Source organism: Butyrivibrio sp. (assembly GCF_017433805.1).
GTDB lineage: Bacteria > Bacillota > Clostridia > Lachnospirales > Lachnospiraceae > Butyrivibrio.
The window spans coordinates 403700-446734 of sequence record NZ_JAFRGN010000013.1 but is presented as its reverse complement, the minus strand read 5'-3'; the positions used below and the strand labels follow the sequence as shown (position 1 = coordinate 446734).

Here is a 43035-nt window from a genome sequence, read left to right as displayed (position 1 = left end):
AGAAAGAAAAGAACAAGAAGGAACCGAAGCCTTAGAAGGAAAGCCTCCGAAGGAGAAAAAGCCTAAGAAGGAAAAGCCGCCTAAGCCAAAGAAGGAGAAAAAGCCTAAAGAGCCTAAGGATCCAGGTGCTCCTGAAAAGGTAATGTCTCCTAAGAAGATAGCTATTTCAGCTATATTTGCAGCAAGTATAGGCATTTTGTTTATGATACCTGTTATCGTGCTTCCTGATAGAATAGCTAATGAAAAGGCTGCAACAGCTTATACTCACAGGGAATACGTAACTGCATATAAAATGCTCTATGGCAAGGAAATGACAGAGGATCAGACTGTTATTTATGAACAGTCAAGAGTCCTTGCATGGGCTGAGAGATATTTGTCCGGATATGAGAATTATGTTGCTATGAATATGGAAGAAGAAGCTCTTGATATGCTCCTTATGGGCATGCGCAATAAGGGTGATCTTTTGGAAGAAGCAGCTAAATTCAATGTTGAAATTCAGGTTCAGAGTGTGTACGATAGTATAGAATCGTTGCTTTCAACTAATTATGGATTATCAGAGACAGATATTTCTGAGATAAATTCTATTAAAAAGGAAAGAGACTACACTATCAGACTGATGGAGATTGTAGGAACTCTGTAGAGGGCATCGAACTTTATTGTTGGAGGTTGATGCCACATGGTAGCAATAATTGATTATGATGCAGGCAATATCAAGAGTGTAGAGAAGGCTTTTTCATATCTTGGTGCCAATACAGTTATTACCAGAGACCCTAAAGAGATCCTTAAGGCTGACCATGTTGTACTTCCTGGTGTAGGTGCCTTTGGTGATGCCATGGGCCGAATAAATGAATATGGCTTAAAGTCCACAATCGATAGCATTGTGGCTAATGAAACCCCATTTTTGGGAATATGCCTGGGCCAACAGCTTCTGTTTGATTCTAGTGAGGAATCACAAGGAGTTAGTGGCCTGGGCATTTTACGTGGAGAAATAGTCAGTATCCCCAAGACTGATGAACTGGGAAACAGCTACAAGATTCCTCAGATTGGCTGGAACAGACTAACCTTTCCACGTGAGGGCAGACTCTACAAGGGAATAGATCAGGGAGCTTATGTATACTTTGTTCATTCCTATTATCTTAAGGCGGCCGATAGGAGCATTGTTACGGCTACTACCGACTATTCAGTTACTATAGATGCTTCAGTTGAATCAGGTAATGTATTTGCTTGTCAGTTCCATCCGGAAAAAAGTGCTGATGTAGGAATGCAGATTCTTAGAAACTTTCTTGATGTTTGATTTGGGAGGATGAGCGAATGCTGACAAAACGTATTATTCCATGCCTTGATGTTAATAATGGCAGAGTAGTTAAGGGTGTTAAATTTGTTGATCTTATAGATGCAGGTGACCCGGTTCTGGTTGGTGAAGCCTATTCCAAGGCTGGAGCTGATGAACTTGTTTTCCTGGATATTACAGCTTCTAATGAGAGACGTGCTACTGTTGCAGATATGGTCAGAGAAGTAGCCAAAAAGGTATTTATTCCTTTTACAGTAGGTGGCGGAATCAGAACAGTTGATGATGTAAGAGCAATTCTGAGGGAGGGCGCTGATAAGGTTGCTGTGAACTCAGCTGCTATAGACAGACCTGAGCTTATAGCAGAAGCTGCTGATAAATTTGGAAGTCAGTGTGTAGTACTTGCTATAGATGCCAAGAGAAGAGCTGATGGAAGTGGCTGGAACATTTACAAACACGGTGGCAGAATCGATATGGGCATAGATGCCATAGAATGGGCCAAAAAAGGAGTTTCGCTTGGAGCAGGAGAGATTCTTATAACAAGTATGGACTGCGATGGAACCAAGGCTGGCTACGATATTGAGCTCACCAGACGGATAGCGGAGGCTGTTGATGTACCAGTTATTGCTTCAGGCGGAGCAGGTACAATGGAGCATTTCTACGATGCTATTACAGAGGGCAAGGCAGATGCTGTTCTTGCTGCGTCCTTATTCCACTTCAAGGAAATGGAAATATGCGATCTAAAGAGATACCTAAAAGATAGAGGTATTTCTATAAGAATTTGATAAATGTACTAAGCTAATATTTGAAACGGAAGGTTTATAAGCAAATGGCAATGATCTCAAATGACTGGCTTCCTGCTCTTCAGGGGGAGTTTCATAAGGATTATTACAAGAAATTATTTGAATTTGTAAAAGAGGAGTATTCTACACATGTAGTATATCCTCCATCAGATGATATTTTTAATGCATTACATCTAACACCTCTTAAGGATGTGAAGGTTCTTATATTAGGACAGGACCCATATCATGAACCTGGGCAGGCCCACGGATTATCTTTTTCTGTGCTTCCCGGTAAGGCAGATACGCCGCCATCACTGGTGAACATCTATAAAGAATTAAATGATGATATGGGCTGTTACATTCCTAATAATGGATATCTCAAAAAATGGGCAGATCAGGGCGTTTTGATGCTCAATACGGTTCTGACTGTTCGCGCTCATCAGGCCAATTCACACAAGGGAAGAGGCTGGGAGAATTTTACTGACGCGATCATAAAGGCTGTCAATGAACAGGACAGACCAATTGTATATATGCTATGGGGCAAACCTGCTCAGATGAAAAAGAGTATGCTAAATAACCCTAGGCATCTGATCCTTGAAGCGCCACATCCTAGTCCTTTATCAGCTTACAGAGGCTTCTTTGGGTGCAAACATTTTAGTCAGTGTAATGAATTTCTTGAGAAAAATGGTCAGAAGCCAATCGACTGGCAGATAGAAAACATTTAATAATTAGTACTTGCAATATGATGCGTTAACATGTTAAAGTCTATATTAAATTGTTTAAAATCTAAAGGAATCACGAGGAGAGCTATATTATGAAGAAACCATACGTAACCAAAGAGCAGGTTGAAAATATCGTAAAAGATTTTCCTACACCGTTTTATCTCTATGACGAAAAGGGATTAGTAGATAATGCCAAAGCAGTATATGATGCTTTTTCATGGAATAAAGGCTTTAAAGAGTACTTTGCAGTAAAGGCTACACCTAATCCAGTACTTATGGAAATTCTTATGAAGTGTGGATGTGGCTTTGACTGTTCATCCAAGACTGAGCTTATGCTCAGCGAGGCTGTTAATGCTAAGGGCTCAGACATAATGTTTTCTTCAAATGATACACCAGCTGAAGAATTTGTTTATGCAGATAAGCTCGGTGCTATCATCAATCTTGATGATTTCACACATATAGATTTCCTTGAGAAGACAATAGGCAAAATTCCTGAGACTATCTCCTGCAGATATAATCCAGGCGGAGTCTTCAAGATGAGCAATGGAATCATGGATAATCCTGGAGATTCCAAGTATGGTATGACCAAGGATCAGCTCTTTGAAGCATACAAGCTCCTTAAGTCCAAGGGAGCCAAGAACTTTGGAATTCATGCATTCCTTGCCAGCAATACAGTTACTAATGAGTATTATCCTCAGCTTGCAGGACAGCTCTTTGAACTTGCTGTGGAACTGCAGAAGGAGACTGGATGCAAGATCGCATTCATCAACCTTTCTGGTGGTGTTGGAATCCCTTATCTTCCAGATCAGGAAGGCAATGACATCAAGGCAATTGGTGAGGGTGTAAGAGAGCAGTTTGAGAAGATCCTTGTTCCAGCAGGTATGGGCGACGTAGCTATCTTTACTGAAATGGGAAGATTCATGATGGCTCCATATGGTGCGCTTGTTACTAAGGCAATCCATGAGAAGCATATCTACAAGGAATACATCGGTGTTGATGCATGTGCAGTTAACCTTATGCGTCCTGCAATGTACGGCGCTTACCACCATATTACTGTTCTTGGAAAAGAAAATGCGCCTTTAGATCATGTATATGATGTAACTGGTTCACTTTGCGAGAATAACGATAAATTTGCTATAGATAGGAAGCTTCCAGAAATTAATAGGGGAGATTATCTTTTTATTCATGATGCTGGCGCACATGGCTTCTCAATGGGGTATAATTATAACGGTAAGCTTAAATGCGCAGAGTTATTATTACAGACAGATGGCTCTGTTAAGCTGATCAGAAGAGCAGAGACACCAAGAGACTACTTTGCAACTTTTGACGGAATGGAAATCGCAGATAAGCTTAACCAGATAATGGAGAGCGAGGGGAACTGATCTGTGACAGGATTAGCAGATTTTGATTTTAAACCAATAAAGAGCGCTGTAACAGCCTTCTTTGGCTGTTGGGCTTTACAGCAAATATCAGGGATTACCGTTAGAAACCCTCTAACGGTAGTCTTTTTTGTGGTCTTATTTTGGATGGCACTTGTTCAGGATAAGATAAGACCTTATTTAATAAGTATTTCAGCAGCCTATGGAATCGGAATGACATTTATGCTTAGGAACAGGATTACAGCTGGTTTTGACAGTAAGCTCTTTAAACTTATGAGCATTGTGATAGTTCTGTGTGGAATGGTATGTACATGCTATATTCTGGTAGGCTTTGCTATTTCAGTGTTTAGTGGCCAGAAGCGTAACGACGCTTTGCAACTGGTCAGAAAAATGTTCCTGGACACTAAGTCTTCTTTTACTGGAACAAGAGTCGTTCTGATAATTGCTAGTTTATGTTTTGCATGCTGGTTTCCATATTTCCTATATGAATATCCAGGCATTATGACGGCTGATTCACTTGTTCAGTATGCTGAGTTTTTTGGAGTTGAGCCAGTATCCAATCACCACCCGATTGTGCATACTCTTTTGATCAAGTTTTTTTGTGATATTGCGACTCTTTTTCATAAGGACCACCAGATAGGCATTGCATTATATACTTTGTTTCAGATGATCTTTATGGCTATATGCTGCGGAGTTTTGGTAACTCATATAAGGGCCAGAAAATTACAGATACTGGCAACAATGTTCTATGCACTTGTGCCATTTAACGGGGTGTTTGTGGTGACTGTATGGAAGGATATCATATTTGCAGGAATCACAATGCTGTTATTATGCTGTGTTATCGACCTTAGAGAGTCTTATTCTAAAGGATGCTCTGATGAAGGCGAGTGTAGTGATAATAGGACTACACTCATTTGGTTCACCTTCGCAGTACTTGGCATTCTATTTGCTTTATTCAGGTCCAACGCATGGTATGCATTTATAGTATGGACGCCATTTCTGCTGATAACATTTAAGAAAGATATTAAGAGAGCTACATGTGCTGCGCTTATTGTTCTGGTTTCTGTTTTTATCATAAAAGGACCAGTCATGAGAAATGCAGGAGTAGCTCAACCTGATATGGTTGAATCCCTGGCCGTTCCGGTTCAGCAGACAGCAAGAATGCTAGTAGACGACAGACATTTAGAGCCCAAGGATCAGGAGCTTATCGATAAAGTAATTGATACCACTTATATCAAGGAGCTATATGCACCTGACTTTGCAGATAACATTAAGGAACTGGTCAGAGCCGGTCACCCTGAGGAAATTGAGAATAATAAATCTGAGTACTTCAGGATGTATCTTAGAATGAATGCTTCTAACCCAGGAGAATCTATTAAGGCCTGGTATGACCTTAATGGGGGTTACATTAATCCAGATGTTTCCTATAGAGTAGGAGATATGGATGGCATTATGGGCAATGAATTTGGCCTTTTCTGGGATCCCAAGATCGGTGGTAAAATAGTTGTTAAACTAAGGGAAATTGGCATGAAGCTGGGAGACTTTGTTCCGCTTTACGGCCTTTTATGGAGCATCGGCACTTATACATGGCTTCTTGTTATAGCTACAGGAATCTGCATCTATAAGCGTCAGGGCATACTGTGCAAACTTCTTTTGCTGATGCAGGTAGGAACACTTGTAATTGCTGCTCCTATGGTTGATTTCAGGTATGGCTATTCGATTGTTATGACTATGCCTTTGTGGTTACTATATTATTTGGGAAAAGAAACAGAGTATGGAACAGCTGATTGATTCATTTGGACTCTATCTTGAAACTGTCAAGAAAGCGTCAGTAAACACAATTTCATCCTACAAAAGAGATCTTAAGCGAATGGCACTCTACATGGAAAACAGAGGAGTGACATCTATTACTGATGTTACTGAGGACAGACTGTTTGCATATATTAACTCAATGCAGGAAGAACACTGTGCCACAAGCTCAATCATCAGAAGCCTTACATCTATAAAGGCTTTTTTCAGATTCCTTTTGGAAAATGGTAACATTCAGGATAACCCTGCAGAGGCTATCAAGGCGCCCAAGGCAGGTAAAACAATGCCCAGAATTATGAGCGCCTACGAGATAGAGAGCCTTTTGTCTCAGGAATTTACAGATGATGCTATAGGAAAAAGAGATAAGGCTATTCTGGAGATTATGTACGCGACAGGGCTTAGAACTTCAGAACTTGTTGAGCTTGAACTTGGAAATATTGATATGAGCCTTAACTGTCTTAGATTTGGTCAGGACAGAGTAATTCCCTATGGCCAAAAGGCCAAGGAAGCCCTTAATGAATACCTGTTGTATGCAAGAGATGAAATGCTTGCTGATAAATCAGGTAACGAGCAGCATGTTTTTGTGAATTATAAAGGTATACCTATGTCCAGACAAGGACTCTGGAAACTCATCAAAACCTATGTAAAAAGAGCTGGAATAGATATGAATATTACACCATATTCATTAAGACACTCTTTTACCATGCATTTAATTGAGAATGGCGCAGACCTTGGAGCAGTGCAGGAGATGATGGGCATTAGCGATGCTTCCACATTGTCCAAATATGCAAGAGCAAAGGGCAAAAATAAGGACCCATATGAATGGGCCCGTATTAGAAACTGATTTAATTATACAAGTTCTGCCATCTCGAGGATGAGTCTTTCTGTATCATCCCATCCAAGGCAAGGATCTGTAATGGACTTACCATATACACCTTCGCCTATCTTCTGACAACCTTCTTCAAGGTAACTCTCGATCATAACTCCCTTAACAAGAGACTTGATATCAGGATTAAGACTTCTGGAATGGAGAACCTCTTTGGAGATTCTGATCTGTTCCATGAATTTCTTATTGGAATTGTTGTGGTTACAGTCAATGATAGCAGCAGGATTAACAATCTCTCTCTGATTATAAAGCTGAAGCAAAAGAGAAAGGTCCTCATAGTGGTAATTAGGAATTGACTGACCATGCTTATTGCTGGAACCTCTAAGAACGCAGTGTGCAAGAGGATTACCATTAGTCTTAACTTCGTAGCCTCTGTATACGAAACAGTGCTCCTGCTGAGCAGCATAAACAGAGTTGAGCATTACAGAAAGAGTACCACTTGTAGGATTCTTCATTCCTGCAGGAACATCAAAACCGCTGGCTGTCATACGGTGAGCCTGATCCTCTACAGATCTGGCACCGATAGCCACATAGGATAAAATATCTGCAACATAGCCCCAATTCTCAGGATAGAGCATCTCATCAGCTGCTGTAAGTCCGGACTCCTCGATGGCCTTGAGCTGCATGTGACGCATAGCAATAAGACCAGCATGGAAATCTGTCTTGCCCTCTGGATCAGGCTGAGAAGTAATGCCCTTGTAGCCTTCGCCTGTAGTACGTGGCTTGTTAGTATAGATACGAGGAATCAGAATAAGCTTATCCTGAACCCTCTCATTTAACTTACCAAGACGTGAAACGTACTCGCAGACTGAATCTTCATTATCTGCTGAACAAGGTCCAATGATGACAAGGAACTTGTCACTCTTACCTGTGAAAACATCTGAAATCATCTTGTCTCTTTCAGCCTTAACAGCTGCAAGCTCCTTGGTGAGTGGGAATCTGTCCCTGATCTCATCTGGTGTAGGGAGCTTCTGTATATATTCAAAAGACATTTATTAAAATCCTCCTAAAAACATAAATCTTTTGATACTATAGCACTTTAAATCGTAAAAGTAAACTATAATCGTAATATAATTTTTTCGTCATCAGCATTTAAATTATATAGTCTGTTGACGTATTTATCCAGTCTTTTTAGCATATTATTATCAGGTTCCGAGCCGTTTTCGTAAGCCTTTTGGATAGACATTGCAAGACTGGATATTTCCTTCATGACGTCAGTATCGCAAACAGGTATAGGCAGGCTTTCTAACACTGAGCGCAGAACCTTCATATTCTTACAGATATGCCTGTAGTAAAAACTCATAGCCGAAGAGTTTAGAATGGCCATAATATATGCGTTATCATATCCTTGAACGTGAGGAATGATGATGTTAGCACTATTAAGAGAAACAAGTCCCTGATTGTCCAAAGCGACTATTGGCTCAGTAGCTATGAAACGGTAAAAAAGTTTGCTATCCGTGCGGTAGAAGTTTACAGGAGCGACCTGCTGGTATCTGTCAGGGTTAAACACTGTGTAGGTATTACCTATTTCTATTTTATATTTCGATATATCTTTACCCTTGATAATAGGCTCAGAATCAGGAATCTGAGTATCAAACAGAACAGCTGAGTTGGCTCCCGTCACAATTCCAAGTGCAAAATCTGCATTACCTCCTAAATTAAAATGAGGAATGCTGTTCATCTTATCTAGAATCTTAAATTCCTTATCATCAGCTAGAATATTGAAATTGTCCGCATTTATGCGGATGGAAGGGACAGAAAAGCTTCTCTCAAGGCTAAGTTTTTTTCCCTTTTTGGCCTCTTTTTTATAAAAAGATGACTTTACAGACCCGGAATCATTATTCTTGCTGAGCTTAATGATCACAGAAGGACACTGAACCTTATCAAATACTTCACCTAGATAACTGATGCTGACAACATAGGAATAATCAGTAATGTACTTGCGTATTCCCTGATGATAGTCAGATCCAAGGATTGTTTCCGGTAAAAGAAATGTGATTTCGTTGCTAACGTTCAATGCTTTTTCTATAAAAAGAGAAAACGACTCAGGTTTGCCACTTCCATCAAAAGATTTGTAATTCTCTCTGATAAGAGCGGAGTGATTTCTGGAAAATGAGTATCCCCAGGGTGGATTACCTAAAGTTATGTCATAGTGATCATTGTATTCGCCAAAAAGAAAATCTTTGGTTACTACATTATTATTGAGGATTTCCAGTTCCGACCTGGAAGAAATATGATATTTAATGGCAAGGTTGATCCTTGTTATAAATACAGCGGTTGAATCAATGTCTGTTCCATGGATATTGGAAAGCGCAATTGAATCAGGAAGTCGTAAAAGAAAATTGCCGGTTCCGCAGGCAGGATCAATAAAAGTTTTATTATTATATGCGCTGGCATCATCCGACAAAGATTCTCTAATAAGCTCATCAACAACAAAAAATGGGGTATAGTAAGCGCCTGTTGATTTCTTATCCTGGAGACCTCTAAGCGACAGGTAGAGCATACCAAGAGTATCTTCAGATGGAACAAGCTTAAGTGGATAGCAATTTAGGAAAGCGTCAATACTTCCACTTGTTGCCTTGATCGGGCGTGGGAGTGTAGTGTTAGACTCACTAGCATTATCCAGAGTTATAAGTGGAATGGACAAAGCTTCTGAATACTCATTATTTATTCCGGCAAGCTTCATAAGCTGATTAGCGCAGTGATATAGAATGCTGGAAATAGAATATTCGGTGATTTCCTTGTCACAAATCAGTGATTTGATTGTTTTATAATTAGGAGATGAATTACTGATATATGATTTGGGAATAAAGTTTGAACTAAGGCGAGATTTATTACGCCTCTTACGAAGAGCATCAGATGATTCAAGGCCAGATAATGCTTTTTCTACATCACTTTTGCCTAGCCAAAAAGAAGCACCGATTTTGGTGCCATTTAGTTTACCGAGCTTTATCCAGTTTTTGACGGTAGCAGGGCTGATACCAAGTATTTCAGATGCCTCAGATACCGATAAATGCTCACTTTTTTCCATAATCAATATTATCCAGAAATGCGGGCTAAAAGTAAAGTAATATTTGGACTAATGTGATATTATGAGTAGTGCTGTAAGGGCGGAGGATAGAATGAAAAAGAAAATCAGATATTTCGTACTTATATTTTTTATACTAATTATTTTATGCGCTGTATTGGCAGTTAAGGATGCCAGGAAAAAGAAAATTGTAAGTTCCCAAAAGAATATAACTGTTGTTCAAAAAGCGGAGCATGTTGACGTAGATAATCCCAGAATTTTTGAGATGGATGACATTCTTTATAGCGAGAATGGTGATATTTGCATGGACTTTCAGAGTCCGGAATATAATTATTACAGTACCAATTTCGATGGTACGGCTATGGCTGTCACTTCAGAAAAAAAGTTATATTATGTTGATGGCAAGCTTGAGCCTGTTTATCTGTCTGAGAGTAAAACAAGGGCTATCATCAGTAAAAAGGCCAATTTTGTCTTATATAATGACATGGATGAGCTGCAATGTGGATGCGTTTATGATGGATCCGCAGGAAGGAAAATACCCATACATTCTCGTAATATCCCGTTATATGACAGCGCTATCTCATCAAATGGCAGATATATAGCGTTTTTCGATAAAGAACAGGGAGCAGTTATTAAGGATGTTCAGGATACTGATTCTTACACTATAGTCAGTAAAAAGAAGCTTAAAGCTGTTCATATTTCTCCTGATGGAGAGAGAGGTTTCTTTGAACTTTATGACGACCAGACTCATTTTGTGTTTAGTTACCACGATGGAGAACTCATTGAAGTGACCAGAGGCGGCTATTTCGACTACATCGTTAATGATGAGTGTACTGAATGCTTTGTTTATGATAATGACGCAACCTATTATTATGACATCCACATGGAAACAGGCAAAAAGATACTTGATGAAGATATTTTCACGGTACACTGCGCAAATGATCCAGTAGGAATAGATGGTAAATATTCCGGTATCAAAATAGCAGATGTAGAAAGCTTCAGGGGATGTATTTTGGATACAATACAGTCAGCGTATTATTTCTACTCTCCGTATAAGAATCCGCTTGAACTAGGTGGTTTTGGTACTTATGACCATCTGGGCTTTGATAATGGGGTGGCACAAAGACTGTATAGAGACGTGGAAGACTACCTTTGTATAGATACTATGGAAGATGGCTGTGTAACAAGTAGCAGACTCGAGGATATAGATACAATAGTCAGAACATTTGATGTCGCTGATAATCTCTCTAAAATTTATTACGTGGATAGAGACTGTAATATATGGCTATATGAAAACGGAGAGAGCAAGCTTTTGTATGACAGGTCTGGTTATTGTACCTATATTCATTATGACCGTTTTAGTGGAAGACTCTTTTTTATAGACAATGACAGTCTCTACTCTGTAGGAGAAGATCCTGAGGATTGCAGACTTGAATATAGCGAAGCAGATTATATATCTTCCTACTATTATGACTATGAAGACTTTCTGGTGTTCTCATATAACATGCAAAAGAGATATGCCAGAATATTTGGAAATATTATGTTAATTGGCAGTTAAGGAATATCTGAAAAAAATGATGAGTAGGAAAAAGAGGAATAGAATCAGATTGTGGCTGGTAGTTGGAATAGTATTCTTTTTTATTGGTATTCCATCCATTCGCACTGCTGTAGTTCACTATGAGAAAACGCACGAAAGATCTGGTGATGGCAGAGTAATAAAATATGCGCAGGTTACAGATATAGACAGCCCTGAGTTTTATATGTATGACAAGATTCTATATAGTGAAAATGGCGATGTATATGACTATTTTACTCGGTTCGACAAGGTAAATATAAGTTTATCCTATGACCATAAACAGGCAGCTATTACGGCTGATAGAGTTCTTTACTATGTGGATGGCAATCTCGACCCTGTTCTGATATGCGGAAGAACTCAGAGCTATGGCATAATGTGTAAGGACGGCGGATATATTCTGTACTGTAATGATATCACTAATGCAGTAAAAGTGTATGATGTAGCTAATAATGAGCACATTAAGGTTAATGACGGAATTATTAAGGACTCTAAATACGCCATTTCATCAAATGGTAAATATGTAACCCTCTTTCACCAAAACAAGACTCGTATCATTCCATATGGCCAGCAGGCTGTAACCTCTCCAGTTTCCGATGAGATACTGTTTCCTATCGCGGTATCTGATGATGGAACAAGAGCGTTTTATTACGATACTAATAAATACAGCAATAAAACCTGGGTATATAGCTATCATGATGGAGAGCTGCATCAGATATCTGTTTTTGAATATGATAATCAATGGAGCTTTATTGTAAACGATGACTGCACAGATTTGTTTATCTATGGCAGAGAGCTTTGGTATTATAGTAACAGGAACGATAAGCTTAGAAGAGTTCTTGGGAATAGCCCTAATAATTTTTATTTCTCTAAAGAAAATCTGCAGGTCATAGAAGGTCCAAGCAGGGTTAGAACGGTAGATGTTCCTTCCCTGGAGGGATGCTTTATAGATGCATACATGGGAGATTATTGGTTTTATGATGCCCACAAGGATGCTATTAGTTTAGCAGAAGATGATGCGATCACCTACTTTAATATTCATGATAAAGAGATGGATTATCTTTTGATCAAGGATGATCACGTATATAAGGGCAATGTTAAGACTAACCACAAGGTAGAAAATGAGTTTATCGAACTGGAATATAAGACTCGCGATTTTGTGGCCAATAAGGACCTATCTACTGTTTGGCTTATAGATACAGACAATGGCCTTCATAAATATCAGGACTATCATATGTATGATTTTGGCGAGGTAAGCGACAGTACATTACTTAAGTATGTACCCTGCGAAAAGAAGGTGTACTATATAAGTGATAGTACAGTATATTTCCTAGATGAGAATACTGAAGAGATTACTACCGTATCTGAAAAATGTCGTACTAGAACTTACTTAAGCTCTGACTACGGGGATTTTGCTGGCTTTACTGATCTGTCAGGAAGAAGAGTTGCATCAGTATATGGTAATCTGACCGTTTATAAATAAAGTGCCGAAAGTGATATTTTTACATGAAAAGAAAACCCTATGGCGGAATCACAAATGTATCTAAATATCTGATGGAACAATACGGACAGCGTGGCGTCCTTGTTAAAAGAGGACGCTCCGTTGTCATGGACCATAAATCCATGGAGGAAATCAGCGGAAGACGCACCAGAAACTGTTCTGTTGTAGCTGTTACCAGAGTTATCGATTACTATCGCAAAAAGAGAAATCTTCCGGGGATCCCTGAGGATATCAGGGAAATCTACCGCGATGTGGAAGAGATTGCAGAGAGTTACGGCTATAACGACAAGATAGGCACGATTCCATTTTTTATTTCTGGTATAGCCAAGGAATCTTTTGGAAGGTATGGCATAAAGACCAGGTGTAAGGGCGTCTATGTCTGGACCTTTGAGAAACAGGTGGTTAAAGAGATATCTGAAGGAAGGCCTGTTATTATGAATATTGCACGAGGCTACTACAAGGATCATACAGTTGTCGTAGTTGGCTATAGCGTATGGCGAGTGGGAGATAAGGAATATCCTATGCTCCGAATTATAGATGGATGGCGAAGCGGCTATCACTACATTGACTATGAAGCCTTTGCTAAAGATATTTCGCAGTCCTTATTTGGTTCTTTTAACACGATTGTTGTAAAATAATATTGTTGATTACAAAATAACGCTTATTTGTTTATTTATGAGATGAGGGGCATATTATGAACAAGAAAGTGATAATTGCGATAATCGCTGGCGTTGCGGTTGTTGGTGTTTGTGGCGTGGCTTTTTATAGCTTATCTGGTAGGAATAATTCTGCTACAACAGAGCAGCAGGTAACTGCTACTAATAGCGAAGTAGAGGATAGTAGCGAAGTTCCTACTTCTGACAAGCCTGATGAAGCTATAGCTTCTGCAACAGAGGAAGCCACAGAGCCTCAGCCAGTCGCCTTGCCGGTAGAAAAGGTAGAAGTCATTACTATACCTGAGGCTATCAGCATATCTGAGGGTGATGCTGACAAATTCTATGGGAATGGAGATTTTCTAGATATCATTCCTGTCGATGCTCGTTCTTTTTCCAGAGAAGAAATTCCAACTAAATACGATTCACGAGATGTGGATGGAAAGAGCTATATCACGGCTATAGAGGATCAGGGCTATACTTATCTGTGCTGGACCTATGCTTCACTTGGAGCTATAGAAAGCGACCTTTTGCTTCACAATGAGAATCTGTCCAGAGATACACTGGATCTGTCTGAAAAACATATGGCTTACAGTAATATGCATAAGGCCGAAGGTTCAGTAAATGGATACATAGATAACGACTACCGTGAATTTGTAAATGCAGACAATGAGGAAAATGCCTGGATATTTGACTATGATACCAATTATATTGCTACTGGCGGTGTTGCGGACTTTTGCATAAGTCTTCTCACAGCCTGGAAAGGACCTGTTTCCGAAAAAGGAAATGATGCTTTTAAGAGCTTATATGGTTCCAAATACATTTTCCAGGATAACGGTGATACTCCTTCAGATATCTTTGCTAGCGAATATCATGTGCAGGATGTAAACGAGGTTCCTGCTAACTACGACAACAATGACATGATCAAGCAGCTTATCATGGAGCATGGCAGTGTTACAGCTGGAGTATACGCAGATGATCCATTCTGGAAGAATCACAATTCCACGTTATATGCGGATTTTGGAGGAAAAGACATTCCTACAGCCAATCATGAAGTTCTGATAATCGGCTGGGATGATGAATACAGCAAAGATAATTTTGCAATTACTCCGCCAGGGGATGGAGCATGGATTTGTAAGAACAGCTGGGGAACGCTACCTGGAGTGAACGGATGCTTTTATCTGTCATATTATGATCAGACCACAGGAAGAAATAATGTGGCAGCTTATTCATCAGCTGTCCCAGGCCAGAGTAACTTCTACGACAACAATTATCAGGCAGCCGGCTTTTTGACATATATGGTCAGTACTTTGGAGGATTCAGACAATTATGTCACAGCCTACAGCGATTCTACCAATGCCTATGGAATGCTCTATAAAGCTCAGGGAAAAGAGAATCTTAAAGCTATAGGTCTTATGGGACTTGATACATATCAGCAGTACGAGTTTGAAATATACGTTAATCCTGAAAATGATGGAGAGACTATCCGGTTGGATGATCTTGGACATGCTGATATATCCATGAAGGCAGCTGCTATAAGCGGCGGATATCATACATTTGAGCTTCCTGGAGATATCGAGTTAAATGGCGGAGATGAATTCTTTATCTTGATCAAGCCTGTAACCTCAGGAAAGCTTATTTATGAGCCTTCCGTTAACGATATTAGTAAGCCCAACTATGACGAATGGAATAACCTTACTGGTAACGTACATAATAACTATACGGCAAGCGGCTGTAGCTATTATATTTCAGAAGATGGTACCAGCCTTATAAGGCAGGATGATAAAGACTTTTTTGTAAAAGCATATACAGTAAACAAGTAATGATGAACAAGAAAAAAGAGACGGTCAACTGGCCGTCTCTTTGAATTTTTGGGAGGAGGGCTGCTTAATGGGGAGTTAAACAGCCCAGGTATGAAAAAAGTTTTGTTGGGGGAGTGAGAATTTTTATTCTCACTATATATATCGGTGGGGCAAGTGAAAACTTAACACTATTTAGTATAAAAAATACGAAAAATAATATACGAAATAACGATTAATAAATTGTGCAGTTGTGTCAGAACGAACGTTTGCAAAAATATTAAATGTATGTTATATTGTGTTTGAATTAAAGAAAGGCACAAGATATGGCAAAGAATATAAAAGAAGTAGATGAAATAAGTACAACAGACAAGCTTAAGGCTTTCAAGACACTTAAGGATTCAGGACTTAGAGTAGAGTTCAATGGCAGTGGAGTTCCTACTGTTGTCTGTGCCAGAGTTGAGGATATGGACAAGGAACTTAAGAATGTTAAGAAAATCCTGGGGGCGCTCAGATATACAGGAAGCTTTGGGGTAAGAGGTCCCAGGAAGACTGATTCGATCATGGCAGATAGCGAGAGAGATAGCGTAGCCGAGGTCATGGTAGAAGACAACATAACAGAAGAGACAGAGAGCTCAGAAGTATTGACAGCATAATAAAACCACCTATCAAGATTGATAGGTGGTTGTTTTTTTGGGAGGAGGGGTCGACCAGTGGGGAGCCGATCGACCCGGTATGAAAAAAGTTTTGTTGGGGGAGTCAGAAGTTATTCACTTCTGATAGTATATATAATAGTGTCTAAATTTGGACAAAATATGGACGATTTATAAATTAAAAATAAAGTAAATCGAAATAATCAATAACTAAGATACGATATATAGTTAATTTTGCAATATTTCTTTTGAGAATGCACGAAATATTGTATAATGGTACTAGGTATATGATGTTGTAGTAGCTATTCACAGACACATAATATTGTGGTTTATCTTGTTAGAGAGGCCTTATATGGATCGATTTATCGTAAAGGATCAGAATAGTTTACTTAGTAGTCCTGTTTCATCAGGTGATTGTATGGCAGCTGCTGCACAGGCTGCAGCCAGTGATCTTTTGTTTAGGATCAGGTTTGAGAACATTATTGTATTTCATGGAACTTCCAGCAGAATCTATCCTGTTAAAAGAATAGATGAGAACTGTAATCTCAAGCAGTCTGAGTATTCCTGTGTTGTGGAAGGTGCTGCGCCTCCAGATATTAAGGACAGAGCTGAGATAAGAGTCTGCGTTTCATATATCGAGGACTTTAATAATATAAGCGACAAAGCGCATGTTGATCCAAGATTTGCCAATCTCTTTTTAGTTGGTGGAGAAGGTATAGGAACAGCATCAGGTGGAAGACCTGGATATCTTGACGGTGAGGCGCTTGTAGAAAAGCCTGTAAGAGATTCTGTTTTTGAGACAGTTGCTAATGTCTGCGATATTTCGGATGGTGCACAGCTTCTTTTGATAACTGTAAGCTGTCCCGGAGGAATGATGATAGCAGCCGGCAATACTATGGGACAGACTACCTTTGCCGGTGGAATCACCATTATGGGTGAGCATGCTACAATTTCCAAGATTCATCAGAGAGATATATCAGATTCAATTGATTTTCAGATCAAAAAGCAGGTTGATTATGGTGTAAATAGCGTTCTGGTTTCGCCTGGTAATTACTGTGCTGACAAGATCAATAGTCAGCTTCATGTACCGCTTACTACAGCTGCGCATTGCTACAATTATCCTGGACAGGCTATTGATAGCTGCGTATCTTACGGCGTAACTAACATGCTTCTTGTAGGTAATGTAGGTAAGCTTGTTAAGCTTGCTGCTGGTATTACTAACACTAATTCTTTTGCCTCAGATGGCAGAAGAGAGATATTTGCTGCACATACAGCAATAATTGGAGGAACCTCCAGCCAGGTCAGAACTGTTATGCACTGTCTTACCTGTGATGAGATATTGGCTCTTTTAACAACTTGGGGAATTAGAGACAGAGTAATGAGCAGTATCATGAATTCCATTGCTGAATACTGCACTATCAGGAGCCGTGGAAGACTTAATCTTGCTGTCGCGCTGTTTTCAGAAGAATTTGGCCTTTTAGGATCAACAATTAATACAAAAAATGTTTTAGTTAAGGTGTCTCAGGAACAATTTGCATTGTCACTTAAGCTAAAATAGAGTATTCTATATTAGTATACTTTTTTGTAAAGTATTCGAAATTTGGTTTTAGGAGAAATTTGGGGAATGAGTAAGATTATTTTGACTGGAGACCGCCCTACAGGCAAGCTTCACGTAGGACATTACGTAGGTTCTCTGCGTAGAAGGGTCGAGCTTCAGAATTCAGGGGAGTTTGATAAGATTTTCATTATGATCGCCGATGCTCAGGCGCTTACAGATAATGCTGATAATCCAGAGAAGGTACGTCAGAACATTATCGAGGTAGCACTTGACTATCTTTCTGTTGGACTTGATCCAGCTAAGTCTACACTGTTCATTCAGTCACAGATTCCAGAGCTTACAGAGCTGTCCTTCTATTATATGAATCTCGTTACAGTTTCAAGACTTCAGAGAAACCCTACTGTTAAGTCTGAGATTGCTATGAGAAACTTTGAGACCAGCATTCCTGTTGGATTCTTTACATATCCAATCAGCCAGGCAGCTGATATCACAGCCTTCAAGGCAACTACAGTTCCTGTAGGTGAGGATCAGGAGCCAATGCTCGAGCAGTGTAAAGAAATCGTTAGAAAGTTCAATTCAGTATATGGAGAAGCTTTGGTTGAGCCAGAGATTCTTTTACCTGATAATGCAGCATGTCTTAGACTTCCAGGTATTGATGGTAAGGCCAAGATGAGTAAGTCACTTGGTAACTGCATCTACCTTTCTGAGGAGCCAGAATCAATCCAGAAGAAGGTTATGAGCATGTTCACAGATCCTAATCACCTTAGAGTTGAGGATCCAGGTCAGGTTGAAGGCAATCCAGTATTTATTTACCTTGATGCTTTTGCCAAGGATGAGCATTTTGCTGAGTTTGCACCAGATTATGCTAACCTCCAGGAAATGAAGGATCACTACTCAAGAGGAGGTCTTGGTGATGTTAAGGTTAAGAGATTCCTTAACAACGTACTTCAGGCTGAGCTTGAGCCTATCCGCAATAGAAGAAAAGAATTCCAGAAGGATATACCTTACGTATATGAAGTCCTTAGAAAAGGCAGCCAGGTAGCTGAGGAAGTTGCTGCACAGACACTTGCTGATGTTAAGGCAGCAATGAAGATCAACTATTTTGACGATAAAGAACTTATAGCTATGCAATCTGCAAAGTATGAGGAGAAAAACGACTAATGAAAAATATCCTTTTTGTAGCTTCTGAAGGAGTACCATTTATTAAAACAGGTGGACTTGCTGATGTAGTTGGCTCACTTCCCAAGGACATTGATAAGAGATACTTTGATGTCCGCGTGATTCTGCCACTATATAAGTGTATTAATCAGCAGCTCAAGGAAAAGATGGAATATGTTTCCAACTTCTACATGGATTTTCATTGGAAAAATGAGTATGTTGGTATCTTCAGAGCAGAAGTAGACGGTATCAAATATTACTTCATTGACAACGAGTTTTATTTTAACGGGATGAAGCCTTATGGTGATGATGTGCTCTTTGAGATCGAGAAGTTTGCATTCTTCTCCAAGGCAGCACTTTCAATTCTTCCTGTTATCGATTTCAGACCTGATATCATTCACTGCCATGACTGGCAGACAGGACTTGTACCTGTATATCTCAAGGAGAGATTCCAGGGAAGCGAGTTCTACAGAGGAATTAAGGCAATCATGACAATTCATAACCTTAAGTTCCAGGGTAAGTGGGATATCAAGGCAGTTCAGGATATCACAGGACTTCCTGATTATTACTTCACACCAGATAAGCTTGGCCTTTTCAAAGATGCCAACCTTCTTAAGGGCGGAATTGTCTATGCTGATGCCATTACTACAGTTAGTAAGGCATATGCAGAGGAGATCAAGACTCAGTTCTATGGTGAGGAGCTTGATGGCCTTCTTAGAGCAAGAGCCAATGACCTTAGAGGTATTGTCAACGGTATTGATTACACAGATTTCAATCCTGAGACAGATAAATACATTCCTTATCAATACAATGCTATTAACTTCCGTAAAGAGAAGGTTAAGAACAAGAAGGCACTCCAGAAGGAGCTTGGTCTTAAGGAAGATGAGAAGTGCATGATGATCGGTATCGTATCAAGACTTACTGATCAGAAGGGCTTTGATCTTATCAACTATGTTCTTGATGAGCTTTGCCAGGATGCTATTCAGCTGGTTGTACTTGGTACAGGAACAGAGCAGTATGAGAATTCCTTCCGTCACTTTGACTGGAAGTATCATGACAAGGTATCTGCTAACATTTATTATTCAGAGCCTATGTCACACAAGATTTATGCTGCATCTGATGCATTCCTGATGCCTTCACTCTTTGAGCCATGCGGACTATCACAGCTCATGGCACTTAGATATGGTACAATTCCGATTGTACGTCAGACAGGCGGACTTATCGATACTGTTGAACCATACAACAAGTTCGAGAGCACAGGAACAGGTTTTGGATTCCTCAACTACAATGCTCATGAGATGCTTGGAACCATCAGAGAAGCTGAGAGAGTATACTACGATCAGAAGCGCGAGTGGAACAAGATGATCGACAGAGCTATGGCAGTTGACTTCTCCTGGAAGATATCTGCTGAGAAGTATCAGGAAATGTACGACTGGTTAAAACCTTGATTATTAAACATTTGAGGTGTCAACGGCTGTTGACACCTTTATTTATGTGAATCATAATACAAGCTGTAATGCTTGATGATATGAAAGTTGATTTGTAATGAATAACAATATTGGTAATAAAGAAATGAAAAAAAGCCTCTTGATGAATGCTGGTATTCTGGCTGCTGCTGGAATTATCAGTAAGATCATAGGTCTTTTATATGGAAGTCCTCTGGCGGCTATTATCGGGGATGAGGGTAACGGCTACTATGGAACTGCCTACGAGATTTATACGATCATTCTTTTGATCTCTTCGTACAGTATTCCATCTGCTATGTCCAAGATCATCTCTGCAAGGCTTGCTGTAGGAGAGTTTAAGACAGCACAGAGGATATTTAGATGTGCTCTTGTTTATGTAACAATAGTTGGACTTATAGGAAGTCTTTTGCTTTTCCTTGGAGCTGATGTTCTTGCAGCAGGAAGAGCAGCAACAGTCCTTAGATTCTTTGCTCCGACTATTTTTGTTTTTGGATTTCTGGGAGTATTAAGAGGTTATTTCCAGGCCCAGAGGACAATGGTTCCATCATCTGTTTCTCAGATCTTAGAGCAGGTCTTTAATGCAATTGTCAGTGTTGGCGCAGCCTATATACTCACTGGAATTGCCGGAACGCAGGATATGTCCAAAAGAGCTGTATACGGTGCTATAGGAAGCGCCCTTGGTACAGGCTCTGGTGTACTGGTAGCTCTTTTATTCATGCTTCATATCTATCTCTTTAACAGAAAAGAGATTCATAAGAGAATTGACTCAGACCAGCATGAGGTACTGCCAGATAAAAAGATTTACAGCATGATCATTTTGATCGTAACCCCTTTTATTCTTAGTACTGCAATTTACAATCTGTCATCATCACTTAATGCTACACTGTTTTCCAGAATCCTCATGTATGTGAGACATGTGGATGAAGCACAGGTGGCATCAATGTATGGAATATACGCAAGGAAAGCCAAGGTTATCACAAGCCTTCCTATAGCACTTGCAAGTGCAGCAGCTTCTGCAATGCTTCCAGAAGTATCAGCTCTTTTGGCCAAGGGAGATAAGGAAAAAGCAAGTGAGACCATTTCCAAGGTTACCAAGGTAATCCTTCTCATTGCTATTCCAAGTGCAGTAGGACTTTTTGTCCTTGCCAAGCCATTTATCATGATTTTGTTCCCACAGAGAGCATCTATTGGAGAGGCTGCGTATCTACTCCAGATACTTGCAATTACTGTAGTGTTTTACTCGCTTTCAACTATTTCCAATGCAGTGCTTCAGGGAATAGGAAGGGTTAACACACCTGTAGTTAATGCGTTCCTTGCTCTTATTGTGCAGACAGTAGTACTTAGCGCGCTTTTGGTATTTACAGATCTTGGCGGAGCAGCTCTTTGCATAGTTACAATAGTTTACTCACTTCTCATGTGTATTCTTAACAGTATGTCACTTAAGAAGAGCATAACTACTAGCAATAATTTCAAGAAGACCTATGTACTTCCTGGTATTGCAGCTGTTGTTATGGGAGCATTTGCATATCTTTCATACGTACTTGTAAGCTTTATTGCTTATTCAATTGGACGTATTCAGAGTATTGGCACAGTGGCAGCGGAGCTTAAGTTTGCGGATTATATGTATACAAATTACTTTGTTAACCTTGTTTCTGCTATGGTTGCAATGGTAGTGGCAGTAATTGTGTACTTTGTAATGCTGGTTAAGATTGGCGGAGCTTCTGAGTCTGAGATCAGGAGAATTCCTAAGGCTTACCTTCTTGTTAATGTTATGAAGAAGCTCAAGATTATGAAATGATAAGAAAGGAAAAGATAAATATGGCAGCGAAGAAAACAGCAGGTAAAACAACAAATAAGACATCTACAGTAAAAAAGATTGATCTTACCAAATACACAGACTTTATAGTAGAGGAGACAACCAAGCTCCTTAACATCGATTCACCAACTGGCTACACTGAGGAAGCTGCAGCCTGGGTTAAAAAGGAGTTCGAGAAGCTTGGCTTTAAGGCAACCCTTACTAATAAAGGCGGCGTAATCGTTGATCTTACAGGTAAGGATAAAAAGGATGGCCTTTTACTTGAGGCTCACACTGATACTCTTGGCGGAATGGTTGCTACAATCAAGGGGAATGGAAGACTTCAGCTTACTAACCTTGGTGGTATGAATCCAAACAACGCAGAGACTGAGAATGTAAGAGTAGTGACTAAGTTCAATGGCATCTATGAAGGAACATTCCAGCTCAACAACGCCTCAATACATGTTAATGGTGACTATGATGATATCAAGCGTAAATGGGATACATGTGAAGTAGTTCTTGATGAAGATGTTAAGACAAAAGAGGATACAGAAAAGCTTGGCATCTCAGTAGGTGATATCGTCTGCTTCGAGCCAAACGTAAGAGTAACCAAGACTGGCTACATCAAATCAAGATTCCTTGATGATAAGCTCAGTGTAGGTATTCTTCTTGGACTTGCCAAGTACATCAAGGAAAAGAAGGTTACTCCTAAGAGAGCTCTTTATGCTCACATTACTGTATATGAAGAAGTTGGACATGGCGGCTGTGGCAGTGTTCCAGAGGGCTGCACAGAGGCTATTTCTGTAGATATGGGTTGTGTAGGCGAAGGCCTTACCTGCACAGAGAAACAGGTATCTATATGTGCCAAGGACAGTGGTGGCCCTTACAGCTTTGAGATTGTTAAAGCGCTTACCAAGGCAGCTGTAGATAGTGGTGCTGACTATGCAGTAGACATCTATCCACACTACGGAAGTGACGTAGAAGCTACACTTCGATCTGGTAATGATCTTAAACATGGACTTATTGGTGCTGGCGTTTATGCATCTCATGGCTATGAGCGTAGCCACAGAGATGGAGCAGAAAATACACTTCGTCTTCTTATCCAGTACGCAATCTAAGGATAAATTTCATCAATCTTGTTGCAAATAAATAGTGTGCAATGTAAAATGTATCAGTGCCTTTCTTGGATCAAGTAAGGCACTGATTTTTGTCTATGAACTATTTAGATGAAACACGATTATTATTGAATCTATGGAGTTATAATGAACGATCAACTTGCAGCTATCAGGAACGGAGAGAAGTTATCACTTCGAGAGGAAATCATACTGATAATAAGACTTTCTCTTCCAGCTATTCTGGCACAGCTTTCATCAGTAATAATGCAATATATAGATGCCTCCATGGTAGGTCACATGGGAGCAAATGCTTCAGCGGCTATTGGACTTGTGACCAGTACCACATGGCTTATTGGCGGTCTTATGACAGCGGCCAGTATGGGCTTTACTGTTAGCGTTGCTCACAGAATAGGAGCTAATGATGAAGCAGGAGCCAGAGTAATAGTTAAATGGGGACTTGTTTGCGTACTTGGCTTTGGACTAGTTCTCATGGCTGTATGCGTTACAATTAGTGGATATCTTCCAACCTGGATGGGCGGAGATGTGGCTATAAGGAGAGATGCTTCTAATTATTTTCTTGTATATGCCCTGACTATTCCAATTCACGAGATGCTCTATGTGTCTCAGGGAATGATACAGTCTAGTGGAAACATTAGGGTTCCCAGCATCTTAAGTGTTATCATGTGCGGACTTGATGTTCTGTTTAATGCGATTCTTATCCCTATTTTGGGAGTTGTGGGCGCAGCCCTTGGAACATCTATTTCTATAGTGATCATTTCTTTTATAATGATGTATATTCTGCTTGTTAAGACGCCTTCTCTTTATCTGGTGGGGAGACAGGACAAGGTCAGAACTGGATTTTCAGAATTCTTGTATAAAGAAATACCTAATGCTCTTAAAATTGCAGTTCCTGTTGCTATAGATAATATAATCATGGGCTTTGCCTACGTTGCTTTTACAAGAATCGTATCTCAGTATGGCACAGTATCAGTAGCAGCTAATTCTTTTTCCATAACAGCAGAGAGCCTTTGTTATATGCCGGGCTTTGGAATAGGCGTTGCTGCCACAACTATAGTTGGACAGTGCATTGGAGCAAGAAGACGAGATGAAGCCAAAAGACTTGGCTGGATGGCGGTAATTCTTGGTATGCTTGTTATGGGCTTTAGCGGATTTCTCATGTGGCTCTTTGCACCTCAGATGATCAGCATCTTATCACCTGATGCTGAGATCAGAGTTCTTGGCACAGAGATACTTAGGATCGAAGCCTTTGCTGAAGCCTTTTACGGCGCAGCTATTGTTTCTGCCGGCGTATTCAGAGGAGCAGGAGAGACACTTTTATCAAGTGTACTTAATCTTGCTAGTGTGTGGTGTGTCAGAATCCCACTTGCATGGTATCTTGGTTCAAGATTTGGACTTAAAGGCGCATGGATTGCCATGTGCACTGAATTATGCGTAAGAGGAATTCTGTTCCTGATTCGTTTGATATTATGGAATAATAAAGCTAAGGAGAGTGAAAATGCAGCTGGTTAAGAAGTTTTTGCCTTACTATAAACCATATATGGGAGTATTCCTGTTAGATCTTTTATGCGCATCAATACTTTCTATTATTGATCTGGCATTTCCTCAGTTTCTAAGGATACTGAGATCAACACTTTTCCTTGAGGCACCTGAAGTTATCCTAAAAAGACTTGGTATTATAGCCCTTGGCCTTATAGTGATGTACGCTGTCAGATCATTTTGCAGATGGTACGTAACCTATCAGGGACATATGATGGGAGCTAAGATGGAATCTGGTATGAGAAGAGAGCTCTTTGATAAGTTTGAGGACTTTTCTTTTTCTTACTATGATTCTCACAACACTGGCGAAATGATGAGTAAGCTGGTTTCTGATCTCTTTGATATATCTGAGCTGGCTCACCATGGTCCTGAGAATATATTTATTTCTGTAGTTAAGATTCTTGGCTCATTTATACTCCTAATGAGAATCAATGTTCCTATGACTCTTTGCCTTGTGGCTGTTGTCATCTGTATGGCATTCTTTGCAATAGGCCAGAATAAGAGAATGAGAGTTACCTTTAGGGATAACAGGAAAAAGATAGCCGGAATTAACTCATCTCTTCAGGACACACTTGGCGGAATCCGCGTCGTTAAGTCTTTTACTGGCGAGGATATAGAAAGAGAGAAGTTTGATAACAGCAATCTGGCATTCCTTGATTCCAAACAGGCCAATTACAGACAGATGGGAATCTTTAATTCAGGTAATAACTTCTTTGAAGGACTTATGTTTATTACAGTTCTCGTGGCTGGTGGCTTCTTTATTGCCAAGGGCCAGATGACAGGTGAAGACCTTGCTATCTATGCGCTGTATATCAATATTTTCATAAATCCTGTTAACGTTCTGGTTGAGTTCACAGAGCAGCTCCAGAAGGGCCTTGCAGGCTTTGAGAGATTCAGGGAAGTTGTAGAAACTGAGCCTGCAATCGTAGATAAAGAGGGCGCTGGAGAGCTTAAGGATGTTAAGGGCGTTATCGACTATGAAGATGTATCATTCTCATACGAGAACGGCGAGGCAGTCCTGTCTAATATCAATCTTCATGTTGATGCAGGCAAATCTGTTGCAATTGTTGGCCCATCAGGTGGCGGTAAGACAACGCTGTGCTCGCTGCTTCCAAGGTTCTATGACGTAACAGGTGGAAGCGTTAAGATTGATGGAACTGACATCAGGGACGTAACTCAGAAATCACTTAGATCATATATTGGTATTGTTCAGCAGGATGTATATCTTTTTAATGGTACGGTAAAAGAGAATATCGCCTACGGTAAGCTTGATGCAACAATGGATGAAATCGTAGAAGCTGCGAGAAACGCTGATCTTCTCGAGTTCATTGAAAGCCTTCCTAATGGCTTTGATACACAGGTTGGTGAGAGAGGAGCAAGACTATCCGGCGGTCAGAAGCAGAGAATTGCCATTGCCAGAGTATTCCTTAAGAACCCTCCAATCCTTATCCTTGATGAAGCCACAAGTGCTCTTGATAACGAGAGTGAGCGCTATATTCAGGAGAGCCTTGATAAGCTGTCATATGGCAGAACTACTATCACCATAGCTCACAGACTTTCAACTATTCTGGGCGCAGATGAGATCATTGTTCTGGATGAGGATGGAATCAAGGAAAGAGGCAATCACAAAGAACTTATCAAGCTTGGCGGACTGTATGAGAAGTATTATCGTATGCAGCTTGGTGGAATCTGATGCAATACTGATCATCAAATAGAAGAATAAAATCTTACATAAAAAGAAAAGATACCAGTGGATCTGAATTCCATTGGTATCTTTTTTATATTAGTCATTATTAGTCACTTATAAGCTTTAATGCAGAAATATCCGGCGAAATAGCCATTGAGTAGTTGGTGTAGTAAACTACGAAGCCTGGTTTTGCTCCGCCTGGCTTTTTAACTTCTTTTCTCATGACGTAGTCGATCTCGACTTTTTCCTGCATCTTGCCCTTGGAGTAGAAGGCTGCGAGTGCTGCAGCTTCTTCGAAGGCTCTGTCTGGAACTTCTTTCCCGCCTGTGATCAGGACAACGTGAGAGCCTGGAATCTTCTTGGCGTGGAACCACCAGTCACCGCCATTGGCTGTCTTGAAGGTGAGCTCATCATTTTGGATGTTGTTCTTGCCTACGTAGATGTCGAAGCCATCACTTGAAAGGTAGTGGAATGGCTTACTTGTAATTTTCTCCTTGTGGCCATTTTTGCCTGTAGGATGTGATTTGATATAACCACTGTCAGCAAGTTCCTGTTTGATCTGAGCAAGGTCTGCTTCCTTCTGGGCAATTTCAAGTGCTGTCTGAATGGATTCAAGCTGATTGATTGCTTCCTTGGTCTCTTTCATCTGTTCCTCGAGGGCCTCAGCAGTTCTTTTCAGCTTGGTATATTTGTCAAAGTACTTCTTGGCATTCTGTGAAGGCGTGAGAGTAGGATCAAGGGTGATGGTCACGTCCTTGCCTGTGTTATAGTCATTGACTGTTATCTTCTCGGCACCTGGCTCTGCGCTGTAGCCATATACAGTAAGAAGTTCGCCGTAAACTCTGTATTTATCCTTCTTTTCACTGTCGGACATCTGCTTGAGCTGGAGCTCGTATTTGCGGACGTTTCTCTCAAGGGAAGTCTGGACAATCTTACGAAGGTCAACTGACTTTTGACGTATCCTTGTGACAACATTTTTTTCAGCGTAGTAATTCTGGAGAAGCTCTGAAATGCTGTCATATTCCTTGAAGGAATGATGTTCAGAGTTTGTATCAGTAGCATTTTCTGCATTTGAAGACATTCCGTACAAGGTCAGCGGAATAGAAGCATATTCCTTGGGAGCATCATCCTCATATACAACCACTGGAGTGAACTGTCCATTTTTAACAAGGTCCATTACATCACTAAAGGCTCTATATACAGCGATTGACTCAGAAGTATCAAGAGCAATGGCGGACTTATCTGCATCAACACCGCTCCTATAACAGATTTCCTGAGCTATAATAGGAGACAAGCCTGTATAGCTTGAATAAATAGCCTTGAAAAGCGGCATTCCCTTACTGAGAACGCAGCTGGAAAACTCGTCAGCTGTTGTGGTGAGCGGATTAGCCTTATCCTGAGATGGAATGAAGTATTCGCGTCCAGGTAAAACTTCTCTTACTGAGCTGACAGAAGCTGGGATATGCTTGATACTGTCGATTATCATATTGTTCTCATCTGTGAAGATGATATTGCTGTATTTACCCATGATCTCAATGAGCAGAACCTTGTGACGAAGATCGCCCATTTCATCAAGGTGCTCAACCTCAAAACGGATGATTCTCTCAAGACCACCTGGCTGAGTAATAGACATAATACGGCCATTCTGAATGTGCTTACGAAGGAGCATGCAGAAGTTAGGCGCTGTCATAGGAGACTGCTTGGTCTCGTCAGAAAGGTATGTAAGCGGAAGAGAAGCATCAGCAGAAAGAACTATCTTTTCCTGTTTGATACCATATTTATCCGCGTTTTCAAAGGAGAGCTTAACTGTAATGAAGAGTTCGTCGCTCTCTGTCTGTGCTATTTTGTAAATACGACCACCAGTTAATCTGTCACTAAAATCCTTGGTGAGATTCGCAATAGTAATTCCATCAAATGCCATTTCTTTTCTCCAAAAAAGATAATAAAAAATCCAAGACTCACATTGAATAAACAATGAGCCTTGGATAGAATTTTACACTATATTACTCAGTAAGGAAAGCATACATCCTGTCTCTGTAGTCGGGAGCTGTGTCAAAGGCAGCGTGACCATAGCCAATATACATGTAGAGCTTAAAGTCTGGCCTGTAATCAAGGTTTTCTGCAATTTCCATGGTGGCATCTGAATCAAGAACAGCGTCCTCATATACGCCAATTGCCAGAGTAGGGCACTGAATCTTGGATACATCCTTTGAAATATCAAAGCCTAATATGGATTTGGCGAGTATTGTAAATTTCTCAAGTTCTTTGGCGGTAACTGAGTTTGCTACATCTTCAAAGTATTCCTTATATTCGTCGTAAACTTCAGGAGGATATATTTCCTTGGCAAAGCTCTGATAAAGAGTATGAGCATCCTTTTTCTCTGCAAGCTCAATCCATTTTTTAAGTACCGCGGACTGCTCCTTTTTGATGTGAGATGAAGTTGAACCAAGAATAAGTTTTTTTACCAGTTCTGGATGCTCAATAGCGATTACCATGGCAATCATGCCACCCTGTGAAGCTCCGAAAAGACATATATCTTTTAACCCAAGAGACTCAATGGCTGTTACAGTATCCCTTGCCATCTCGTGAATAGAGTAGTTTTCTGGAATTTCCTCGCGCCTGTCGAATACATAAACGGTAAAAGATTCTTTGATCCTTGCTGAATACTCAGCCTCAACTGTATTAGCTGCCCCCATTACGCTCTGGATGCTAAGACCTGGAATCAGAACCAAAGGCTTGTCGCCGGTTCCGAACTTAAAATAGTTCATTGAAAAGCTGTCTGTTGTTACCTTGCTAATTTCTGCCATCTGTGATTTCCCCTCCAAATCAACTGATTAGTATTTTCATCTTATCCACATATCTATACGAACAAAGTGCGCGCTATGTCACTTGGAAACGCATATAAACAGATATTTAAAATAGGTGTGCTGCTTTTCTTTGTTGTACAGATTGATCAGACTTACGATGAATAGATCGGAGACTGCGGTGAGTCCGTGTCTCCTCATATATGATACCATTTTTTCGTAAATTTTATCTATATCAGACTGACCGTGTTCGTGATAGCAGGCAACCACATTGTTACTGGGAAGCTGCACGGAAGTCTCGTTGTCAGCAGGAAGAAAAGACAAACTGACTACATTGTTGTAGACGTAGCGCTTTTTACGCATATTCTCATAGCTCATGGTCACGCCAGTTGGAAAGGTTGAAAGAGTGCCATCTCCAGCGGTTTTAGCCAGATGAATGGAAATATCTTCCGCGATATCAGCCACATGAAAGGCAGTATCACTGTCTTTTATTGGTGTTGAAGATACGCTTATATCAGGAATAAAGTCTTCAAATACCTTGTTGAAGCCGTGTTCATCACAGGTATTAAGAATCCACATGCCTAGGTGTAGAGCGCTTATTTTCTTGTTTATTAAAAAGAGCTCTCTCTGCATATCAAGTATCTTGGAGTTGCCAAGTCTGGTAATGGCATCCTTGGAGCCAGAATCTATCATGTAGCGTATTTCCTGAATTGAACAGCCGGCTTGTCTCATGGTTGTGATAAAGAAAAAAGAACTGATCTGCGCCGGAGAATAATAATGATATCCATTGTCTGGATCAACCTTGGGAGCAATGATCCCCTGCTCGTAATAGTGGCGAAGAGTATCCCTAGTTGTACCGCACAACTTCGCAAATTGACTGACAGTTAACGAATACTCGTTTTCATCGTCTTGAAAACCATTTCCCATTGTCATTAAAAACCTCATATTTTCTATAATTTTTCTCTTGACCTGGGGGTTACCCCCAAGATTATTGTAACAAAAGATTGATAATATAAAAACTTTTATTTCAAAAAGGAGAATGAAAAATGAAGGATGTTAGAGGTGTGATCGTAAAAATAATTGCAGAGTATCTTGATAAGGATGAGTCAGAGATCGATGTAAATTCTACATTTACTGATATTGTTCTTGATTCACTGGATATCATGGAGCTGGTTATGCAGATGCAGGAAGAGCTTGATTGTAAGATTGAGCTTTCACAGGATATCACAACAATTGAGCAGCTTACTAAGCTCATCGAGAAACAGGAAGTAACAGTTTAATACATACTGTTCTGAACGGAGGAGAAATGAATACAAATCCAGTTTGTGAGATGCTCGGTATAGAGTATCCGGTGATTCAGGGGGGCATGGCCTGGATAGCAGATGCGCAGCTGGCCGCAGCGGTTTCTAATGCAGGGGGACTTGGACTAATTGCTGCCATGAATTCAAATGGTGAGCAGCTAAGGGCTCAGATAGTCAAGGCAAAAGAGCTGACCAATAAGCCTTTTGGTGTGAATCTGATGCTCATGAGTCCATTTATTGATGAGGCAGTTGAAGTTGTATGTCAGGAAGGCATCAAGGTAGTTACTACCGGAGCTGGAAATCCTGCCAAGTACATGGATAAGCTTTTATCAGCGGGAGTTAAGGTTATATGTGTTGTAGCAAGCGTTGCTCTTGCTGTAATGGTAGAGAGAATGGGCGCCAGTGCTATTGTTGCTGAAGGCTGTGAATCAGGTGGCCATGTGGGAGAGACAACTACTATGGCGCTTGTTCCGCAGGTTGCAGATGCAGTGAATATTCCGGTTATTGCTGCCGGCGGAATTGCCGATGGCAGAGGAATGGCGGCTGCTTTTATGTTGGGAGCCAAGGCTGTACAGATGGGAACAAGATTTCTCACAGCCAAGGAGTGTGGTGTACATCCTAATTACAAGGAAAAGGTTCTAAAGGCTAAGGACAGAGACACAATTGTTACCGGTAAGAGCCTGGGACACCCTGTCAGAGCGCTTAAGAATCACATGACAAGAGAATTCCTGGAAAAAGAAAATGACAAAAACACTACCCCTGCTGAGCTTGAACAGATGGGTGCCGGGGCCCTTCGAAGAGCTGCAATAGAAGGTGATGTCAGGACAGGCTCTTGTATGTGCGGACAGATTGCAGGACTTGTTAAAACAGAAGATACCTGTCAGGAGATAGTCACAGGAATCTGCAACGATGCATATGAGCTGATGGGATTAGAGCCAGTTAAAGCGAAACTTGCGTAACTGAAGTTTTTCTGAGGAGATAGGTTATGGGAAAAATTGCATTTTTATTTTCTGGTCAGGGAAGTCAGTATCCTGGAATGGCTAAGGACTTATACGAGAATATCCAGGAAGTTCACGACTTTTTTGGTGTGGCTGAGGCAATAAGACCTGGAACAATAATTCAGGTGCTAAGGGGAACAGAGGAAGATCTTAAAAAGACTGAGAATACTCAGCCTTGTCTTTTCCTTGCAGATATAGCAGGCTCTCTTGCACTAGAAAGTGCTGGAATTCATCCAGATGTGGTTGCAGGCTTTTCTCTTGGCGAAGTTGTTGGAATGGCTGTATCCGGTGGCCTTTCTAGTGTAAGTGCATTTAAGCTTGTATGTAAAAGAGCACAGTTTATGCAGAAAGCTTCAGAAGAAGTAAAGGGAAGCATGGTGGCAGTCATTGGAATGGACAGAGATGAGTTGGTAGAGATGTGCGAGAAATCCAAGGTTTATCCAGTAAACTTTAACTGTCCAGGACAGATTGTCGTATCAGGCGAAGAAAAGAACATGGATAAGTTCAAGAAAAAGCTTGAGAAAAACAAAGTCAGATTTGTTGAACTTAGCGTCAGCGGATCCTTCCATACGCCCTATATGCAGGAAGCTTCTGAGCTTTTAAGAGATGAGATAAAGAACGATAGTATCTATAAGTTCAAGGCAACTGATAAGCCTCTTTATGCAAATAAGACAGCAAGGCCATACCCGAACAAGCCAGATGATATGATAGATCTTTTGTCTGATCAGGTATCAAATAGCGTAAAGTGGGAGGATACACTCCTTAATATGTCCAGAAGCGGCGTTGATACCTTTATAGAATGTGGCCCCGGAAGAACACTTTCTGGTTTTGTTAAAAGAACTGTTCCGGGAGCTAAGATTTACAACATCTGTGATATGGCTTCGCTTGAAAAGATTAAATCAGAGCTTTCCGAGAAAACATTAGATGTAGAAGAAAAAGATAAGGAGCAGATCTATGCTTAATGGAAAAACTGCTGTAGTTACAGGCGGAAGTAGAGGTATAGGAAGGGCTATATCTTTTAAGCTTGCCGGGAGCGGCGCAAATATCGCGGTTGTGGCTACCAGAGAGACAAAAGAAGCTAAAGAGACAATAGAAAAGCTTAAGGAACTAGGCGTAGATGCAAAGCTCTATATCTGTGATATCAAAAATACTGATGAAGTGGCTTCTGCTTGTGAAGAGATACTAGCTGACTTTGGACAGGTTGATGTTCTCGTTAACAACGCCGGTATTACAAGAGATAACATTTTGCCGTCGCTATCTACCATGGATATCGATGATGTTATAGATGTAAACCTCAAGGGCACTATGTATGTGACCAAGGCTTTTATCAGGCAGTTTGTCAGGAAAAGATCTGGAAGCATCATAAATATCAGCTCTGTAGTAGGCCTTATGGGAAATAAGGGGCAGACTAATTATTCTGCTTCCAAGGCTGGAATCATAGGCTTTACCAAATCTGTAGCAAGAGAATATGGCAAGAAGAATATTAGATGTAACGCTGTAGCTCCAGGCTATATAGCGACTGACATGACAGGAGCACTTTCTGATGAACAGAGAGATATGATAAGGACTCAGATACCTCTTGGAACACTTGGAGATCCTGATAACGTGGCAGATCTTGTTTTGTTCCTGGCATCTGATGCATCTTCCTATATCACTGGGGAAGTTATTAAGGTAGATGGAGGAATGTACGTGTAAGTCAGAAAATGAGTGTTACACAACAGTTATATGAGGAGAGATAAATGAAAAGAGTAGTAGTTACAGGCTTGGGGGTTATTACACCTATAGGAAATGATGTAGAAACCTTCTGGAATAGCATAACAAGCGGCAAGTGCGGAATTGGCAAAATCGAGCGCTTTGACGCATCAAGGTTAAAGGTGAGTCTGGATGCCGAGGTTAAAGACTTTGAACCCAAGAAATATTATGAGACAGCTCAGGAAATAAGAAAGTCAGATCTTTTCATGCAGTATGCCATGGGAGCAGCAAGGCAGGCTGTGGATCAGAGCGGTATCCTTAATGCTGACATTGATAAGGAGCGCTTTGGAGTTTATGTAGGAACTGGAATAGGCGGAATCAATACGACTATCAGAGAGACCAATAAGCTAACAGAAAAAGGTCCTGATTTTGTATCACCATTTTTTGTACCTATGATGATCAGTAATATGGCTGCAGGCGCCATATCAATTAAATTCGAAGCAAAAGGCCCGACACTTCCTGTTGTGACGGCCTGTGCCACATCAACTCATACAATTGGAGAAGCTTACAGAGCGATCAAACACGGCTATGCGGATGTGATAATAGCTGGAGGTGCTGAAGCGTCAATCAATGAACTTTCCATGGCAGGTTTTGTAAATTGTCAGGCTCTTAACCTCTCAGAGGATCCTGACGAGGGAAGCTTACCTTTTGATAAGAGGAGAGGCGGTTTCGTTATGGGTGAGGGAGCTGGAATGCTGATTCTGGAAGAATATGAGCATGCCAAAAAGCGTGGCGCCCAGATTCTTGCAGAGGTTACAGGCTACGGTAATACTTCTGATGCTTATCACATTACAGCCCCTGACCCAGAGGGAAGCGGCGCTATAAGGGCAATTAAGAGTGCAGCTACTGAAGCTGGCATTGGGGAAGCTGACAACCTTTACATCAATGCACATGGTACAGGTACGCATCTTAATGATGCAATGGAGACTAAGGCTATCAAGGCTGTATTTGGGGAGAGGGCCTACGATATTCATATCAGTTCTACTAAATCTATGACAGGACATATGATGGGGGCGACTGGTGCTGTAGAAGCAATCGCATCTGTCCTTGCTCTTCAAAACGGAATCGTTCCACCGACAATCAATTATAAGGAAAAAGACGAAGAGTGTGACCTTGACTATACACCAAACAAGGCACTGGCTACTGACCTTAAGTATGCAATGAGTACGTCACTTGGCTTTGGTGGTCACAACGCCTGCATTGCATTTAAGAAATATGAGGAAAAGAAATGACAAATACTCTTAAAGACTACGTTGATGTATTCAGAGATTTAGGTCTGACGGAATTATCTGTTGAGGATGAAGGTATAAAGCTTGTACTTAAGAAAAATATAGTTGCTGTGGCAGAGCCTGCTAGCGTAAATGTAACTGTACCTAAGGCAGATGTTCCAAAAGAAAATAAAGCTAACGGAACTGAGGTAAAAGCTCCGCTTCTTGGTGTGTTTTATTCAGAAGTAAATGGTAAGGCTCTTAAGGTCGGAGACATGGTCAAAAAAGGTGATGTCCTTTGTAGCATTGAAGCCATGAAGATGATGAATGAAGTGAAGGCTCCAGTAGATGGAAAAGTTACAAACATAAATGCAAAAGAAGGCGATCTTGTGGAATTTGGTCAGGTTCTTTTTGCGATTGGAGAAAAGAGCGATGAATAAAGAAGAAATAAAAAAGCTTCTTCCCCACAGAGAGCCAATGCTTCTGGTAGATGAAGTAGTTCTAAATGATGATGGTACAGCTACAGGCTTTTATCATGTCAGGGGAGATGAATTTTTTTTACAGGGGCATTTTCCGGATAATCCGATTGTTCCCGGAGTGATCCAGTGCGAGATGATGGCGCAATCAGCCTGTATACTTTTTGCTGACAAGATGAACGAGCCAGGTGTTTTACCTTTATACACTGGGCTTGATAAGGTCAGGTTCAGGGGAATGATCAAACCTTCAGATACAATCCGTATCGATGTAGAGCTTAAGCGTAGCAGCCATCCGCTATATCTTTTGCATGGAGAAGTATCTGTAGATGGCAGGAAATGCATGGGCGGCGATTTTTCTTTTGCCCTGACTAAGGCAGAGTAGGTAGTGCAGTATAAGTCTTTTGTTTGTTGTACAAGCGGAGGTGGTAATGTGTTTGAAAAAATACTGATCGCTAATAGAGGAGAAGTAGCTGTACGAATTATCAGAGCCTGCAAGGAAATGGGAATAGTGACTGTTGCGGTATACTCAGAAGCTGACAGAGATGCTCTTCATGTTGGTATGGCTGATGAGAGCTATTGCATAGGTGGGCCTCTTCTCAAGGACAGCTATCTTAATATGGATGCCATTATTACAGTTGCTTTGCGGACCAGAGCTGCAGCTATTCATCCAGGCTATGGCATGCTATCAGAGAATCCTGAATTTGCCAGAAGATGTGAAGAAAATCATATTACTCTCATTAGTCCCGGCTCAGAAGTCATGGAGAAAATGGGACAAAAAGAGTTGGCAAGAAAGCTGGCTACTGCAGCAGGAGTTCCTGTTACACCTGGAAGTGACATTTTGGAAAATGTAGAAGCAGCGTTTATGGCAGCTTCTGAAATTGGCTATCCGGTTATATTAAAAGCCAGAGCAGGTGGCGGCGGGAAAGGAATTCGCATTGTAAGATCGGAGGATGAGCTTGAAACGGCCTTTGACCAGGTCCAAAAAGAAGCCAGAAGTTCTTTTAACGACGATGCCATTTTCATGGAAAAATACCTTGAAAATGTTAAGCATGTTGAGGTTCAGATACTGGGAGATGTCAAAGGTAAGATTATAGTTCTTGGAGACAGGGACTGCTCAGTACAGCGCAAGAACCAAAAGCTCATAGAAGAATGCCCAGCTCCTGTGTTATCAGATGAACTCCGCCTTCAGATGTATGAGGCTTCCGTAAGACTCGCAAAAGAAGTGGGCTATGTAACAGTTGGAACGATCGAGTACCTTGTTAAAGGCAATTTTTTTTATTTCATGGAAATGAACACGAGGCTGCAGGTTGAACATTCTGTCACCGAGATGGTTTCCGGAGTGGACATAGTTGAGTGGCAGATAAGGACAGCTGCCGGAGTAGAGATCGATTTTGAACAGAAGGACATAGCTATCAGTAAGCATGCTATAGAGTGCAGGATCTGCGCTGAGAATTCCCAGAGCTTTGCACCATCAACTGGGAAGGTTGAAATGCTCCATGTTCCTGGAGGCGTCGATGTGAGGTTTGATTCAGCTCTTTATACCAATTATGTCGTAACACCTTTCTATGATTCGATGCTGGGCAAACTTATAGTATGCGCAAACTCAAGAGATGGCGCTATCAGGAAGATGAAGAGCGCCCTTTCAGAATTTGTGCTTGTTGGAGTTGATAACAACAGGGAAATGCACATGAAATTTATGAATAATAACAGATTTATCGTAGGTAACTATGATACGACGATCTGTCAGAAGGTTTTATAAAATGGACTTAAAAAAGCTTTTTCTTAAGGCGGACAATGAGCTTGAGAGTAGCGAAAAAAGAATAAGAAGTAGGAAGATCACCTGCAAAAAGTGCCAGAATACATCGCCTGTCAAAAAGATAAGGAAAAATTACTTTGTCTGTCCTGAATGCGGATACTACTTTCCGGTAAGGGCAAGGCGAAGGATCCTTATGCTGACTGATAACAGAAGCTTTATAGAGCATGACAGGGATATGGCATCAAGGAATATCCTTGATTTCCCAGAGTATGAAGAAAAACTTACTGCTGCCAAAGATAAGAGCCGTGAAAATGAAGGAGTTATCACCGGAGTAGCTCAGATTGGAGGACATAAGACCTGTATCTTTGCTATGGATGGCAATTTCATGATGGGCTCTATGGGCGCAGTTGTAGGGGAGAAGATAACAAGGCTCTTTGAGTATGCTACGACGCAGTCTCTTCCTGTTATTGGCGTTACTGTTTCCGGTGGAGCCAGAATGCAGGAGGGAATGATCTCTCTTATGCAAATGTCCAAGGTTTCAGCCGCTGTAAAAAGACATAGTGATAAAGGCGGGCTATATATAGTTCTTTTAACTAATCCAACAACTGGAGGAGTTGATGCAAGCTTTGCCATGCTGGGAGATATTACCCTGGCTGAGCCTGGAGCAAGAGTTGGCTTTGCAGGGCCAAGAGTAGTTGAGAAAACCTTGAAAACCGCGCTTCCTGATGGCTTTCAGAAGGCTGAGAGAGTTATGGAATGCGGCTTTATTGATGCTATTGTTCCAAGGCATGAGCAAAAAGACTATCTGGAAAGACTGCTACGACTTCATGAAGCATCAAGAGAAGTAAGTATGTGAATTAAGAGATTTGTTGAGCGGGCTTAAATTATGATGACTGATATAGAGATTGTAAGAGCTGCCAGATCTGAAAAAAGGAAAACTGCCAGAGATTATATTGATGGATGTTTTACTGATTTAACGGAGTTTAGCGGCGATAGATTATATGGAGATGACAGAGCAATCATCGGTGGCATCGGGCTACTTCAGGACATGCCTGTTACTGTCATTGGAATAGAAAAAGGCAAGAACACCGAGGATCGCATTCTTCATAATTTTGGAAGTGCACACCCTGAAGGCTATAGAAAGGCCTTGAGACTCATGAAGCAGGCTGAGAAGTTTCATAGGCCAGTTATATGCTTTGTAGACACTGCTGGTGCATTTCCTGATGTGGAATCGGAAGAACGAGGCCAGGGAAGGGCTATTGCGGAGAATCTGTATGAGATGTCAACCTTAAAGACACCTGTTCTTTCTATAATAATAGGCGAAGGTGGAAGTGGAGGTGCGCTTGCTCTTAGCCATGCTGACAGAATATGGATGCTGGAAGATGCCTATTATAGCGTTGTGTCTCCTGAGAGCTGCTCGAACATTCTGTGGAAGACTCTTGATAAAGCAGATGTGGCAGCAAGGGCTCTGGGACTGACTGCAGATAAATTATATTCTCTTGGAATTATTGACAGAATCTGTAAGGATAAAGCTTTACAGGAATTTGCAGCTGACATATATGGGCAGATAAAAGAGCTTATGAGTGTTCCAACAGACAGACTTCTGGATGAGAGATACAAGAAGTTCAGAAGCATAGGATATATCTGATCTAAAATAAAAATATAAATGGTGGGTATGGATATGCCTGGATTATATACAAATTTCTATAAAGAAAAGCTGGATGATAAAGGTAATATAGAAGGCGTTGATTTTTTATATGATGAAAGCTTTAATTTTGCTTACGACGTAGTTGATAAATACGCAGAAACAGAGCCAGAAAAACTCGCACTTGTGCATAAGAGCACAGATGGAGTGATCACAAGGTTTTCTTTTGCTGATCTTAAGAAACTCTCTGATAAAGCTGCCAATATGCTGGCTAAGCTTGGGATTACAAAGGGCGATAGCGTAATGCTTTTGCTTAAAAGAAGATATGAATTCTGGATCAGCATTATTGCGCTTCACAAGCTAGGTGCTGTGGCTATACCTACATCGCATATGGTCTCAGTAAAAGATATTGCTGAGAGAATCAGGATGGCAGGTGCAAAAGCAGTTATCTGCGTCAATTCAGATGATATCTGTGATAAGGTTAAGGAAGCAGTCCTTCAGGCTGGCGATATGTCTTTTACCAGAACTGGTGCTGGAGAGGTAGTGCAGATTGTAGTCGGTGATAAATATGGGGATGCTATAGCTTTTGATGAGCAGATGGATGAAGCAAGCGAGGAACTGAAAAGAGTAGAGACTAATGTTCACGATGATATGCTCTATTACTTTACTTCCGGAACAAATGGTGCTCCAAAGGCTGTAATACACGACTTTTCATATCCTCTTGCTCACATATATACAGCTAAAAACTGGCATGGCGTAGTAGATAACGGACTTCATTTGACAGTTGCTGATTCTGGCTGGGCTAAATCAGCCTGGGGTAAGCTCTACGGGCAATGGCTTATGGGCAGCGCTGTTATGGTCTATGACTACGAGCAGTTCTACGCCTGGGACATTTTGGAACTCCTGGAAAAAGAGAAAATCAATACCTTTTGTGCTCCGCCTACTATATATAAATATCTGGTTCTGGAGGATTTATCTAAATATGACTTATCTTATTTAAGTCAGGTTACAACTGCCGGGGAACCCATGCCACTAGAAGTCTCAAGGAAGTTTACGGAGAAAACAGGCCTTATTATAAGAGAAGGCTTTGGACAGACAGAGACAGCTCTTCAGATTTGTACTCCTGTAGGAAAAGAGCAAGTTACGGGCTCTATTGGACAGGCTTCTCCGTTATATGACATCAGAATAGTAGATGAAGATGGTGTAGAAGTTCCAGATGGCGAAGAAGGGGAGATTGCTATTATACCAAGGAGCGGAGCAATACTTCCAATGGGAGTTTTTAAGGGGTATCTGGGAGACAAAGCGCAGTATTTGGAAATTTGGAGCGGCGGAATTTATCACACCAAGGACAGAGCCATGAAGGATGAAAATGGCAATTTCTTTTTTCTTGGAAGAAACGATGATGTCATAAAATCCAGTGGCTATCGTATTGGTCCATCAGAAGTAGAGGATGTGATAATGAAGCATCCGGCGGTGTTTGAATGCGCTGTCACAGGCTATCCATCCAAAAACAGAGGAACACTTGTAAAAGCAAGCATCATATTAAATGAGGGATATTCACCTGATCAGCTTCTGCAAAATGAGATTCGGGATTTTGTAAGAGAGAGGGTGGCCCTATATAAATATCCAAGAAAAATATGCTTTGTAACTGAACTTCCAAGAACATCTAACGGTAAGATCAGCAGAGCACTCATAAGGAAGGCGGACATGAAGTCTTAATACATTAAAAGATACCTTAGGGTATCTTTTTAGATTTCATAAATTTAGGTATTGTAAACGCTTACATAAATGTGTTATAACATAGTTAGTCAAATTTCTTTTTTAAGCGATTTGTAAGCGCTTACAATTTAGGAGGATCTGGGTAATGGAATTATTAAACTATGATGTATTGGCCAAGTCAGGCTATGAAGGCTATGTTTGCAAGGAAGCACCTGTAAGAGTTCTTCAGTTTGGTGAAGGAAACTTCATGCGTGCATTCGTTGATTATTTCTTTGATATCAGCAATGAGAAGGCTGGTTTTAATGGTAAGGTTGCTCTTGTACAGCCTATTTCAATGGGACTTACAGAGCTTATTAACAAGCAGGAAGGTCTCTACACACTTTATCTTCGTGGAAGCGAGAACGGAGAGAAGGTTGATGCCAAGAGAGTAATCTCTGCAGTAGATTGCTGCCTTAACCCTTATGACAAGGCTGATTATGACAAGATGATGGAAATCGCAGTATCAGATGATCTCGATATTATCGCTTCTAACACAACAGAAGCTGGTATTGCTTATGATCCTAGCTGCAATTTTGAGGATGTTCCTGCAAACAGCTTCCCTGGTAAGCTTACACAGGTTCTTTTCGCTAGATACAAGGCTGGTAAGAAGGGCGTTGTTGTTCTTTCATGCGAGCTTATTGATAACAATGGTAAAGAGCTTCTTAAGTGCGTCAACCAGTACATTGACCAGTGGAAGCTTGAGGATGGATTTAAGACATGGGTTAACGAGGAGAACATTTTCTGCTCAACTCTTGTAGACAGAATCGTTCCAGGTAGAATTCGTGATGCCAAGGAAGTAGAGCAGCTTGAGGCAGCTAACGGATACCATGATGAACTCATCGATGTAGGTGAGATCTTTGGAGTTTGGATCATTGAGGGACCAGAAGGTCTTGAGGACAGACTTCCATTCAAGAAGGCAGGTGTTAACGTACACGTTGTTCCTGATGTTATGCCATACAAGCACCGTAAAGTTCGTATTCTTAACGGCGCACACACAGGATTTGTTCTTGGCGCATATCTTGCAGGCTTCGATATCGTTCGTGACTGTATGCACAATGATAATGTTGCAGGCTTCATGAACAAGATGCTCAACGAGGAGGTTATTCCTACACTTGTTGATCACCTTGATGAGAATGACCTTAACGAGTTCGCTGCTGCGGTTAAGGATCGTTTCAACAATCCTTTCGTTAACCACGAGCTTATGTCTATTTCACTTAACTCAACAAGTAAGTGGAAGGCCAGAAATATGCCATCATTCCTTCAGTACATTGACAAGAATGGTAAGCTTCCAGTTTGCCTTACAATGTCACTTGCTGCATATATCGCATTCTATTCTAATGATGTTCAGGAGCTTACAGATGCTGGACTTGTATGTAAGAGACCTGCAGGTAACACATACACTGTAAGTGATGACAGATGGGCTCTTGAGTTCTTCTATGATCACAAGAATGATTCAGAAGAGGAGCTTGTTAAGGCAGTTCTTGGTAACGAGAAGATGTGGAATCAGGATCTTAATAAGATCGATGGTCTTACAGATGCAGTTGTTGCTGATCTCAAAAAGATTCATTCAGAAGGTGCAGAAGCAGCTTATGCAAGTTGCCTTTAATAACTGCTAAAATATAAAATCCAAAATCCTCCTAGTGCGCACAAATGTGCGTTTTGGGAGGATTTTTTATTACAAAATTAATATTGTTTACAATCTCATTTTTGACTGAAATCAAGAACGAAATTATAAAAATAAAATTTTTGTTAAAAAAATTGTAGCCAAAATGGTAGACATGGTTTATTATGTTAACAGCACAACGCTTTAAACTGTTAAACTTTAACTTAACGAAAACCAATCAGAAACTATAAGTAATCGTTATAGTTAAACGAGAATATCTTATTGATTTATTTTAAACAGCGTAGTATAATTGTATACAAGTTTGAAAGAAAGTAGAGACAATGACGTTTTTACGAATATCATTTGTGGGGAACATATTCTAGTGATAAAAAGGCTATTTGTATCTTCACGATGCAAATAGCTATTTTTATATATTTTCTTATTAATAATATGGAGGAAAATTATGAAGAAGTACAACAGAGTAATCGCTTTACTTGCTGCTACATCTATGACAGCTACACTTATGGCTGGATGCGGCAAGACAGAAGCTCCTGCACAGACAACAGATACACCTGCGCAGACAACAGAAACAACAACAGAAGCTGCTGCTACAGAAGCTACTGAAGCTCCAGCTGAGGAAGTTGAGGAAGATCTTCCATCACTCGTAGGAGTTGAGCCAGACACACGTGCTGCTGCTGAAGCTTATTCAGAGCTTTGGGATATGGACAGCTATCAGGAAGAGTCATCCAAGCAGTATGAAAGAGCTCTTGGTGAGTACTACGAGACATACCAGAACGCACTTGGTGCATCAAGCCTTTCAGAGCGTTATGCACTTCAGGCTCTTGCAGAAGCTAAGCTTCTTGAGTCAGGTGTATTCCTTCCAATGACAACACGTGGTGGTAACTACGCTATTTCTCGTATGGCTCCTGGTTCTGTTACAAGAACTCTTTGGGGTAACGACGATGAGAGATGGCACAACGCTATCGTAACAACAGAGCTTATCGCTTCTGAGGATATCCAGGCACTTAGAGATCTTAGAGAAGAGCTTAAGGGAACTGGTACATACCAGGAGAAGGCTAAAGAGTACCTTGAAGGAAAAGGATACACAATCAAGGATTCTTACAACTATCCAAGCTCAAGCGATCCTGTAACATGGGACGTTCTTGCTACATCAAGACAGGCTGATAGCAGAATTCTTATCCAGCTTTACGATGGACTTACAGAGTATGACGTTGAGGATGTTCAGCAGCCTGCACTTGCAGAGAGCTGGGAAGTATCTGATGACGGACTTACATACACATTCAAGATTCGTGAAGGTGTTAAGT

At 40.8% G+C, this 43035-nt stretch carries 37 protein-coding genes (1 of these 37 running past the window's edge); 32 read left to right on the top strand and 5 right to left on the bottom strand.

Translation table 11 applies throughout. From position 1 onward, the window contains the following. From IJI01_RS05375 to IJI01_RS05345, 7 genes are all read left to right on the top strand, one after another. A partial coding sequence (locus IJI01_RS05375; protein ID WP_292186917.1) for a hypothetical protein occupies window positions 1-640 on the top strand: 640 nt, incomplete at its 5' end. Between the two features lie 36 nt (window positions 641-676). Beyond that, window positions 677-1294: an imidazole glycerol phosphate synthase subunit HisH gene (gene hisH / locus IJI01_RS05370; RefSeq protein WP_292186913.1), complete on the top strand. Its 618-nt coding sequence runs from the start codon at window positions 677-679 to the stop codon at window positions 1292-1294. Window positions 1295-1311: 17 nt separating this feature from the next. Next, window positions 1312-2073 (top strand): imidazole glycerol phosphate synthase subunit HisF, encoded by a 762-nt coding sequence (hisF, locus tag IJI01_RS05365; RefSeq protein ID WP_292186910.1) that lies wholly within the window; start codon window positions 1312-1314, stop codon window positions 2071-2073. Window positions 2074-2117: 44 nt separating this feature from the next. Continuing rightward, window positions 2118-2795 carry a uracil-DNA glycosylase gene (locus IJI01_RS05360; RefSeq protein ID WP_292186907.1) on the top strand — a complete coding sequence of 226 codons (678 nt, stop codon included), beginning with the start codon at window positions 2118-2120 and terminating at the stop codon, window positions 2793-2795. 86 nt (window positions 2796-2881) lie between these two features. Then, on the top strand, window positions 2882-4174 hold the full coding sequence (locus IJI01_RS05355) for a diaminopimelate decarboxylase (protein ID WP_292186947.1): 1293 nt from the start codon (window positions 2882-2884) through the stop codon (window positions 4172-4174). A gap of 3 nt (window positions 4175-4177) precedes the next feature. After that, window positions 4178-5962, top strand: coding sequence for a DUF6020 family protein (locus IJI01_RS05350; RefSeq protein ID WP_292186905.1), 1785 nt, complete (start codon window positions 4178-4180; stop codon window positions 5960-5962). Further along, the gene (locus tag IJI01_RS05345; RefSeq protein ID WP_292186902.1) at window positions 5946-6824 is read left to right on the top strand and encodes a tyrosine-type recombinase/integrase; all 879 of its coding nucleotides are present in this window, start codon (window positions 5946-5948) and stop codon (window positions 6822-6824) included. The genes IJI01_RS05350 and IJI01_RS05345 overlap by 17 nt, the downstream gene beginning before the upstream one ends. A 5-nt stretch (window positions 6825-6829) precedes the next feature. On the opposite strand, the gene IJI01_RS05340 is transcribed toward IJI01_RS05345, so the two are convergent. Both IJI01_RS05340 and IJI01_RS05335 read right to left on the bottom strand, forming a co-directional pair. Then, complete coding sequence (locus IJI01_RS05340) at window positions 6830-7858, bottom strand: 3-deoxy-7-phosphoheptulonate synthase (RefSeq protein ID WP_292186899.1); 1029 nt, start codon at window positions 7856-7858, stop codon at window positions 6830-6832. Window positions 7859-7923: 65 nt separating this feature from the next. Next, window positions 7924-9897 carry a TaqI-like C-terminal specificity domain-containing protein gene (locus IJI01_RS05335; protein WP_292186895.1) on the bottom strand — a complete coding sequence of 658 codons (1974 nt, stop codon included), beginning with the start codon at window positions 9895-9897 and terminating at the stop codon, window positions 7924-7926. A 91-nt stretch (window positions 9898-9988) separates the two neighbouring features. On the opposite strand from IJI01_RS05335, the gene IJI01_RS05330 reads away from it, so the two are divergent. From IJI01_RS05330 to IJI01_RS05275, 12 genes are all read left to right on the top strand, one after another. After that, window positions 9989-11452, top strand: a complete 1464-nt coding sequence (locus IJI01_RS05330; protein ID WP_292186892.1) for a hypothetical protein — start codon at window positions 9989-9991, stop codon at window positions 11450-11452. Beyond that, window positions 11442-12950, top strand: coding sequence for a hypothetical protein (locus IJI01_RS05325; protein WP_292186889.1), 1509 nt, complete (start codon window positions 11442-11444; stop codon window positions 12948-12950). The genes IJI01_RS05330 and IJI01_RS05325 overlap by 11 nt, the downstream gene beginning before the upstream one ends. Before the next feature lie 23 nt (window positions 12951-12973). After that, on the top strand, window positions 12974-13606 hold the full coding sequence (locus tag IJI01_RS05320; protein WP_292186887.1) for a C39 family peptidase: 633 nt from the start codon (window positions 12974-12976) through the stop codon (window positions 13604-13606). A gap of 56 nt (window positions 13607-13662) precedes the next feature. Further along, on the top strand, window positions 13663-15444 hold the full coding sequence (locus IJI01_RS05315) for a C1 family peptidase (RefSeq protein WP_292186885.1): 1782 nt from the start codon (window positions 13663-13665) through the stop codon (window positions 15442-15444). Window positions 15445-15746: 302 nt separating this feature from the next. Further along, window positions 15747-16076 (top strand): hypothetical protein, encoded by a 330-nt coding sequence (locus tag IJI01_RS05310; RefSeq protein ID WP_292186883.1) that lies wholly within the window; start codon window positions 15747-15749, stop codon window positions 16074-16076. A gap of 349 nt (window positions 16077-16425) precedes the next feature. Next, the gene (locus tag IJI01_RS05305; RefSeq protein ID WP_292186879.1) at window positions 16426-17631 is read left to right on the top strand and encodes a cobalt-precorrin-5B (C(1))-methyltransferase; all 1206 of its coding nucleotides are present in this window, start codon (window positions 16426-16428) and stop codon (window positions 17629-17631) included. Between the two features lie 66 nt (window positions 17632-17697). After that, window positions 17698-18792, top strand: coding sequence for a tryptophan--tRNA ligase (gene trpS, locus IJI01_RS05300; RefSeq protein ID WP_292186876.1), 1095 nt, complete (start codon window positions 17698-17700; stop codon window positions 18790-18792). After that, a complete protein-coding gene (gene glgA / locus IJI01_RS05295) occupies window positions 18792-20237 on the top strand; it encodes a glycogen synthase GlgA (protein WP_292186873.1) in 1446 nt (481 codons plus the stop codon). The genes trpS and glgA overlap by 1 nt, the downstream gene beginning before the upstream one ends. Window positions 20238-20334: 97 nt before the next feature. Further along, window positions 20335-22053 (top strand): putative polysaccharide biosynthesis protein, encoded by a 1719-nt coding sequence (locus IJI01_RS05290; RefSeq protein ID WP_292186852.1) that lies wholly within the window; start codon window positions 20335-20337, stop codon window positions 22051-22053. A gap of 20 nt (window positions 22054-22073) precedes the next feature. Next, window positions 22074-23168, top strand: coding sequence for a M42 family metallopeptidase (locus IJI01_RS05285; protein ID WP_292186849.1), 1095 nt, complete (start codon window positions 22074-22076; stop codon window positions 23166-23168). Between the two features lie 144 nt (window positions 23169-23312). Continuing rightward, entirely contained in the window at window positions 23313-24695 is a 1383-nt protein-coding gene (locus IJI01_RS05280) for an MATE family efflux transporter (RefSeq protein ID WP_292186846.1), read from the top strand. Continuing rightward, window positions 24682-26415, top strand: coding sequence for an ABC transporter ATP-binding protein (locus IJI01_RS05275; protein ID WP_292186843.1), 1734 nt, complete (start codon window positions 24682-24684; stop codon window positions 26413-26415). Before IJI01_RS05280 ends, IJI01_RS05275 begins: the two co-directional genes overlap by 14 nt. A 100-nt stretch (window positions 26416-26515) precedes the next feature. Here the strand turns inward: IJI01_RS05275 and IJI01_RS05270 are convergent, their stop codons facing one another. The 3 genes from IJI01_RS05270 to IJI01_RS05260 form a co-directional block, all read right to left on the bottom strand. Then, entirely contained in the window at window positions 26516-28330 is a 1815-nt protein-coding gene (locus IJI01_RS05270; protein WP_292186839.1) for an Rqc2 family fibronectin-binding protein, read from the bottom strand. Window positions 28331-28412: 82 nt separating this feature from the next. Continuing rightward, window positions 28413-29216 (bottom strand): alpha/beta fold hydrolase, encoded by an 804-nt coding sequence (locus IJI01_RS05265; protein WP_292186836.1) that lies wholly within the window; start codon window positions 29214-29216, stop codon window positions 28413-28415. Between the two features lie 78 nt (window positions 29217-29294). Continuing rightward, window positions 29295-30146 carry a MerR family transcriptional regulator gene (locus tag IJI01_RS05260; RefSeq protein WP_292186832.1) on the bottom strand — a complete coding sequence of 284 codons (852 nt, stop codon included), beginning with the start codon at window positions 30144-30146 and terminating at the stop codon, window positions 29295-29297. Window positions 30147-30259: 113 nt separating this feature from the next. Between IJI01_RS05260 and IJI01_RS05255 the strand changes: the two genes are divergently transcribed. The 13 genes from IJI01_RS05255 to IJI01_RS05195 all read left to right on the top strand — a co-directional run. Continuing rightward, a complete protein-coding gene (locus IJI01_RS05255; protein WP_292186827.1) occupies window positions 30260-30493 on the top strand; it encodes an acyl carrier protein in 234 nt (77 codons plus the stop codon). 26 nt (window positions 30494-30519) lie between these two features. Next, window positions 30520-31473, top strand: coding sequence for an enoyl-[acyl-carrier-protein] reductase FabK (gene fabK, locus IJI01_RS05250; protein WP_292186824.1), 954 nt, complete (start codon window positions 30520-30522; stop codon window positions 31471-31473). Between the two features lie 26 nt (window positions 31474-31499). After that, complete coding sequence (locus IJI01_RS05245; protein WP_292186822.1) at window positions 31500-32474, top strand: ACP S-malonyltransferase; 975 nt, start codon at window positions 31500-31502, stop codon at window positions 32472-32474. Further along, window positions 32467-33207: a 3-oxoacyl-[acyl-carrier-protein] reductase gene (gene fabG, locus IJI01_RS05240; protein WP_292186819.1), complete on the top strand. Its 741-nt coding sequence runs from the start codon at window positions 32467-32469 to the stop codon at window positions 33205-33207. Before IJI01_RS05245 ends, fabG begins: the two co-directional genes overlap by 8 nt. Before the next feature lie 44 nt (window positions 33208-33251). After that, complete coding sequence (gene fabF / locus IJI01_RS05235) at window positions 33252-34496, top strand: beta-ketoacyl-ACP synthase II (RefSeq protein ID WP_292186816.1); 1245 nt, start codon at window positions 33252-33254, stop codon at window positions 34494-34496. Next, complete coding sequence (locus IJI01_RS05230) at window positions 34493-34912, top strand: acetyl-CoA carboxylase biotin carboxyl carrier protein (protein WP_292186814.1); 420 nt, start codon at window positions 34493-34495, stop codon at window positions 34910-34912. The genes fabF and IJI01_RS05230 overlap by 4 nt, the downstream gene beginning before the upstream one ends. Continuing rightward, the gene (gene fabZ, locus IJI01_RS05225) at window positions 34905-35330 is read left to right on the top strand and encodes a 3-hydroxyacyl-ACP dehydratase FabZ (RefSeq protein WP_292186811.1); all 426 of its coding nucleotides are present in this window, start codon (window positions 34905-34907) and stop codon (window positions 35328-35330) included. The genes IJI01_RS05230 and fabZ overlap by 8 nt, the downstream gene beginning before the upstream one ends. Before the next feature lie 48 nt (window positions 35331-35378). Beyond that, window positions 35379-36707: an acetyl-CoA carboxylase biotin carboxylase subunit gene (locus IJI01_RS05220; RefSeq protein WP_292186807.1), complete on the top strand. Its 1329-nt coding sequence runs from the start codon at window positions 35379-35381 to the stop codon at window positions 36705-36707. 1 nt (window position 36708) lies between these two features. Then, window positions 36709-37560: an acetyl-CoA carboxylase carboxyltransferase subunit beta gene (locus tag IJI01_RS05215; RefSeq protein WP_292186805.1), complete on the top strand. Its 852-nt coding sequence runs from the start codon at window positions 36709-36711 to the stop codon at window positions 37558-37560. 30 nt (window positions 37561-37590) lie between these two features. Continuing rightward, window positions 37591-38352 carry a carboxyltransferase subunit alpha gene (accA, locus tag IJI01_RS05210; RefSeq protein WP_292186803.1) on the top strand — a complete coding sequence of 254 codons (762 nt, stop codon included), beginning with the start codon at window positions 37591-37593 and terminating at the stop codon, window positions 38350-38352. A 33-nt stretch (window positions 38353-38385) separates the two neighbouring features. After that, window positions 38386-40068, top strand: a complete 1683-nt coding sequence (locus tag IJI01_RS05205; RefSeq protein WP_292186800.1) for an AMP-binding protein — start codon at window positions 38386-38388, stop codon at window positions 40066-40068. A gap of 145 nt (window positions 40069-40213) precedes the next feature. Further along, window positions 40214-41713: a tagaturonate reductase gene (locus IJI01_RS05200; RefSeq protein WP_292186795.1), complete on the top strand. Its 1500-nt coding sequence runs from the start codon at window positions 40214-40216 to the stop codon at window positions 41711-41713. Between the two features lie 460 nt (window positions 41714-42173). Continuing rightward, window positions 42174-43035: the 5' end (the start) of an ABC transporter substrate-binding protein gene (locus IJI01_RS05195; protein WP_292186792.1), read on the top strand. Its footprint extends 1403 nt past the window's final position; the window shows 862 of its 2265 coding nt (coding positions 1-862); its start codon is at window positions 42174-42176; its stop codon lies beyond the right edge, outside the window.

What these genes read in the sequence shown, in the direction of transcription:
- hisH (WP_292186913.1), top strand. Translation starts at nt 677, where the DNA reads ATGGTAGCAATAATTGATTATGATGCAGGCAATATCAAGAGTGTAGAG.
- hisF (WP_292186910.1), top strand. Translation starts at nt 1,312, where the DNA reads ATGCTGACAAAACGTATTATTCCATGCCTTGATGTTAATAATGGCAGA.
- IJI01_RS05360 (WP_292186907.1), top strand. Translation starts at nt 2,118, where the DNA reads ATGGCAATGATCTCAAATGACTGGCTTCCTGCTCTTCAGGGGGAGTTT.
- IJI01_RS05345 (WP_292186902.1), top strand. Translation starts at nt 5,946, where the DNA reads ATGGAACAGCTGATTGATTCATTTGGACTCTATCTTGAAACTGTCAAG.
- IJI01_RS05340 (WP_292186899.1), bottom strand. Translation starts at nt 7,858, where the DNA reads ATGTCTTTTGAATATATACAGAAGCTCCCTACACCAGATGAGATCAGG.
- IJI01_RS05335 (WP_292186895.1), bottom strand. Translation starts at nt 9,897, where the DNA reads ATGGAAAAAAGTGAGCATTTATCGGTATCTGAGGCATCTGAAATACTT.
- IJI01_RS05330 (WP_292186892.1), top strand. Translation starts at nt 9,989, where the DNA reads ATGAAAAAGAAAATCAGATATTTCGTACTTATATTTTTTATACTAATT.
- IJI01_RS05320 (WP_292186887.1), top strand. Translation starts at nt 12,974, where the DNA reads ATGAAAAGAAAACCCTATGGCGGAATCACAAATGTATCTAAATATCTG.
- IJI01_RS05315 (WP_292186885.1), top strand. Translation starts at nt 13,663, where the DNA reads ATGAACAAGAAAGTGATAATTGCGATAATCGCTGGCGTTGCGGTTGTT.
- IJI01_RS05310 (WP_292186883.1), top strand. Translation starts at nt 15,747, where the DNA reads ATGGCAAAGAATATAAAAGAAGTAGATGAAATAAGTACAACAGACAAG.
- IJI01_RS05305 (WP_292186879.1), top strand. Translation starts at nt 16,426, where the DNA reads ATGGATCGATTTATCGTAAAGGATCAGAATAGTTTACTTAGTAGTCCT.
- trpS (WP_292186876.1), top strand. Translation starts at nt 17,698, where the DNA reads ATGAGTAAGATTATTTTGACTGGAGACCGCCCTACAGGCAAGCTTCAC.
- glgA (WP_292186873.1), top strand. Translation starts at nt 18,792, where the DNA reads ATGAAAAATATCCTTTTTGTAGCTTCTGAAGGAGTACCATTTATTAAA.
- IJI01_RS05290 (WP_292186852.1), top strand. Translation starts at nt 20,335, where the DNA reads ATGAATAACAATATTGGTAATAAAGAAATGAAAAAAAGCCTCTTGATG.
- IJI01_RS05285 (WP_292186849.1), top strand. Translation starts at nt 22,074, where the DNA reads ATGGCAGCGAAGAAAACAGCAGGTAAAACAACAAATAAGACATCTACA.
- IJI01_RS05280 (WP_292186846.1), top strand. Translation starts at nt 23,313, where the DNA reads ATGAACGATCAACTTGCAGCTATCAGGAACGGAGAGAAGTTATCACTT.
- IJI01_RS05275 (WP_292186843.1), top strand. Translation starts at nt 24,682, where the DNA reads ATGCAGCTGGTTAAGAAGTTTTTGCCTTACTATAAACCATATATGGGA.
- IJI01_RS05270 (WP_292186839.1), bottom strand. Translation starts at nt 28,330, where the DNA reads ATGGCATTTGATGGAATTACTATTGCGAATCTCACCAAGGATTTTAGT.
- IJI01_RS05265 (WP_292186836.1), bottom strand. Translation starts at nt 29,216, where the DNA reads ATGGCAGAAATTAGCAAGGTAACAACAGACAGCTTTTCAATGAACTAT.
- IJI01_RS05260 (WP_292186832.1), bottom strand. Translation starts at nt 30,146, where the DNA reads ATGACAATGGGAAATGGTTTTCAAGACGATGAAAACGAGTATTCGTTA.
- IJI01_RS05255 (WP_292186827.1), top strand. Translation starts at nt 30,260, where the DNA reads ATGAAGGATGTTAGAGGTGTGATCGTAAAAATAATTGCAGAGTATCTT.
- fabK (WP_292186824.1), top strand. Translation starts at nt 30,520, where the DNA reads ATGAATACAAATCCAGTTTGTGAGATGCTCGGTATAGAGTATCCGGTG.
- IJI01_RS05245 (WP_292186822.1), top strand. Translation starts at nt 31,500, where the DNA reads ATGGGAAAAATTGCATTTTTATTTTCTGGTCAGGGAAGTCAGTATCCT.
- fabG (WP_292186819.1), top strand. Translation starts at nt 32,467, where the DNA reads ATGCTTAATGGAAAAACTGCTGTAGTTACAGGCGGAAGTAGAGGTATA.
- fabF (WP_292186816.1), top strand. Translation starts at nt 33,252, where the DNA reads ATGAAAAGAGTAGTAGTTACAGGCTTGGGGGTTATTACACCTATAGGA.
- IJI01_RS05230 (WP_292186814.1), top strand. Translation starts at nt 34,493, where the DNA reads ATGACAAATACTCTTAAAGACTACGTTGATGTATTCAGAGATTTAGGT.
- fabZ (WP_292186811.1), top strand. Translation starts at nt 34,905, where the DNA reads ATGAATAAAGAAGAAATAAAAAAGCTTCTTCCCCACAGAGAGCCAATG.
- IJI01_RS05215 (WP_292186805.1), top strand. Translation starts at nt 36,709, where the DNA reads ATGGACTTAAAAAAGCTTTTTCTTAAGGCGGACAATGAGCTTGAGAGT.
- accA (WP_292186803.1), top strand. Translation starts at nt 37,591, where the DNA reads ATGATGACTGATATAGAGATTGTAAGAGCTGCCAGATCTGAAAAAAGG.
- IJI01_RS05205 (WP_292186800.1), top strand. Translation starts at nt 38,386, where the DNA reads ATGCCTGGATTATATACAAATTTCTATAAAGAAAAGCTGGATGATAAA.
- IJI01_RS05200 (WP_292186795.1), top strand. Translation starts at nt 40,214, where the DNA reads ATGGAATTATTAAACTATGATGTATTGGCCAAGTCAGGCTATGAAGGC.